Genomic DNA, 56329 nt, shown 5'->3' on the forward strand with positions numbered 1-56329 from the left:
ACGCACTGCCCGTCGAGGAGGTCATGCGGATCCTGGACACGTCGCCGCAGGGCATCGGCGAGGAGGCCGGCGAACAGCGCCGGCGCGCCGAGACCCCAGACGCCGAGACGACGGCGGCGCCGGGGCTGCTCGGCACCGTCGTGGCCGAGCTGGACACACCGTTGACGCTTCCCCTCGCCGCCGGTGCGGGGGTCTCCGCCATGATCGGGGCGAAGAGCGACGCGGCGCTGGTCGTCGCGGTCATCGTGGCCAACGCACTGCTGTCCAGCGTCCAGGACCTGGCCGCCCGGCGGGCCCTGAGCCGGCTGGTGAGTGCGGCGTCGCCGCGGATCCGGCTGCGCCGGGCCGGCGTCGACCGCGCCGGCAGCCTCGACGAGCTCCTGCCGGGCGACGTCATCCTCCTGGAGCCCGGCGACGCGGTGCCGGCGGACTGCCGGCTGATCGAGACCTCCGGCCTGGAGATGGACGAGTCCTCGCTGACCGGCGAGTCGGTGCCCGTGGCCAAGGGCGTCGCCGCCACCCGCGCCGCCTCCGTCGCCGAGCACACGAGCATGGCGTACGCCGGGACGACGGTCGCCGCCGGGACGGCCACGTGCGTCGTCGTGGCGACCGGGGAACGGACGGAGGCCGGCCGCAGCGCGCGGATGGCGCTGCAGGAGCCGCCGAAGAGCGGCGTGCAGCAGCGGCTGCGCGAGCTGACCAAGGCGTCGCTGCCGGCGGCGGGTGCCGCGGCGGCGGCAATGCTCACCGCCGGCCTGCTCCGGGGCCGGCTGGCCGAGTCGATCAACAGTTCGGTCGCGCTCGCGGTCGCCGCGCTCCCCGAGGGGCTGCCGTTCATCGCCACCGCGGCCGAGCTCAGCGCCAGCCGCCGGCTGTCCGAACGCAACATCCTGGTCCGCGATCCCCGGTCGATGGAGGCGCTCGGCCGCATCGACGTGATCTGCTTCGACAAGACCGGCACCCTGACCGAAGGCCGCATCGCGTTGCGCAGCGCCTCGGACGGCCGCGTGCAGCTGCCCATCGACCGGCTCGCCCCCGGGCACCGGTCGATGCTCGCCGCCGCGCTGCGCGCGAGCCCGGCATCGAACGGGCAGGAGGCGTTGCCGCACCCCACCGACCAGGCGGTCGTGGTGGGCGCCGCGGCCGCGGGCGGCGGCACCGACGAGGGCGCCGAGGGTTGGCAATCCGTCCGCGAGCTGCCCTTCGAGCCGGCGCGCGGGTTCCACGCCGTCCTCGGTACGGCACGGACGGGCCAGGTGATCAGCGTCAAGGGCGCACCGGAGATCACGCTGCCGCGCTGCGTGACCTGGCGCCTCGACGGGACCGCCCGGCCGCTGACACCGGCCGACCGGCAGGAGATCGAGGCGGAGGTCGACCGGATGGCCCGGCAGGGGCTGCGGGTGCTCGCGATCGCGGAGCGGGCGGCGTCGGCGCGGCGCCGCCTCGACGACGAACGCGTCGACAACCTGGAGTTCCTCGGTCTCCTGGGGCTGGCCGATCCGACGCGCCCCACCGCCGCTGAGGCGGTCGACCGGCTGCGGCGTGCCGGCATCAAGGTGGTCATGCTGACCGGCGACCATCCCAGCACGGCGGCGGCGATCGCCGCCGAGCTCGACCTGCTGGACGGCGGGACGGTGGTGACCGGGCCGGACCTCGACGACGCCGACGACGCGACGATCGACGCGCTGGTGGCCAAGGCCTCGGTCTTCGCGCGGGTGAGCCCGGCGCACAAGGTTGCGGTGGTCCGCGCGCTGCGCCGCGCCGGATGCGCCGTCGCGGTCACCGGCGACGGCGCCAACGACGCGCCCGCCATCCGGCTCGCGGACGTCGGCATCGCGCTCGGCGAGCAGGCCACGGCCGCCGCCCGCCAGTCGGCCGACATGATCGTGATGGACGGCCGCATCGAGACGATCGCCGACGGGGTGGTCGAGGGCCGCGCCATGTGGGCGTCGGTCCGTGAGTCGCTCGCCCTGCTCCTCGGCGGCAACCTGGGCGAGATCCTGTTCACCGTCGGCAGTTCCGTGGTCTCCGCGACACCGGCGCTGAACGCGCGGCAGATCCTGTTCGTCAACCTCATGACGGACCTGCTGCCCGCGATCACGGTCGCCGCCCGGCCACCGCGGCACGTCAGCTCGGAGCAGCTCGCCCGCGAAGGACCGGAGGCCTCGCTCGGCGCGGCGCTGACCGGTGACGTGATCCGCCGCGCCGTCGCGACCTCGGCGGCCACCGCCGGGGCCTGGCTGACGGCCAAGGCCACCGGGACGGCCGGGCGGGCCAGCACCGTGGCGCTCGCCTCCCTCGTCGGCGCGCAGCTGGGCCAGACCGCGCTGCTCTCCGGCGGTGACCGGATCGTCCTCGGCGCGGCGGGCGCCTCCGCGGCGGCGCTCGTCGGCGTCGTGCAGACCCCCGGCCTGAGCCAGTTCTTCGGCTGCCGGCCGCTGGGGCCGGTCGCCTGGGGCATCGTCCTCGCGGCGACGGCCGCCGGCACGACGATGGGGGCGTTGCGGCTGCCGCGCCTGCTGCCGGGACACCCGCCCGAAGTGAGCTGATCCCCGGGTCGTGTCCACCGGTGGTGCGCTGGCGAGCGGCGCGGTGGGCGTACCAGCGCCGCGCCGTCGACAACAGCGAACCCGGTCGAACGGCGCCGGCGGCGTCAGCTGCTTCTCCAGCGCCTCGGACATCGCCTATCGCTGATCGCTCGCAGGTGCGGCGGCGCGCTCAAGTCGCACCACGACCCACTTCGACGTGGGCGTGCCGCTCACCGCGGCCTGCGAGTCCAACGGCACCAGCGGGTTGGTCTCCGGGTAGTAGGCCGCGACGCAGCCCTTCGGGGTGCTGTACTGCACGAGCCGGAACCGCTCGGCCCGGCGCACCCGGTCGTCCGTCCACTCCGAGACCAGGTCGACGAAGTCGCCGTCGGCGAACCCGAGCTCGGCGAGGTCCTCGGCGCTGATGAACACGACCCTGCGCCCCGAGCGGATCCCGCGGTACCGGTCGTCGAGGCCGTAGATGGTGGTGTTGAACTGGTCGTGGCTGCGGATCGTCTGCAGGACCAGGCGACCCGGCGGCACGCTCAGCACCTCCAGGGGACTCACCGTGAACACGGCCTTGCCCTCCGGGGTCGGGAACGTGCGCGAGTCCCGCGGCCCGTGCGGCATCGTGAAGCCGCCCTGGGCCCGGATCCGCTCCGCGTAGTCGGCGCAGCCGGGCACGACCCGGCCGATCCGGTCGCGGATGCGGTCGTAGTCCACGGGGAAGTCCCGCCACGGGATGCCGTGCCGGTCGCCGAGCGTGGCGGCGGCGATGCCGCAGACGATGTCGACCTCGGAGCGCAGCAGCGGACCGGCCGGGGCCGAACGACCCCGCGAGGCGTGCACCTCCGACATCGAGTCCTCGACGGTGACCCGCTGCACCCGGCCGCCGGTCAGGTCCTGCTCGGAGCGGCCGAGGGTGGGCAGGATCAGCGCCGTGCGGCCGGCGGCGACGTGGCTGCGGTTGAGCTTCGTGGAGATCTGCACGGTCAGCTCGGCGCCGCGCATCGCCTCGGTGGTGACGTCCGTGTCGGACATCGCGGCCACGAAGTTCCCGCCGAGCGCGACGAACACCTTCGCCCGCCGGTCCCGGAACGCCCGCACCGCGTCGGCGGCGTCGAACCCGTGCTCGCGCGGCGGCGCGAAGCCGAACTCGGCGCCGAGCGCGTCGAGGAAGAACGCCGGCGGCTTCTCCCAGATGCCCATGGTCCGGTCGCCCTGCACGTTGGAGTGGCCACGGACCGGGCACAGGCCGGCACCCGGCTTGCCGATCATGCCCTGGGCGAGGGCGACGTTGACGAACTCCTTGATCGTGGCGACCGCATTGTGGTGCTGGGTGATGCCCATCGCCCAGCAGTGCACGATCCGCTTCGACGACGCCAGCATCGCCGCCGCGGTCTCGATCTGCGCCCAGGTCAGACCGGTCGCGGCGAGCACCGCGGCGCGGTCGACGGCGCGCACATGGCGCTGCCATTCCTCGAAGCCGGTGGTGTACCCCTCGACGAAGGCGCGGTCCAGCACCGTGCCCGGCGCGGCGTCCTCGGCGAGCAGCAACAGCTGCCCGAAGGCCTGCCACAGCGCGAGGTCACCGTTGGAGCGGATCTGCAGCAGCTCGTCGGCGAGCCCGGTGCCACGCCCGGCGAGCCCACGCGCCTTCTGCGGGTTGTCGAAACGCAGCAGCCCCGCCTCCGGCAGCGGGTTGATCGCCAGGATCCTCGCGCCGTTGCGTTTGGCGGTCTCCAGCGCGGTGAGCATCCGCGGATGGTTGGTGCCCGGGTTCTGCCCCGACACCACGATCAGGTCCGCCTCGTGCAGGTCCTGCAGCGACACCGAGCCCTTGCCGACGCCGATCGTGCGGGCCAGCCCGGCCGACGTCGACTCGTGGCACATGTTGGAGCAGTCGGGCAGGTTGTTGGTCCCATACGCCCGGGCCAGCAGCTGATACAGGAACGCCGCCTCGTTGCTGGCCCGCCCGGACGTGTAGAAGACGGCCTCGTCCGGGCCGGCGAGCCCGTTGAGGTGCGTGCCGATGAGCGCGAACGCGTCGTCCCAGGAGATCGGCTCGTAGTGCTCGGCGCCGTCGCGGCGCACCATCGGGTGGACGAGCCGCCCCTGCTGCTCCAGCCAGTGGTCGGTGCGCCCGGCCAGGTCGGTCAGCGAGTGCGCGGCGAAGAACCCGGGCTCGACGGTCTCCCGGGTCCCTTCCCAGGCCACGGCCTTGGCGCCGTTCTCGCAGAACTCGGCGGTGTGCCGGTGCCCCTTCGGGTCGGGCCAGGCGCAGCTCATGCAGTCGATGCCGTCGACCTGGTTGAGCGCGCGCAGGTTCCGGGTGGCCTTGACGACCCCCATCTGCCGCACCGCGTTCGTCATGCTGAGCCGCACCGCCCGCAGCCCGGCGGCGTGATCGGCGGGCGGCCCGACCCGCAGCCGAGCCTCGTCGTCATCGACGGGCGGGCCGGGCGTTGACGCTGACATCGGTGCTCCAGCGGGGTAGGTGGTCTCTGCGACGACTGTAGTCCCGTGCCCCTTGGGCTGGGCAACGTCATCAACCGGGTCCGGCCGCGAAGATCTTTGCGAAGATGGCGTCGATGACGTCGTTCTTGGCCAGGCTGTAGTCGCCGGGCCGCTCCACGGTGTCCCGTGCCAGCTGTCGTTTCGCCTGCGCGTACAGCTCCAGGTCGTCGGGGTGCGTGCGCAGCCAGTCGCGGAACAGCCGGTGTCGGACCGGCTCCGGCACCCCCGGCGGCCAGATGTGCAGGTGCACGTCGTCCTCGGCGCTGACCAGCATCCGGTGCCCGTGCCACCAGGGCTCCCGCAGCACGAGCCGGTACCCGAGCCGCAGCAGCGCGGGCACGTATCCGGCCTCGTCCGCCGAGTCGGCGACGGTGAGGTCGATGTCGATGACGGGCTTCGCCGCCAGCCCCGGCACGGCCGTCGACCCGACGTGCTCGATCTCGACGACGTCGACCGCCTCGACCAGCGCCGCGCGGGCGTCGTCGAACCGGCCCGCCCACGCCGGGTCGTACTCCTCCACGACGATTGCCTGCCACCGCCGCGGCACCTCACCGACCACACCGGCCGCCAGCTGCTCAGGGGTGCCGTGGAAGCGCTCCGTGATCTCCGGTGGATACCCGCTCATCGCAACCTCCCGTGATTAGCAAAGTCGGCCACACTACGACAACATCCCCAAGCCGTGTGACAACCGGGGGTTGACATGACAACTGGGGGTTGACACACTGCCGGTATGAACGAAAACGACGACCAGGCATTGTTCCGCCGCCTCCACGAAGTCCGTGCCGAGGCGCTGCACCACGCCAGGCTGGCCCAACAGCTGTCCGCCGAGCGGCGCGGCATCCTGCAGGAACTGATCCGAAACGGTCACTCCCAGGCCGACCTCGCCCGCGAGATGGGCGTCACCCGCCAGGCCGTGCAGAAGATGCTGGCCGCGTAGACCGACCGGAGTGATGGATGGGAACCTGGGGATCGCATCCGTTCGCCGGCGACGGTGCTCAAGACCTGATCGACTTCATGGCGAAGCGCAACGACAAGGAGCGGCGGAAGGAATTCCACGAGATCTTCGAGGCCGCCCCGCACGCAGGACAGCCTCACGTGGACGTCTTCCCGGAGGACATCGTTGCGGCGGCCCTGCTCATCGCGCTGAGCGTGCCGGGCAGCTCGCAACGATTGGACGAGCCGACGCGAACGAGGCCAGCAACAGCCTCGTCGCCGACCTCGACACCGACCTGGCGGCCGAGGCCCTGACCGCGCTGGAGGCGATGCGCGTGCCCGGCAACCACTGGCACGACACCTGGATCGACGAAGATGAGGACGGCGACGCCGCTCAGGTGGCGGTGGACGTGCGGTCCGGACCGTTCGGCGCACGGTTCGTCGCGTTCGTCGCATTGGCTTGGCCACTCGGCTGGTGACCGGCGCGGCCATCGCCAACACTCGATGCTGCGACACCGGACCCGCCTTGGGCGCACGCAAGGACCACACTGCGTGCTCGGCACCTGAGGGCAGGGATCTGTACCGGTGCGGACGAGGCCACACCGCTACGGCAGGCGGTGTCGACAACCTTGTCACCCCGCCAATGCGGTAGCTAGTGGAGGAATCCAAACCAATGCGACGCATCATGCGCCGGCTCGCTGCCGGCTGCCTCAGTCTCACTCTGGCTGCGGGCGCGACAGCCGCGCTCACCGCCAGTGCAACACCCGCCCTGGCCGAGTCCAACGGCGGCGTGCGGGTCATGCCGCTCGGTGACTCCATCACCGATGGGGCCCAGGTGCCGGGCGGCTACCGCATCACGCTGTGGCAGCGCCTCCTCGCGGACGGCTACAAGGTCGACTTCGTCGGCTCCGGGTTCAACGGCCCGGCAGGCCTCGGCGACCACGACCACGAGGGTCACTCGGGCTGGCGGATCGATCAGCTCGACGCGAACATCGTGGGCTGGCTGCAGACGTACACCCCGCGCACCATCCTGCTGCACATCGGTACCAACGACATCAACGGCAATTATGACGTCGCCAACGCTCCCGCGCGGCTGTCCGCGCTCATCGACAAGATCCGGGCGACGGCGCCGACCGTCGAACTCTTCGTCGCGCAGATCACGCCGTTGGGCAACCCTACGCTCGAGACGCGCGTCCAGGCGTTCAACGCCGCCATCCCCGGCATCGTGGCACAGAAGGGTCCCCGGACCCACGTGGTCGACATGCACGCCGTCGTCGCTGCCGCCGATCTCCTCGACGGTATCCACCCCAACGCCGCCGGCTACACCAAGATGGGCAACCAGTGGTACGCCGCGCTGCGGTCCGTGCCGGGCAGCCTGAGTCCCTCCCAACCCCAGACCAGGGTGGTCAGCCTGCGGGCCCGGGTCAACAACAAGTACGTCAGTGCCGACAACGGTGGTGCCGCGCCACTTATCGCCAAAGCTGCCGCGATCGGGCCCTGGGAGCAGTTCGATCTGCTCGACGTCAGCGGCGGCTCCATCGCGCTGCGGGCACGCGTCAACAACCGGTACGTCTGCGCCGAGAACGCGGGCGCCCAGCCATTGATCGCCAACCGGGACGCGGTCGGCGGGTGGGAGCAGTTCCAACTGATCCGCAACGGTGACGGCAGCGTGTCATTGAAGGCCAACGTCAACGGCAGGTACGTCACCGCGGAGCAGGCCGGAAATGCCTCGCTGATCGCCAACCGCACCGCCATCGGCCCGTGGGAGAAGTTCGACCTGATCGGCTGACGTCCCCCGCGGCTGACAGCCAGACCTACAACCACGCGGTGGCCGGCCGGGGGTCAGCCCGACCGGCCACCTTGGGGTGCGGTGTGTCAGCTGGCGGTGCAGGTCAGCGGCGCGGGGACGCTGTTGGTGCCGTTCCACGAACCCAGGAACCCGAACGACGTCGTCGCGCCGGCCCCGACCGTCCCGTTGTAGTTCACGTTCTTGGCCGTGACCGCGGCGCCCGAGCTTGTCACCGTCGCGCTCCAGGCGTTGGCGACCGTCTGGCCGTTGGTGTACGTCCACCCGACCGTCCACGCCGAGATCGCAGCACTGCCCGCCGTGACCTTGACCTCGGCCTGGAAGCCGCCCGGCCACTGGCCGACGATCGCGTAGGTCGCGGTGCAGGCCTTCGTGCCGCCCGGTGAGGACGAGGGGCTACGGGACGCCGACGGCGAGGTCGACGGGCTCCGCGACGCCGACGGCGACACCGACGGGCTGCGCGACCCGGACGGCGACGCGCTGGTCGTCTGACCACTGTAGATGGACGCCTCGCGGGACGTGGCCTTCAAACCGTTGGCGCCGTTGACGATCCGGTCGCCGAACGTGGTCAGCTGCGCCGGGTTGAAGTTGACCGTCATGTCCAGGATCGGGTCGCTGTTGCCGCTCCACGACCAGGCGATCCAGCCCAGCCCGCGGGCCTGCGCCTCGGACAGGATTGTCTCGTGGTCGACCTCGCCGGAGCTGAACTTCCAGCCGAACTCGCCGACCACCAGGGGCCAGCCCTTCGCCGCGAACGCGTCGAAGTAGGCGGTGATCGTGGCGGCGTTGGCGTACACGGCGTACATGTGGATCGACAGCACCGTGTTGTGCTTGGTGTCGGCGTCCAGGACGGTCTGGCCGGTGTCGCGCATGACGTTCTGCCAGTCCTGGCCCCAGTTCGGGGCGTCGACCATGATGAGGTGCTCGAAGCCGTTGGTGCGCAGCTTCGCGACGGCGGCGGCGGTCGCGGCGGTCCACTGGGCCGGGTTGGTGTTGCCGATCGGCTCGTTGCCGATGTTGATGACGACGTAGTTCTCCTGGCCGACCAGGTTCGCCTTCTGGCTGATCCAGTAGTTGGCCGCCTCGTCGAGGGACGCGGCCGCGCCCTCCTCACCGTAGCCGGTGGTGTCGTGCACCTCGAGCACGCAGATGAGCTTGTTCTGCTTGCACAGGGTGATGACGGCGGGGACGTCGTTGGACGGGCCCCAGCGCTTACCGGTGCCCAGCACCACCCGGATCGTGTTCGCACCGGCCGCCTTGATGGCGGCGAACGAGGACGTCTGGCCGGTGTACCACACGTGCGGGTGGTTGACCCCGCGCATGATCAGGTTCTGGCCGTTCGCCTCCACGATGTTGCGGCCACTGATGTGCAGGCCGACGGCCGCGGACGCGGGCTGCATGAACAACACCACGGACGCGGCGACGGCGAGCAGCACAGCGCCGAGCACACTGAGTTTTCTCCTCATGGCCTACCTCGAGACGTCGGAAGAGCGGGGCCCGTGACCCGGGACCGGCGGGGCGGACACTAGGTTCGGCCGCTGAACAGTGTCAATGCGCGTGGACCACCCGCAGCCCGCCGTCATAACGCTTTTCCGCTGGTACGGACGCCGACGGCCGCTGCACGCCGGCGCGGGCCGGATCGTGAACGTTTCACACCTTGTCCCGGGACAATGCGTTGCGGCGGCGAGGTAGATTGATCGTCAGGATGAGTGCGCGTGAGATCTACCGGGTGACGATGCTGGGCGTCATCGCCGTCTGCGTGATCGTGTCCTATGTCGTGCTCGCCCGCCGGGCCGACGGGCACCCGCAGCGGCCGGGCCCGCGACCCGCGTTCCAGCTGCCGTTCCCCTGCGGCGAGTCATGGAGCCTGACCACGTACGCCGGACACGACGACTACGACATCGACTTCTTCTTCAACGGCGGCCCGAGCGCCGGCCGGCCCGTCCTCGCCTCGGCCGCCGGCACCGTCACGTGGGCCGGCTGGCAGGCCACCCTCGAAGGCGGCGCCCCCGCCGCACCCGGCACCGTCGGCACCCGCGGCGGCCTCGGCTTCGGCGTGATCATCGACCACGGCGGCGGCTGGTTCAGCTCCTACGGACACCTCCAAACCTGGCCCGACGTGAAGCAGGACCAGGTGGTGCCGCAGGGCAAGCTGCTCGGCCACGTCGGCAAGACCGGCTCGACAAAGATCGAACACCTGCACTATGAACAGCACGACGACACCCGCGACAGCAAGCACACCCGCGGCACCGACGACAAGGTCGAGTCAGTCTTCGACGGCGTCCCCTCCGGCATCACCAGCGACGGCAGCGCGAGCACCGGCCCGATCCGCACCGCCGGCCCGGTGTCCCCCACCCAGAACCGCACCAGCCACAACTGCCCGTAGCCACCGCAACAGGCCAAGTCCCTGCCGCGCCAGCACGCCGATGGGGAACCGCCAAGCCGGGGCCGCGTTCAGGCTGAGGCGTCGGCGAGCGTAAGCGCCGCGAATGCGAGAAGCGCGGCCGGCACGGGGATGTTCTTGACGTCCTTGACCCGCACGTGCGTGATCACCGCGCCGGCTAGGTTCAGCAAGGCCAGCGGCACGAACCACGACGCGGGACGCCCGCCGCGGTCAGCACGGCAGCGACCCGCTCCACTCCCCGGATCTTCGCCACCGCGGAATTGACGACCGCCAGGCCGAACACGACAGCATCGACCGCGCGTACCGCGCTACCGGCCCAGCTGGGCGTGCTTCTCGCCGGTCGCGGCGCGGTCGCCAGTGCCCACGTCCGCGACGCCCTGGCCGCCCACGGCCTCAACATGCGGTCCGTCTTCACGCTGACGCACCTGGCCGACGGGCCGGTCAACCAGCAGGCGCTGATCGACCTCCTCGGCGTCGACCCGAGCACGCTGGTCGCGGTGCTCAACGAGCTGGAGGGCCTGGGCCTGGCCTCCCGGCAGCGGGACACCGCCGACCGCCGCCGCCACATCGTCACGATCACGCCCAAGGGCACCGAACCGCTGCACGCCGTCGACGCGGTCCCTGGGCGCCGCCGACGACGACCTCTTCGCCGCCCTGTCCCCCAAGGAGCGGGATCAGCTCGGGCGGCTGCTGGCGAAGGTCGCCGACGCGTCCTCCTGCGGCGACTAGCGACCAGCGACTGGTTCAGGGTGGTGGCCGCCGGCGGGGGAAAGCCGGGACGGCCGAGGAAAGCGCGGGTGCTGAATACCAGATCCTCCGCTTGCGCGGAGGTTCCCGAATCGAACGGAATAGCAGGAAGCGCCCGCATGGCCTCGGCCGTCGCGTCACCCAGGGATCAGCTCACTGAGCCGGTCCAGCGTATAGGTCTGTGACCCCTCCGGCAGGTCGGCCGGTGCGTCGATGCCGATGAACGTGACCGGCTCGTCGGGCAGCCGGCCGTCCCATGTCGTCACCTCGGCCCGCTCGCGCCACAGGTCGACCAGGTAGGACACGGTGAGGTAGCGCCGTTCCAGCACGGCCCGGACCCGGTCGGCCGTGCTGAACATGTTCTCCTCGACCCGGTTGAAGTTCGGCCGGCCCTGCAGGTACAGGTGCAGCCACACGGCCTGCCAGCCGCGCTCGCCGTTGGCGAACACCATCGGCAGCGCGATGCGGCCCTGGCCGCGCAGGTCCGAACGGGCCCGCACGGTCCGGGCTTCGAACGGTGCGCCGCGCTGGTCGCGGGTGCGGGTCTGGTAGCCGAACATCGACTCGGCGACCTCGTCGAACGACTCCCCCGAGTAGATGTAGACCTGCGGCACCACGTAGCGCGCGCTGACCGTCAGGGGCACGTCGATGAACTCGGTCGCGCCGTTCGGCGCGTCGGTGATGTCGCCGGAGTGCACGATGCCGTCGTGGTGGTAGTTCGTGTAGGACACCTGGCCGGCGGTGTTGAACTGCTCGTCGAGCAGCAGCACCGACAGGTCGAAGTCGGTGCGGCGGCTGGTCTGGCGCCAGTAGGTGAAGAAGCGCAGCAGCTCACCGGAGACCGGCGCCCGCGAACCGCGCGGCAGCACCGCGAATCCGCCGGCGGACGCCTTGCCCGACAGCGGCAGCGCGACGTCGAGCACGTCGGGGTCCACCAGCAGCGGCAGCGCCGGCTCCGGCAGGCGGGCGCTGATCTCCGCGTCCAGCAGCGACGTCAGCTGCGCGACCAGCCCGGCCGGCAGCGGTGGCCGCTCGTCCGGGCCGATCCACGCGCGCCGCGAGCGGTTCGCGTACATCCGGGCGGACGCGGGCGTGAGCCGGTTGCCGACGTGCTCCCGCAGTGAGCAGAGCACCCGGCCGGACGCCGAGCCGAGCGCGTCCGTGACCGCTTCGACCACGGCGGCCCGCTCCGACGCCGGTGCCAGCCGCAGCAGCCGGTCCGCGGAGCGCAGCAGCAGGCCCGGCGCGGCCGACAGCACCGACGCGGCCGGTGCGATGGCTCCGGCGCGGAACGCCGCTTCCGCGCGGCCGGCGAGGTTGTGCACCCGCCGCTCACCGCGGGCGACCGCGAACACCTCGCGAGCGTGCGGCCACTGTGCGTGCTCGTGCGGGTGCAGCCGCTCGCCGAGCCGCTTCCACCGCTCGGCGTAGCGTGTGACGTCGCCGAGCTTGGCCGGGCTCGCGCGGACGACCTCGTTGAGTGCGGCCAGCAGGATCCGCCGCTCCGGGCGCCGGAACGACCGGAACCGGGTGGGGGTCGCGAGCGAGCCGTCCCCGCCGGAGACGTGGCAGGCGAGGCGCAGCACGTCGGTCGTGGTGTCCACGCCGACCAGCGGCCGGCCGAGGACGAGCCGGACGCCGTTGAGCACGGCGCGGTGCTCGCGCACCGGGATCTCGGCCGGCTGCGCGCTGTCCACGCAGGCGACGGCGAGCCGGCTGAGCAGCGCGAGGTCCGCCTCGCCGTGCGGCGTGGTGCTGCCGGCCAGGGCCAGGTAGAGCGCCACCGCCTCGACCTCGGCGGTGTCGCCGAGCCGCAGCAGCGTCATCCGGTCACCTGCCGAGGCGACCAGCGCGTCGTGCGCGGCCAGCAGTTCGGCGTAGGTGTGCTGGTAGGTGCCGTAGCCGGGCAGGTCGAGCAGGTTCACCCCGCCGGAGACGACGGCGTCGCGCAGCTGCGCGTCGGTCGCGGTGTTGCCGCCGGCGAGGACGGCCGCCCGCAGCCGGGAAATCCAGAACTCGACGGTGTCCGGCACGTCGTGCGGGAAGCCGATGAAGTAGGCGTTGTGCTGCACGTGGTCGCCGACCAGCTCGCGCACCGCGGACACGACCGTGGCGGCCAGATCCATCGCCGGGGCCGGTGCCAGGGCGCCGACGTGCTCCAGCAGCGCCCGCGACGCGGAGAACCCGACGTCGAGCAGCGCCGCATCCAGCTGCCGGGCCACGGGCGTGCCGTCGCCGGCCGGGCCGGTGCTCGCCGGGACGCGCAGGGTCTTCTGAATGATCAGCTGCTCGAGCACGCGCGCCTCCGTTGCGCTGGTGGTGACAGTGGGTCGCCGGGGACTCGAACCCCGAACCCTTCGGTCCAACAAGGAGAAGGAAGCACTCCCATGACCGCGCAGGCGGAGAGCGGACGCGCTACTCAGCCGAATGCTCTACCACTTGAGCTAGCGACCCGACGACGATCATCGCATCGGTCCGACGGTCGAGGCCAACGAGTTATGCCGGCCGGCGGCGCCTGCCGTCGACGTTGCCGGTCATGGTGTTCAGGACGTCGGGCAGTTCCGCGACCGTCTCGGCCGACAGGCCGACCACGGTCTCCTCAGCCAGGTCGCACCACAGCTGTTTGATCTGCTCGGCGAGGGCGCGGCCGCGGTCGGTGAGGGTGACGACGGTGGCCCGCTTGTCGGTGGGTGCCGGGTCGCGGCGGATGTGCCCGGCGGCCTCCAGCTTGCGGGTCATGAGGGTGACGCTGGGCGGCTCGCAGCCGAGCGTCTCGCTGAGCTGGGCCTGGATCATCGGGCCGGTCCGGGCCAGCTCCAGCAGGAGCGTCTCCTGGCCCGGGTGCAGCCCGAGCGGGACCAGCAGGGCCGCCGCCCGGGCCCGGTGCCGCAGGCTCAGCAGGCGGATCGCCTGGTTGATGGCGTCGGCTTGGGCGAAGTCCACTCAGCGCTCCTTGACAACTTAGTTATGTGCATAACATTATGCGCGTAACTAATTCTACGACATCGGGGGTTGCCGTGACCGTGAAGGTCGCCGTCATCTACTACAGCGCCACGGGTACCGTCCACGCGCTCGCGCAGGCCGTCGCCGAGGGAGCCGACGACAAGCCGTGGCACGCCGGCGTCGCCGAGGCCCCGGTCGAGGACCTGGCCTGGGCGGACGCGGTCGCGTTCGGGACGCCGACGCGGTTCGGGACCCCGCCGGCGGCAACCCCTACGGCACGTCGTCCGTGACCGGCCCGACCGGCCACGGACCCGACGCCGCCACGCTCGAGGCCGCGCGGTACCAGGGACGACGGCTGACCCAGGTCACCGTCCGCCTGCACGGGGCGGGCCACCCGGCCATGGCGGGACGGCAGGCATGACCGGCACCCCACCGCGCTGGACGGTGCTGGCGCTGGTGTGCGCCTGCCAGTTCATGGTGATCCTGGACGTGTCCATCGTGAACGTCGCCCTGCCCTCGATCCAGCGGGACCTCGGCTTCACGCCGACCGGCCTGGCCTGGGTGGTGAACGGCTACCTGCTCGCCTTCGCCGGTTTCATGCTGCCGGGTGGCCGCGCCGCCGACCTGTTCGGCCACCGCCGGATGCTGGTCGCCGGGCTGGCGCTGTTCTCCGCCGCGAGCCTGGCCGCCGGTCTGGCCGGCACCCCGGCGGTCCTGGTGACGGCGCGCGTCGCGCAGGGACTGGGCGCGGCGGCGCTGGCCCCGGCAACCCTCGCGGTGCTCGGCACCGCCTTCACCGACCCACGGCAGCGGGCCCGGGCGTTCGGCGCGTGGTCCGCCGCGGGCGGTGTCGGCGGGATGGTCGGCGCGATCGCGGGCGGCGCCATCACCACCGGCCTGTCGTGGGAGTGGGTGTACCTCATCAACGTCCCGATCGGCGCCGTGCTCATCGCGGTGGCGATGGCGTCGCTGACCGCCGCGCGGACCGGGCGGCGGGAGGCGCTCGACCTCACCGGCGCGCTCACCGGGACGGCCGGGCTGACCGCACTGGTCTGGGGCGTCATGCAGAGCGCGGGGCACGGCTGGGCGTCCGGGCGGGTCGCCGGGCCGGTCGCGGTGGGCGTGCTGCTGCTGGCCGCGTTCGTCGTGGTGGAGGCGCGGTCCGCCACCCACCCGATGGTGCCGCTGCGGCTGTTCGGGCTGCGCGGGGTGGCCGCCGGCAACGGCATGCTGCTGCTGTTCGGCGGGATCGCCATCGCGATGTGGTACTTCACGGCGCTGTTCCTGCAGGACGTCCTCGGCTACAGCGCGCTGGACGCCGGGCTCGGGCAGACGCCGGCGGCGGTGACGTTCGTGGTGGTCGCCCGGGTGTCGGCCGGGCTGCTGCCGCGGGCGGGCGCGCGTGCCCTGGTGCTGGCCGGCTGCGCATTCCTCGTCGCCGGATTCGGCTGGCTCGCCCGGGCCGGCGCCGGCAGCGGCTACGTCACGGGCCTGCTCGGGCCGATGCTGCTGGTCGCGGTGGGCATCGGGCTGACGTTTCCCACCCTCATGGCGGTGGCCACCGCCGCGGTCCCCGACGGCGACGCGGGCACGGCGGGTGGGCTGGCCAGCACCGCGAGTCAGGTCGGCGGGTCGATCGGGCTGGCGGTGCTTGCGACGGCCGGCGGTTACGCCGTGGTGTTCGGCCTGGCGGCCGGGTTTGCCCTGGCGGTCGCGGCGATCGGCCTGCTGCTGCCCGGCCGGGCCGGGCGGCCGTCCGGTGGATCCCTGGCGCCGGAGCAACAGGAGACGCTGGCGCCGGAGCAACATTGATCCGCCGGGTAACGGGCGGGCCGACCCGTCGTGGCCGATACTGGCGGCATGGCGAATCCGGATCTTGACCCCGACGACTACCCACCGATCGATCCGCGCGAGCCCGTGCCGGACGACGCCGGTGAGTTGCTGCCCGACACCCCGGACGAGCTACCGGAGGCGCCGGTCGAGCCGATGCCCGGCGACGGCGGGGACGGCGGCGACACAGGCGGCGTGCGCGAACCGGCCTGACGCCCGACGTACCCTCGACCGGGTGAGCATCGCTGCGACCGTGACCCTCGACAACCGCTTCGCCCGCGACCTGGCAGAGATGGCGGTGCCCTGGCAGGCCGAGGAGGTCGCGGAGCCGCGGCTGCTCGCGCTGGACGCGACGCTCGCCGCCGAGCTCGGGTTCGACCCCGATTGGCTGCGTGGCCCCGACGGAGTGCGGCTGCTGGTGGGTGCCGCCCTGCCCGACGGTGCCACGCCGGTCGCGCAGGCGTATGCCGGGCACCAGTTCGGCGGATTCTCCCCGCGGCTCGGCGACGGGCGGGCGCTGCTGCTGGGCGAGATCGGCACCGGCGGGCAGGTCCGTGACCTGCACCTGAAGGGTTCCGGACGGACGCCGTTCGCGCGTGGCGGCGACGGCCTCGCCGCGGTCGGGCCGATGCTGCGCGAATACGTCGTCAGCCGGGCGATGCACGCGCTCGGCATCCCGACGACCCGCGCCCTCGCCGTCGTGGCCACCGGGCGGCCGGTGCGGCGCGAGACGCTGCTGCCGGGTGCCGTCCTCGCCCGGGTCGCGTCCAGCCACCTGCGGGTCGGCAGCTTCCAGTACGCGAATGTCACCGGCGACGTCGACCTGCTGCGGCGGCTCGCCGACCACGCGATCGCCCGGCACCATCCCACGGCCGCCGGCGCCGACCGGCCCTACCTGGCGCTGTTCGAGGCGGTCGTCGACGCGCAGGCGTCCCTGGTCGCCCAGTGGATGCTCGCCGGGTTCGTGCACGGCGTCATGAACACCGACAACATGACGATCTCCGGCGAGACCATCGACTACGGGCCCTGCGCCTTCATGGACGCCTACGACCCTGCCACGGTCTACAGTTCGATCGACCACGGCGGGCGGTATGCCTACGGCAACCAGCCGGTCGTCGCGGAGTGGAACCTGGCCCGGCTGGCCGAGGCACTGCTGCCGCTCATCGACGGCGAGCAGGAGCGGGCGATCGAGCTCGCGACGGATGCTCTGCACGGTTTTCGCCGCCGGTACGACGATGTCTGGTCGGCCGGCATGCGAACGAAGCTCGGCCTGCCCGCCGGACTCGACGACGAGGTCGTCGCGGCGCTCGTCAAGGACCTGCTGACGCTGCTGGAGAGCGGCCGCGTCGACCACACGTCGGCCTACCGCGCCCTCGCCGCGGCCGCCCGCGGCGACGCCGAGCCGGTCCACCGGCTGCTGCCCGGCCCCCTCGCGGGCGCCTGGACCCAGCGCTGGCTGGCCCTCGCCCCCGACGCGGACGCGATGGACCGGGTCAACCCCGTCTACATTCCCCGCAACCACCTCGTCGAGGAGGCCCTCGCCGCCGCCACCGACGGCGACCTGGCACCGTTCACACGGCTGGTCGACGTCGTGAGCGACCCGTACACCGAGCGCCCGGGGCTGGAACGCTATGCCGCGCCGGCACCGGCGGACTTCGGCGCGTACCAGACCTTCTGCGGCACCTGAGCCTGAAAGTTCCACGTCACGCCGCGTTCGCCGGGCACGATCCATTGACCGTTGCGCATGAGAGCGCTAACAATCGTGGCCGTGACCACCTCCCGCAGGACCTGGCTCGGCCTGGCCGCCGCGACGGCCGTGGCGGCCGGCGCCGCCGTCGTCGTGCTGCAGCCCGTCGGCGCGGCGACGATCGACCCGGCCGCCTACTACCAGCTCACCGCCCGGCACAGCGGCAAGACCGTGGCCGTCGCCGGCGCGTCCACCGCCGACGGCGCCGGGATCGTCCAGCAGGCCGGCACCGGCGCGACCAGCCAGCAGTTCCAGTTCGTCGACGCGGGCAGCGGCTACTACCGGCTCCGCGCCCGGCACAGCGGGAAGGTCGTGGACGTCTCGGCCAGGTCCACCGCCGACGGCGCCGACGTGGTGCAGTGGCCGAGCAACGGCGGCACCAACCAGCAGTGGTCCGTCGTGGACGTCAGCGGCGGCTACGTCCAGCTCATCAACCGCAACAGCGGCAAGGCCCTGGACGTCTGGCAGGCGTCCGGCGCCGAGAACGCCCGGGTGTCGCAGTCCACCGACACCGACGCCACGCATCAGCAGTTCCAGCTCATTCGGGTGGGAACGACACCGCCGGCGTCCAGCGCACCGGCGTCGAACCCGCCGGCCGCGTACCCCAACCCCGGCACCGTCACCGGTTCGACCGGGGCGCACGACCCGTCGGTGACGAAGACCCCGGCCGGCACGTACCTGCTCGCGGCCACCGGCAACAACCTGGCGCTCAAGACGTCCACGGACCGCGTCGCCTGGCGCAGCGCCGGGGCGGTCTGGCCCGGCGGCGCGCCCTGGACGACCGCGTACACCGGCGGCAGCGCCAACCTGTGGGCGCCGGACATCTCCTACCGCAACGGCCAGTACTACCTCTACTACTCGGCGTCGACGTTCGGGTCCCAACGGTCGGCGATCTTCCTGGCGACCAGCCCGTCCGGCGCATCCGGCTCGTGGACCAACCAGGGCCTGGTCATCGAGAGCAGCACCGGCGTCAACTACAACGCCATCGACCCGAACCTCGTCGTCGACGCCGCCGGGCAGTGGTGGCTGACCTTCGGCTCGTTCTGGAGCGGGATCAAGCTGATCCGGCTGGACCCGGCCACCGGGCGGCGGTCCACCACCGACACGGCGGTGCGGGCACTGTCCACCCGAACGGGTGCGAACGGTGCGGTCGAGGCCCCGTTCGTCTTCCAGCACGCCGGCACCTACTACCTGTTCGTGTCCTTCGACGTGTGCTGCCAGGGCGCCGCCAGCACCTACCGGGTCATGGTCGGCCGGTCCGGCAGCGTCACCGGCCCCTACACCGACCGCAACGGCACCGCCATGACCGCCGGTGGCGGCACCCAGGTCCTCGCCGGCCACGGCTCGATCCACGGGCCGGGCCACCAGGCGGTCATCGCCGACACCGACGGCGACGTGCTGGTCTACCACTACTACGCCGACAGCGGCGCGTCGTTCCTGGGCGTCAACCGCCTCGGCTGGGACGCGGCCGGCTGGCCGTTCGTCTACTGAGCGTGCCAGTCGGCGCGGTGGGCGGCGAGGACGTCGGCGCCGAAGTCGCCGCCGGGGCGGCGCAGCACGGTGTGGGCGTGGTTCAGGTCGTCGGCGGTGTTGTCGTACTCGATGAGCAGGTCCGGGCCCTGCACCCGGTAGTAGTGCCGGCCGGTGCGCTCGGTCGCGCCCTCCCACGCGAACGACAGCCGGTCACGGTCCACCGTGGGCGCGACGTCGGCGGGCAGCCGGTCGAGGTACACCGCGACGAGGTCGTCGAGCAGGTGCCGGGCCGGGTCGGGCAGCTCCACCGCCGGGATCCCGGACGGGATCGGGCGCAGCGCCGCCCTCGGTCCACTGTGGATGTCCGGCGGCGCGGCCGGGTCCAGCACGACCCGGGACAGCAGCGGCCGTGGCACCGCGTCGAGCAGCTCCCAGCCGAGGTCCTCCTCGGGCGCGAGCGGACGCACGACGGGGCGGCCGCGGTACCAGGTGGCCAGCGGGTTCGCACCGAGGAACACCGGCGCCGGTGAGACGGTGTCGCCGTCGAGGGTCATCGTCACGGACAGGTGGTGCCCCTCGAACCGCCACCCCCACCGCTCCCCCACGGCCGGCGTGCCGAACACGACGACGGTGTAGTCGTTGCTGTGCCGGCCGCGCCGGTATCCCTCCTCGCGGTCGAGCACCTCCTCGAGGGCGAGGATCACGGTCGCCTGCGCGAACGCGTGCGGGCGCAGCGCGGTGGCCAGGAGCCGGTGCGCGACCTTGCGACCGTCGGGGTCCAGCGCGCCGAGGCTCACCCCGGGCCGCGGGCGTGGCCGGTATTCGATCCAGCGGCGGTGCGCGTCGTCGGCGAACGGCAGCCCCGCCGCCGGTGCCGCCCGCAGCAGGGCCGTCGCCTCGGCCCGCATCGCCGCCGCCGTCGTCATGATGCCGTCGTTCCGGCCGGCAGCGCCACGTCGACCCGCCACGAGCGGCGGTGGTGCACGCTGAGCCCGTGCGCGGCGACCCCGTCCAGGTGCTCGGCGGCGCCCCCGTAGCCGGCGTTGCGCTCCCACCCGTACTGCGGGAAATCCGCGGCCAAAGCGGCCATGTGCAGGTCACGGTGCGACTTCGCCAGGATCGACGCCGCGGAGACGACGGCGCAGCGGGCATCGCCCTTCACCTCGGTGCGGACCGGCGGGATGCTGCGCTCCGGGCAGAACAGCGTCTCCTCCATCGGGTCGCTGAGGTAGTCGTGCCCGCCGTCGAGGATGATCACGTCCGGATGCCGCGGCAGCGCGGCGAGGGCCCGCCAGCCCGCGGTCCGCAGCGCCGCGGTGACGCCGAGCCGGTCGATCTCCTCGACGCTCGCCGCACCGATCGCCCAGTGCCCGACCCATTCCCGCACCACGGGCACCATCCGCTCCCGCTGCGCCTCGGACAGGAACTTCGAGTCGGCGAGGCCTTCCGGGACCGGCGGGCAGCCGTGGGCGAGGACCGCGATCCCGACGGTGATCGGCCCGGCCCACGCGCCCCGGCCGACCTCGTCCATCCCGGCGACGGTCAGGTGGCCGCTGCCCCACAGCTCGGTCTCGACGTCCAGCGTCGGCACCACCTTCCGCGTCCCACGCGCGGCCCGGGCTCGCGGGGTTCCAGCGGCTCGCGGGGTTCCTGCGGCTCCTGCGGGCAAGGTCCGGCTCCCTCATGCGGCTCGTCCGGCTCACGGCGTCCGGACGCCCCAGTCAACCAGACCGGGCCGCGCCGCCGCGGCCCGGTGCGTCAGTCGATGGTCGCCGTGTTCCGCAGGAACTTCACCGCCTCGGCCGGGCTCGTCGCCAGTTTGGCGCTGATCTTCACGAACGCCGCCCCGTAGGTCAGGTCCGTGTTCCCGGTGAGCTCGGCGAGCAGCGCCGCCGCCGCCGCACGGCGGGTGGTGTCCCGGTCGATCACCCGCTGCAGAAACCGCGACGCCACGTAGTTGCAGTAGCCCTCGATGTACGAGCGCGTCCCGAAGCCGATCTCGTTGGCGAACGCGTGGGCCAGCTCGTGCGCCGCGGTGCGCTGGAACCGCAGCGGCGCCAGGTGGGTCAGGACCTTGATGTTGTGGTACTTGGCGGTGCCGCGCGTCACGCAGAGCCCGAGCGTCTGCGTCAGCTCGTCGCCGGCCAGCTCATGGTCGCCGGCCAGCTGCCAGGTGACCCGGCCGCGGAAGTCCGTCGGGAGGCTCGACCCGCACGCCTGCGCCCACTCGTCCATGAACCCCAGGACCTCGTCGAAGTACTTCTCCGCCTTGGGCCGCTCGGCGAGCACATCCTTGGCGTCCAAGGGGCACCGGGCGGCCACGACCTCGTCCTTCTTGTTGAGGATCTCGATCGCGCCGGTGAGCGTGCCGGTCGTCAACCGGACGGGCGCCGCGCACAGCGTGCAGGTGCTGGACACCTTCCCGGCGCAGCCCGACATCCCGCCGCACAGGAACAGCTCGCGGTTGTGGTACGCCGTCAGCGGCGCCACGTCCTTGACGCCGACCTTCACCACCTTGCCGCAGCCGGCGCAGGGCGTCCGCCGCCTCGGCACGCACACACCGCAGAGGTCGATGTTGCTCGGCTGTGGCAGCGACACGGAGCGCGGATCGACCCGGGTGTCCGCGCCCATGCGCACGAGCTTGTCGCACGCCGCGCACTGCACGGCGGACGCCCGGCAGGTGCCGCAGACGCGGACCTGCGGCGTGCCGACAGGCACGGTCCCTTCGATGACGGCCCTGTTCTTCGCGCCGACCGTCTTGCCGCAGCCGGGGCAGCGCTCGCGGGTCGCGTCGCAGCCGGCGCACAGGTCGATGCCGTGCGTCCCGTCGTAGTGCTCGCTTTCGATCACCTGACGCTCGCCGTCGACCACCTTCGCCGCGCCGACACGGACCACCCGGCCGCAACACGCGCACCGGTGCCGCTGCGCGAGCTGATGCGCGGCGCAGAGCCCGACGTCCGGGAAGGTCGGGATCTTCACCGCGCCGGTGCTTTTCGCCCCGCAGCCGACCACGTCACACATCGCTCCTCCTCCCGGGCAGGCGAGGGTTGGCCTGCCACGCCTGGGAGGACGGCCGCGGTCACCGCGCCGATACGTCGGCTGGGCGACACTTCCCCGCGCTGCAGCCGGACGCGAGCCGGGCGACTCCGGGCAGGAGGTCGACGACATTGCTGCTGTCGGTGTCGGGAATCATGACGGGGTCGACGTGCCACAGGCGTGGGCACTGGCATTTGACACAACGACGACTCGTACGCATGGGCCGCCGCTTAGATGCGCGCCGGCGGGCGCCGGGCGGCTACCCGTCCGGGCAGATGATGAACCTCGGGAACGGGTGCCGGTCGGCCGGGTCGGCGATCTCGCTCACGGCGGCGCCGACCTGCCGGAGGTGCTCGACGGTCAGCTGCAGCGGCGGCTCGTCCGGCTGGTAGGTGGTGCGCACCGGGTAGTCGATGCCGGGCTCGTTGGTCATCTCGATGTGGCAGCCGAGGACGTGGGTGACCGGGTGGCTGTCCGCGTAGGCGATCATCCGCTCGATGCTCGCGCGGAACGCGGGGAGATCCTCCACGTACAGGCGGCCCGGGTACACCGTGTCGCCGGTCAGCAGGAACCCGGTGTGCGGGTCGTAGTACGTCACCGCCACCTCGTCGTGGCCCGGGGTGGCCAGGCACTCCAGGACCCGGCCGCCGAGGTCGACCCGGGCGACGCGCTGCGGGTCGGCGTCGAAGCCGAAGAACGCCCAGGCGCCGCTGCGGTCGGCCGGGACCACCGTGGTGTCCGGCCGGCCGGCGAACTGGCCGTCGCCCGCGACGTGGTCGCTGTGGCTGTGCGTGTGCAGCACCAGCAGCTGGTACCCCTGCCGCGGGTGCTCCTCCAGCCACCGCTCGATGAGCCCGTCGATGGTGGAGCGCAACGGGAAATACCGCGAGGACTCGGTCGCCCCGGTGTCCAGCAGCATCGCCCGTTCGTTGCCGAACAGCAGGAACAGGAACGGCGCCTCGTAGTGCACGGCCTTGTTCTGCCGCAGGATGTAGGTGTGCGCGTCGTAGGCGTGCACCTGGATGTCCGGATCGGTGTTGTGCTTCGCCGACGGTGATCCCGAGATCCACCGCACGTCGATGGCCCGCGGTTGCGGCGCCCCGGCTGCGAAGTCGACGAGCTGCGCCATGCCTGCCTCCTAGGTGTCCATGCCGTTGAGCAACAGGGCGAGGCCGCCGTGGAACTCCTCGTCCGGACCGACCCGGCGGGCCTCGGCGCCCAGGTCGCGCATGTTCGGGAACGCCGCAGGGTCGAGGCCGGCGATGGCGACCGTGCCGGGGCCGGACAGTGGCCCGAGGTGCTCGAGCTGGATCGCGCCGATGAGGTACGACAGCAGCCCGCGCAGCGCGAGCACCCGCCGCCTCGGGTCGGTGACGGGCTCGGCCAGGATCCCGGCCACGGTCTCCGACCAGCGCAGGATGGCCGGCGAGCGGTGCCGGTGCGTCATCGTGAGCGGCACGACGGCCGGGTGCGCGCCGACCGCGAACCGGACCCGGTCCACCATCACCGTCACCCGCTCCTGCCAGGTGCCGTGCGCCGGTGGCGTGGGGTCCACGGCGCCCAGCACCAGCTCGACGACCAGGCCTTCGAGCTCCTCGCGGTCGTGCACATACCGGTAGAGGCCCATAGCGCTCGTGCCCAGCTGTTGCGCGACGGCGCGCATGGTCAGCCCGCCGGGGCCGGCACGGTCGAGGACCGCGAGCGCCGCGGCGGCGATCTGCTCAGGCGTCAGTGATCGTGGGCGAGGCATGGCACTTGACAGCGTACGACCTACGCCTACGATCGTAGGAGTACAACGTACGCTTACCGGAGGTTGCCATGCACGCTGTCGATTCGCGCCGCCTGCAGGTCGTCGTCGGAGCGCCGGTCGCGGTGCCCGACCCCGACCTGCTGGTGCACCTGCAGTTCCGTCGCTTTGCCGGATGCCCCGTCTGCAACCTGCACCTCCGCTCGATCGTGCGGCGGCACGCCGAGATCACGGCGGCCGGCGTCCGCGAGGTGGTCGTGTTCCACTCCTCCGCGGCGGACCTGCATGAGCACGTGGCCGACCTGCCGTTCGCGGTGGTGCCCGATCCGCAGCGGCGGCTGTACCGCGAGTTCGGCGTCGAGTCGGCCCGGCGCGCCCTGCTGAACCCACGCGTGTGGCCGACCATCCTGCGCGCGGTGGCCCGCAGCTCGTGGGCGCTGCTGCGCGGCCGCGAACGGCCCCCGTCGCTCAACCCGGCCGGCGGTCGCTTCGGCCTGCCGGCGGACTTCCTGATCGCCCCCGACGGCGCGGTGCTGGCATCGAAGTACGGCGAGCACGCCTACGACCAGTGGTCGGTCGACGAGCTGCTGAACCTCGTGAAAAGCCGGCGGGACTAACGGGCGGCGGCGTACGCCTTGCCGGCCTCCAGCAGCGCGGCGATCCGCTCCGGCGGCTGCGGTTTCGCGAAATGGTAGCCCTGGCCGTGCGGGTAGCCGAGCTCCCGCAGCCGCTGCGCCTGCGCCTCGGTCTCGATGCCTTCGGCGACCGCCGCGATCCGCAGTGCCCGCGCCATCTGGATGACCGCGGCGGCAACCGTGCGGTCGTCGGGGGCGGTACACGTGCCGGTGAACGCGCGGTCGAGCTTGATCTCGTCCACGGGGCACGACTGCAGGGTGCTGAGGCTGGAGTGCCCGGTGCCGAAGTCGTCGAGGGAGATGCGGACCCCGAGCGCGCGCAGGGCGTGGACCGACTGGACGCAGCTGGGGTGCAGCGTCGCGGTCTCGGTGATCTCGACGGTCAGCCGGTGCGGGGCGAGGCCGGTGGCGGTGAGGACCCGGTCCACGTCGGCGGCGAAGTCGGCCTCCTGCAGCTGCCGGGCCGACACGTTGACGCTGAGCCGCGGGGCGTCGGGGTACGCGTCGTGCCACAGCACCGCCTGCCGGCAGGTCTCCTCCAGGATCCACCGGCCCAGCGGCACGATGAGCCCGGTCGACTCGGCCACGGGGATGAAGTCGGCCGGCGGGACCGTCCCACGCTCGGGGTGCTCCCAGCGCACCAGGGCCTCGACCATCGCCGGCACCCCGCCGGCGCCCAGGTCCGCGCCGCCGAGGGCGACGATCGGCTGGTACACGACGGAGAACTGCGCCTCGTCGATGCCGGTGCGCAGGTCCCGTTCCAGGGTCGCGCGGGCGCGGACCGGCACGTCCAGCGGCGCCGCGTAGTCGACGTGGCGGATCCGGGGGCCGTCCCGGTCGGCCTTCGCCGCGTACATCGCGACGTCCGCGCGGCGCAGCAGCTCCTGCGGCGTGGCCGCGACGGTGCCCAGCGCCACGCCGATGCTCGCGGCCAGCCGCAGCCGGTGCCCGTCGACGTCGACCGGCTCCTCGAAGGCGGCCGCGATGCGGGCGATCACCGTCCGCGCGGCGGCGTCGTCGGCCTGCTCCAGCAGGATCGCGAACTCGTCCCCGCCGAGCCGGGCGACGATGTCGCCGCGCCGCACGGCCGCGCGGAGCCGGTCCGCCGCCGCGACCAGCAACGCGTCGCCGACGGCGTGGCCGAGGGTGTCGTTGACGGTCTTGAACTCGTTCAGGTCGATGAGCAGCACCCGCAGCCGCTCCGGCGGCCCCGCGGCGAGCGCCTCGGAGACCCGCTCGCCGAAGAGGCTGCGGTTGGCGAGGTCGGTGAGCGCGTCGTGGCTGGCCTGGTGGCTGAGCCGCTGCTGGAAGTCGCGGGCGTCGGTGACGTCGCGGGAGTTGCAGACGATGCCGGCCACCCCCGGGTCGTGCAGCAGGTTCGCCATGGTGATCTCGGCCCACCGCCAGCTGCCGTCGACGTGCGCCAGCCGGGCCTGGAACACCACCGGCGCGTCCGGTTCGCTGATGACGCGTTCGTACGCGGCGAGCACCTCCCCCACGTCGTCGACGTAGAGCATGTCGCCGGCGGGGCGGCCTGGCCACTGCTCCGCCGGGAGCCCGAGCAGCCGGGTCGCGCCGGGGCTGACGTACGTGAGGATCCCGTCGGCGTCGGTGACGGTGATGAGGTCGGAGGCGTTCTGCACCAGCGAGCGGAACCGGCGCTCCCGGTCGCCGAGCTCGACCATGCCGGCGTCGAGCCGGGCGACGAGCCGGGTGTTCTCCTGGAACGTGAGCATCTGCCGGGCCACGACCAGCACGGCGAGGATCACCACCCCGACGGCGACGCCGAAGCGTTCCCCTGCGTCGTCGGAGGTCATGACGTACAGCAGCAGCACGTTGCTCGCGGCGACCGCGACGTAGGGCATGACGCTGAACGGCCTGCGCCTGCCGCGCCGCACGACGGTGGCGTCCCCGGCGGGCCGGGCGCGGCGCTCGCAGCGGGCCGCGAACACCGCGAAGAGGCAGCTCAGCGGCACGGCCAGCTGGCTCGGGCTGGGCGCGCCGGGCGGCAGCAGCGCCTCCGGCGCGGACGCGAGCGCGCCGACGACGATGGCGAGGCCGAACCACCGCAGCGCGGCCCGGTCGACGGTGGACCCGCCGGTGAGCGCGACCTTGACGATGGCGAACAGCGCCAGCAGCACCACGACCAGCGTGACCAGGCCGGTGAAGAACGCGGTGCGGTTGCCGCCCTCCTGCTCCAGGGACGGGCGCAGCCAGAACTGCCACAGGAACAGCCCGCCGGCGGCCACGACCGTGCAGGCGTCGAGCAGGAACGTCACCCGGCGCGGCCGGCCGTCCAGGCCCAGCGGCAGCCGCAGCAGCGCCCAGCCTTCCAGGAGCACCGCGGCGAGGAAGACCACGCCGTCCACCGCGCCGATGCGCCCGCCCGGGTCGGCGATCGCCTGGACGCCGCGCACGACCGAGCCGAGCCCGACGAGCAGCGTCCCGGCGCCCAGGTATCGCCAGAACCGGGCGGCGGCCCGGTTGACCCGCGGGTCGGCGCCGATGGTCCACAGTGCCGTGCCGGCGAGGACGGCGGAGCACAGGTTGGGCACCCAGCCGAGCGCGGCGGGTCCGATGGGACCCCGCACGTTCAGTGCGAACCAGGCCCACGCGATCAGGACGATCACGACCTGAGCGGTCACATCGGCATAGGAGGGTCCGAACACGGCGTCGCGCAGACGCGCCGCCGGCCGCGGCCGTCCCGTTCCGGTCATCTGCACCCGCCCTCGAAGCGCATCGTCCGGAGTGCTCATCGACCGCGACCCGCCGGACCTGAGCGTCATCCGCCTGCCGAGGCACCGTACCGCCCCGAGGGCCCCGGCGCCGATCGTCCCCCGGGACCGATCGGGACGGCCTACTCGGTGGTGCCCGGATAGATGGCGCTGACCGTCAGCCCGTTGACGCCGTTGGTCGAGCACACCGTCCACGGCCTGGGCACGAACACGGAGGCCGTCTCGTCCGGCACGTAGACGCGGTACCCGGCGGCCGGCACCGGATTGCAGGTGTCCAGATACGCCGCGTAATGCCCGGTCCGCAGGACCGCGTGCGCGCCCTGCCCCGGCGCCAGCGTCACCCGCACCGGGGTGCCGCCGTCGCGGGCCGCCGGGTCGTTGATCTGCGTGCCCGACGCGCCGCTCAGGTACGACACGCCCGGGAACCCGTACAGCGTGCAGGTCCGGTCCGAGGTGTTCGTGAAGATCAACCATTCCCAGACGCTGCCGGCGGAAGCGCCGCCGGGGGACGGCGCCGTCGTGATCCGGAGCTCGCCGGTCCGGCACCGGCCCGTCACCGGCCGGGTCGAGTCGGTGCCGGGCGAGGAGGCCGGCGGCGAGGAGCCGGGCGGCGACGGGGGCGCGGCGCCCGCGGGGGTCGGCGACGGGGTGGCCACCGTGGGGGTCGTCGCCGGAGGGTCGACCGGGCCGGGCGGGTGCGCGAACCGGAACGCGGTGCCGGCGGTGGCCGCCAGCACCACCGACACCACGGCTGCCGTGGCGGCGGCCCGGCCCGCCCGCCGGCGGCGGGCGGAGCGGGCGACGCGCTGGTAGGCGTCCGGGCCGGGGGCGAGGGGTTCGACCTGGTGCCCGGCCAGCCAGTCCTCGAAATGGTCAGCCATCACTGCCACCCAACTCCGCGCGGACCCGCGCCCTTGCCTGGAAGAGGTCTGATTTGACCGTGCCCTCGGCCCGGCCGACGATCATGGCGACCTCCCGGATCGAGAATCCGGCGAGGTGGTGCAGCAGCAGCGCGGTGCGCTGGTGCGCGGGCAACGGTTCGAGCAGGGCGCGCAGGTCCGTCGCCCGGTCGGGCCGGCCGTCGGGGCCGTGGTGCTGGTCGGCGGCGATGACGCTCAACGCCCGGCGTTCCTTCTGCGCCCGGCGCCAGTGGTCGCGCAGCAGGTTGATGGCCGTCTTGTACAGGTAGGCGTGCGGGTCGTACGCCGCGGACCACCGTGACATCAGGCGGGTGAACGCCTCGGACGCGATGTCGTGCGCCGTGTCGTCGTCGTCGACCTGCCGGCGGACCCAGCCGGCCAACCGGGGGTAATGGCTCACGAAGAACTCCCGCCGGGCGTCTGGATCAGCCGCCGCCCGGCCGGCACCCCACAGCGCCATTACCGCCCGCCCCCGTCCTCTGTTCGTCATCCGGCGCCGCCGGGTGACGAAAGGTAAGACGCTGTCGGGGCCGTCCGGTTGGACGGATCGGGAGATTCTTTTTACGGGTGGCCGGGAAATACCGATTCGTCACGAACGATGGGTGTCCGCACCGTCACCAGCTACCGTCGAAGAGCGCCGCGAGCGCCGGCACCGGGTCCGCGGCGACGGTGGTGTTGGCCACGGCGACGACGGTGACGGCCAGCGCCGCCAGCAGCATGAGCACGGCGAAGGACGCCACCGCGCGCCGCTGCGGCCGGTCCGGGGACGGCGTCCGCGCGAACCGCCGCCACGACACGACGCTCACGCTCAGGAGGCCGGCGGCCACGACCGCGGCGACGACGGCCATCACCGCGTGGTAGTGGCCGAAGGCGTCCACCATCACGCCGGCGGCTGGTGCGGACGGGGCGTCGGCGAGCCGCTGCCTGACCTGGTCAAGGGTGCCGGCGAGCGCCGGGTCGGCCGGGTCGCCGTCGACCAGCATCGGCAGCAGCGACGCGAAGGGCGCGGCCATGCCCTGGATGTTGGCCATCACCACGGCGAGGGCGGACAGGACGAGGAGCGTCACGGCGGCGCCGGCCGACGCGACGGCGGCCCGCCGCCGTCCCGTGGCCGCCTGGAACGTCTTCCACAGCACCGCGCCGAGCGCGACAAGCACCGCCAGGAGCAGCGCGGCCGTCACTGCCTTGACCAGGTGGTAGCGGAACCAGTCGTCGACGAGCGTCTGCAGGCCCGGGGTGAGGTTCCGTCCGCCGGTGCCCCAGTACTCGACGAACGCCCCGCGGAACATTTCGGTGAGGTCCCGCTCGTCGGTGAAGTCGCCCACCAGCGCGGGTGGGGCGATGACGAAGGCGGCGAGGAGCCCGGCGGCCAGGGCGGCGAGGGCCGCCGCGGTCCGGTTCACGGCGATTCCTTTGCTCATGGCCGGCCCCGCAGGTTGGTGAGCACGGCCGAGCTGAGAAACCGGGGCAGTGTGGTCGTCGACGTCATGCGCTCAAGCTAGGCGGGGACGACCGGCCCGAACCAGGATGCTGGGGCGAGTCCTGGGGTAGTGCCAGCCATACCCCTCCGGCCGTCGGCGGTCTCCCGCCGCATGCAACCCCATGCCGTGCAAGGTGCGAGGAAAGCGGCGGCCCTAGGAGACAAAACCGCCGAAGCGATTTTAAGGAGAAGGAAGGACCACCATGGCCTCGCCATCGGAGCTTAGCATCCGTCCCAGATCGACGGGGTCGAAAACACTGTCCTGATTGGACGGACGGAAGACGTAGGCGGGGCCGCCGTCGATGGCCGCGTCCGCGTCGTCGTAGCGGACCGGCATGCCGGTCGGGTCCGCCGGTGCCGGCCGGAACAGGTCGTGCACGCTCGGCAGGCTCTCCAGGTATTCCAGGTACGCCGGAATGGTCTCCGCGAGCAGCGTGCCGTTGTGCGACGCGGACTGCACCCGGGAGCGCAGGTTCGCGTCGAGGTACACCAGCTCGCGGCGGGCCAGGTCCAGATAGGCGATGAACTTCGTCAGGTTGGCGCCGCGCACCGGGAACGACAGAGTAGTGCGGGACGGCTCGAACAGCGTGCCCTGCTGCGGCTCCTCGCCCCACTGCAGGGCGGCGTGGACGTCGGTGGCCTCGGCGAACGTGCGGCGGGAGTAGCACAGCAGGCTCCACACCGCGTAGCGGACGCCGGTCCCGGCGAGCTCGTCGAGATACAGGTCGATGAGCTGGCAGGCGCGGCCGGCGAGGTCCTTGGAGTTCGTCGGGTCGCCGGAGAACACCGCCGCGTCGCGGAACCGGACCCTGTCCCAGCAGCACTCGCCGACCGGCGACCAGCCGGCGTCGAAGAAGTTCCAGCTGTTGTCATACCAGATGTTGGTCCCGGTGGGGCCCGACGCCCAGTAGGAGGCGGTGCGCACGAACCGGACCCCGGCGGGGATGTCGAAGACGGTGCCGCGGCCATACGGTGCCAGCTCGGCGTCGTTCGTCGGCAGCTTCACCTTCGCCGTCGCCGGGTCGAGGGCGACCGGGCCGACGCCGGCGAGGCGCCGGGTGAGCTCGGCGCCGATGACCGCGAGCACCGCGTCGCGCGGGGCGCGGGGCAGCTGCCGCCGCTCGTCGGCCTCGACGACCTGCGCCTTCGACCAGTTGCCGCGCGGCGGGAACATCCGCCACTGCCGGGCGTCGACGGTCTGCAGGTGCCGCTGCAGCTTCAGCAGCTGCAGGGTGGTGAGGCGGGGCACGACCGTCTCGACGCCCGGTGCCGTGCCGAACACGAGGATGAGCTGGTGCAGCCGGCGGGCGTATTCGCCGGGCCGGGTCGCGAGCAGCTCCGCGGCGGCGGGGTCGCGCTCGGCGAGCAGCCGCTCGACGTCGGTGGCGAACCCGCCGACCGGGACGCCGGTGTACAGCACGTGGTGCACCTCCACGACCCGCGGGAACGTGTCCCGGTAGTCGCCCGGGTGCAGGGCGAACAGCAGGCGCTTGAACGGCTCGCGGCGCCGGGCGACGTCGTCGAGCAGGTGGGTGGCGCCCTCCAGCATGCCGAGCAGATACCGCCGCTCCGCCCGGCTGAAGCGCCGCAGCCGGTGCGTCGTGCGCAGGCCGGGGTCGCCGCCGGACAGCGCCACCGCCAGCCGCAGCACGTCGGTCGCGGTGCCGACCCGCGCCGCGACGCCGGTTTCGAGCAGCCGCACCGCGAGCCGGATCCGGTTGTCCACAAAGGACACCTCGGCGAGGTCGACGGGCCCGTGGACGAGCGCGGCGACGTCGTCCCACTGGGCGTCGGTCCAGCGCGCCGGCAGCGCGAAGAGCCCGTCAAGGATGCGCGGCAGCGCCGCGTCGTCGGCCGGGTGCAGGACCCGCGGCGCCGGAAGGTCACCCAGCGGCGCGCGCTCGACCGCGTCCTCGGTGACGAGGTGGTTGGGCAGGCCCCAGTACATGAGGATCTGGCGGGTCCAGTATTCGACCTCGTCCATGGCGAGGACCTCGGCCGGGAAGTTCTTGTACACGACGAACTCCGCCATGCGCTTGTCGTCGCCGGTCAGCGCGGCGAGGACCGGCTCGACCCCGGCCCACCAGTCCCGCAGCTGCTCCTCCCCGGCCTCGCCGAGCGCCGCATACGCCCGGGCGGACAGCGCGAACCCGTAGTGGGCGATGTTGGCCGCCACGGTGGCGAGCGACGCGGCCTGCGCGGCGGGCGTGCCGGCGGCGGGCAGGGCGATGAGGTCTCGGGCGATCAGGACTCGCTGCACGCCCGTGAGCGTCCCGCACGCCACCTGCCGCGGTCAAAGGCGTTTGCCCCGGCGGAAGCGTCAGTCCTCGACGCCGTAGCCGACGAACGTGTAGACGCCGGGCACCTGCCGCTCGATCTCCGCGCCGACCCGGCCGGTCTCGGCCTCCCACGCCTCGTCCTGGTCCTGCTGGATCTCCTCAGGCATCTGCCCGTAGGCATATCCGGAGTACAGCAGGATCCCCAGCGCGCCCGGCTCGTAGCCGTCGTAGTCGTAGACGCGGGGCTCGGCCGGTGCGCGCTGCTCGTCCTTCAGTCGCACCGTGACGGCGGCGGCGCGGGCGAGGCGCAGGATCGTCTCCCGCTCCTGCTCCGGCAGCTGCGCGCCGTCCTTCCTGGACACGAACAGGGCGGGACCGTAGGCGGACATGCGGCGAGATTACCGGCTCCTGTGCGGCCGGTCATGCCGCCTCCGACGCGGCCTGCGGCTCGACGAAGTCACCGAGCTCGACGCCGACCTCACGCAGCACATCGGCGAGCTTGTCGACGCTCGGCACGGCCCGCGTGACGCCGGGGCCGATCAACGTATACCAGGCGACGGACCCGACGCCGCCGACCTCGACGCGCCACGTGCCGTCGGGTGTCTGCATCGCCGCCGTGCTCATTTCCCGACGCTACGACAGGGTCGCGACCAGCGGGAAGGAATGATCGAGAAGTACACCGATGTAGTTCGGCGGCGGTGGTGAGGTTCCCGGTCGAAACGATTGGACGCGACGATGCCCGGGCCTGTAGCTTGCAGCTGACCGAGACACCGCCTGAGGAGGTGAGACCCATGAACGCTGGATCGATGTGGGTGCTCCCCCTTCCCGTCACGGCCAGGCGACTGACGTAGGTGTCGCCGGGAGCGCCGCACCAACAAGGCTCTCCCGAAAGGCAACACCTGTGGACTCTCAGCACTTCACCGCCCCGCCGTCGAACGACACGGCCGGGCGCGACTCCACCGAGGGCGACGTCCCCGGACTCCCGTCGCCGGCCTCCGGCGCCGATCGCACGCCCCGCACGTTCGACGTGATCATTGCCGGGTGCGGGCCGACCGGTGCGATGCTGGCCGCCGAGCTGCGGCTGCACGACGTGCGCGTCCTCGTCCTGGAGAAGGAGACCGAGCCCGTGTCGTTCGTGCGCATCGTCGGGCTGCACATGCGCAGTCTCGAGCTGATGGCGATGCGCGGACTGCTGGACCGCATTCTCCCGCACGGAAGACAGCGTCCGGCCGGCGGCTTCTTCGCCGCGATCAACAAACCCGCGCCCAAGGGCCTGGATTCCACGTACGCCTACCTGCTGGGCATCCCGCAGCCGGTCATCGAACACCTGCTCGAGGCGCATGCGATCGGCCTGGGTGCCGAGGTCCGGCGCGGTTGCGCGGTCACCGGCTTCGAACAGGACGACGAGGGTGTGACCGTCGAGCTGGCCGACGGGGAGCGGCTGCGTGCCCGCTACCTCGTCGGCTGTGACGGCGCGCGCAGCACGGTGCGCAAGCTGCTCGGCGTCGGCTTCCCCGGCGAGCCCGCACGGACCGACACGCTGATGGGCGAGATGGAAGTAGCGGCGCCGCCGACGGAGATCGCCGCCAAGGTGGCCGAGATCAGCGAGACCATCAGGCCGTTCTGGCTCAGGCCGTTCGGTGAGAAGGTCTACAGCGTCGTGGTCCCCGCCGCCGGGGTCAGCGACCGCGCGGAACCGCCGACCCTCGAGGATTTCCGGCAGCAGTTGCGCAGCATCGCCGGCACCGATTTCGGCGTGCACTCCCCGCGCTGGCTGTCCCGCTTCGGGGACGCCACGCGGCTGGCCGAGCGGTACCGGGTCGGGCGGGTGCTGCTGGCCGGCGACGCGGCACACATCCATCCACCCACCGGCGGGCAGGGCCTCAACCTGGGCGTGCAGGACGCGTTCAACCTGGGCTGGAAGCTGGCCGCGCAGGTCCGCGGCTGGGCGCCGGAGACGCTGCTGGACACCTACCAGGCCGAGCGTCATCCGGTCGCCGCCGACGTGCTGGACAACACCCGCGCCCAGATGGAGCTGTCGTCGACCGGGCCGGGGGCGCAGGCCGTGCGCAGGCTGCTCACCGAACTGATGGACTTCAACGAGGTGAACCGCTACCTGATCGAGAAGCTCGCCGCGGTCGACATCCGCTACGACTTCGGCGCGGGCCCGGACCTGCTCGGCCGCCGCCTGCGCGACATCGACGTCAAACAGGGCAACCTCTACGGCCTGCTGCACCGCGGCCGCGGCCTGCTGCTGGACCGCACCGAACGCCTGAGCGCCGGCGGCTGGTCGGACCGGGTCGACCACCTCGCGGATCCCACCGCGGTGCTGGACGTTCCGTGCGTCCTGCTCCGCCCCGACGGCCACGTCGCCTGGATCGGCGACGACCAGCAGGACCTGGACGACCACCTCGCCCGCTGGTTCGGCCAGCCCACCACCTGATTCGCCTGAGGACACCCACCGGCCGCTGGCACGGCGGAAAGGTAGCCATGCCAGCGGTCCCACCACAGTTGGTCGTCACCCGCGGCTTCCCGCCCCGGGTCACGATTGCTGAACGTAGCGTTGCCAGCCGGCTTTCCCGATGACCTCCCGCGCCGCCTCTTCGGCCGACCGGTCATGCGTGGAAACCTGGAAGTCCCGGATCTTCGCGAGGTCGTCGCGTCCCAGGAACAGGTCGACGAAGTCTCGCAGTTTGCGCTGCCAGTACTCGTTGGGCTCCCGTGCCGTGACGCGCGCCTTCAAGACGGCCTCGGGCGCGGTCAGCTCGCACACGGCGAACCGCGCTCCCGGCACCGACTCGCGCAGCTGCACCAGTTCGTCCTCGTCCACGATGACGCTCGGGATGACCAGCTTCAGCTCGGGGATCGCGGCGTAGTTCGGCCAGATGGCCCTGAGGTTGTCACGGGCGAAGGACCGCTCCGGGAACGGATAGACCATGCTCAGGTCGTCAAGGTCGATGACCGCGTTGGCCGTCTCGGCCACGCGGAGCAGCTCCGCCACGGACCTCGACAGCGTGGTCTTCCCCGACCCCGGCGGCCCGTGCAGCACCAGCACATCGACGTTGGTCACCGGCGGAATCTAGCAACCGCGCCGGCGGACCGTCGATCGACGGGCGTTGTGGCAGGATTCGGCGGTGCGTCTGGGGCTGGTGTACGTGGTGACCGCCGGGCTGGCGGTTGCGGCGGCGACGGTGTCCGCGACGGAGGTGTCGCTGCGGTGCGCCGCCGTCGCGTTCGGCGTGCTGGCGTGGCAGGTCGCGACCGGCGCCGCGGCACCGCGCCTGCGGTGGCCGCTGGCCGCCGGCTGCGTGCTGTCCGCCGCCGCCGCGCTGGTGCGGCAGGCCACCTACGCCCACCCGCCCGATGACGTCGGCTGGTTCGCGTACGGCCCGCCGGGCACCGCGGCGCTGGTCGCGATGCGGGACACGACGTGCTGGTGGCTGGGGCGCGGGCTGGTCGCCGCGGGCGTCCAGCTCGGGGCGGTGGTCCTGTTCACCGGCGCCGTGTATGCCCTGCCCCCGGTGCACCGGCGCGCCCGGATCGTGAGCACCGTGGTCGTCGCCGTGGTGATCGCCGCCGGGGCCGGCGCCGACCGCTGGTTCGGCACCGAACCGTGGCGGGTCGGTTCGGCGCTCTGCACGCTCTGGCCCGGGCTGCTCGCCACCGCCGCCGGCCTCACCGGCCTGATCCTCGCCGGTCGGCGCGCCGACCACCGCTGGCTGGTCGCCGCGGGGGCGGCGCTGGTCGCGACGGCGGCGGCCGTGACGCTGTCCGACCTGACCGGCCTCTGGCTCACCGCCTGGTCCCTGGCCGATCTGGCCAGTTCCGAACCGCAGGCCGGCGTGGCACTGAGCGTCGCGGTCGGCGAGCCCGGCGCGCCGGAGCTCACCGCGGCCCTGACGACCGCGGCGACATTGTGCGGCCCGGCGCTGCTCGCGCACGGCGTGCTGCGGGCCGCCCCGCGCGTGGAGGCGTGAGAGACGGCCCGCACGCCGGTCAGACGCCGATCCTGCGCCAGTCGCCCCAGATGGCGAACGTCATGCCGCGGCTGGCCTGGATGTTGACGAACAGCGTGTGCCCGTCCGGGGAGAACGTCGAGCCGGCGAACTCGTCGTCGTAGCGGGGGGTACCGGTGCCGCTGACGAGCCGGTTGAGTGCGATGTCGAACAGCTCGCCCCGCGGGGTCAGCCCGCGCAGGTAGTTGTCGTTGATGTTGTCCTCGCAGACCACGAGTGTGCCGCGGGGGCTGGTGGTGACGTTGTCGGGGAAGTCGAGCACGTCCGGGCCGGTCGACTGGTACAGCAGCCGCAGCACCCGTTCGCGCGGGTGGTACGCCCAGATCTGGCCGTTGCCGTTGCCGTAGCCGTTCGCGATCGGGCCGGTGCTCGTCTCCTCGGGGCCGCCGCCCTGCGTCGAGGTGAAATAGACGACGCCGCGGTCGTACGTGGCGCCCTCCAGCCGCGAGAAGTACGCGGCGCCGCGCGCCCAACCCTGCCGGGCGACGTGACTGATGGCGTCGTTGTTCGTCGTCGGCGCCGGCTCGCCGGGTGTGTACGGGTAGACCGGCGACGGGTCGTCGATGTCGACCCACTCGACCGGGAACGCCGACCCGGGTGGCAGCGCGGCCTCCAGGTGGAGGTTGGGGCGCCCCTTCACCTTGAGCATCTGCAGCCGGCCGCGGTTGCCGAGGCGGCCGGCGCGCATCGGGTTCTGGCGCGGCGTGTAACGGTAGAGCCCGGACGCGAACCCGAAGTCGTCCTCGGTCAGGTAGAGCACACCCTCGCGCGGGTCGAACGCGACGGCCTCGTGCGCGAACCGGCCGGCCGCGGTGATCGGCTCCCGTTCGGCGGTCCCCCGCACCGGGACCTCGAAGACGTACCCGTGCGGCTTGTGCAGCGGCACGTTGGACACGCCGGTGAAGTCGGCGCCGACGTCGGGGCCGTTGACGGTCTCCTCGCACGTGACCCAGCTGCCCCACGGCATCGGGCCGCCGGAACAGTTCATCTGGGTGCCGTTGATGCTCGTGTACGACCTGACGACCTCGCCGTGCGGTGTCACCTCAATGGTCGTGGTGCCGCCCTGCGCCATCGGGTCGTAGGCGGCGGAGGCGTCGCCGAACGCGGGTCCGGGGCCGTTGACCTCGTGGTTGCGGATCAGGGTGTAGTTGCCGCGCGGCCCCCGGAACGCCGCCATGCCGTCGTGCCGGCCGGGCAGCGTGGTGCCGTCGTCGAGCACGACGGGTGTCTCGGTGTCGTGGAACGAGCGGTATTCGAGGCCGTCGGGCAACCACAGCCGGACCGCGCCGTCGCGGTGGTCCGGCACCGGGCCGAGGGTCGGGCGGGGGCGGTCGTGCTGTGCGGGTGCGGCCTCGCCGCGCGCGGCGAACCCGGCGAACGGGCCGAGCGCGGTGCCGCCCAGGATCGCGGCGGCGCCACGTAACGCAGTCCGCCGGTCGATGCCAGCCATGGGCACTCCCTTCGATGGCGTCGTTGCCATTGAGCAGCCCCGATCATCGACCGTTGTTCACCTCGCCGCAACCCTATGTTCACCTTCGCGGGTCCGGCGGTGGCTCAAGCCGCGGCCGGCAGGGCGGACCGGCGTCAGACGGCGGCGGTCAGTGTGGTGACGAGGCGGTCGACGTCGGCGGGGGTGACGTGCAGGTGCGGCGACACCCGCAGCGCGTCGCCGCGGCGGGCCACGAAGCAGCCGGCCTGCCGCAGCGCGGCGGCGGCCCGGTCGGTCGCGCCGCCCGGCACGCGCAGGCCGAGCAGGTGCGGGCCGCGCGGCTCGGTCGCGGTGACGCCGAGCCCGGCGGCGGTGACCCGGCCGGCGACGTCGGCGGTGATCCTGGCGAGGGTGGCGGCGATCCGCGCCGGGGTCCACGCGTGGATCTGCTCCAGCGCGGCGATCGCCATCGGCGTCAGCTCGAACAGGGTCCGGGCGCCCTGGTCGTACCGGCGGGCACCGGGCAGGTATTCGTCGCGGTAGTCGACCAGGCCGGCGAAGTCGTGTGAGTCCGCGCGCACGATCCAGTTCTCCTCCAGGGGCCGGCCGTCGCGGTGTTCGGCGGCGGCCCACAGGTAGCCGCGGCCGAACGGGCCCAGCAGCCACTTGTAGCCGACCGAGACGACGAAGTCCGGGCGGAGGGCGGCGACGTCCAGCGGCATCACCCCGAGGGACTGGCTCGCGTCGACGACGAGCCGGGCACCGGCCGCGCGGGTGCGCGCCGCGACCCGGTCGAGGTCCACGAGGCCGCCGTCGGTCCAGTGCACGTTGGGCACGGACACGATGTCGACCCGCTCGTCGATCGCGGCGAGCACCGCGTCGGTCCAGGTCTGCCCCGGCTCGCGGGTCACGGTCGTGATGCCGCCGCCGGTGCGCTCGATCATCCGCCGCCAGGTGTACACCCCCGACGGGTACTCGTCGGCGAGGACCAGGATCTGCCGCGGCCGGTCGCCGGCGAGGATGCCCGCGGCGACGGCGAACCCGTAGCTGGTCGCCGGGACCAGTGCGACCCCTTCGGCGTCGGCGCCGACGAGCGCGCCGAGCAGCGACCGCAGCCGCTCGACGTCGGTGAACCAGTCCGCCTCCCGGATCGTCCACGGCCTGCCCCGCCGGCGCAGCGCGGCCTCCCCCGCCTCCCGGACCGCGTGCAGCATCGGCGACAGGCTGGCCGCGTTGAAATACGCAACGTCGTCCGGCACGTCGAACAGGTCCCGTTGCGGATCCAGTACATCGACCACCACGGCACCCTAACCCGCTGCCGCACATCACTTCAGTCGCGGGCCGGCCCGCCGATAAGAGCACGTGTCCCGCCTGCGTGCGGTGGCAGACGTCTGCGTGCGCTTGCTGGACGCGCCGCCGGACGACGGCCACCTGCTGGAGCGTCTGGTCTCCGCCATCGGCGCGGAGCTCACGGACTGCTGTGTCGCGGGCGCGCTCGCCGGTCCCGCCGGCGCCGTTCCGGTGGTGCGGACCGTGCCCTGCGGCGCCGAGCCCGCGCTGGCCGGTGCGCTGCTCGACTCGGTGGTCACGGCGCTGCACGGGCCGGGCGCCGATCCGCCGGTCGAGTCCCGCGTCGTGCCGGTCCTCGTGCGGGGCGCGGTCGTCGGCGCGCTCGGCGTGCTGCGGCCCGGCGGCGGCCCGGTCCCGCTCGCCGACGGGGCGTTCGTCGAGGCGGCGGCCACCGTCGCGGGCGGGGTGATCGAGCACAGCCACGCGTTCGCCGCGACCCTCGAACTGCTGGAGGACGCCCGCCGGCAAGGGGATCTGCTGGACGCGATCTCCGACGCGATCGTCTCCTGCGACGCCGACGGTGTGATCGTGAGCTGGAACTCCGGCGCCGAACGCCTCTACGGGTACTCCTCCGGCGACGCGGTCGGCTGCGACCTGCTCGCCCTGGTCGCCACCGCGTGCGTCACCGACGGCGTCGAGACCGGCGCGGCGCAGATGCTGCAGGACGTGGCGGTCACCGGCCGGTGGGAGGGCGAGCTGCGCGAACGGCGCTCCGACGCGGCGCCGCTGACGGTGCTGTCGTCCGTCTCCGCGCTGCACGCTACCGCCGACGGCGCGCCCGCCGGGTACGTGTTCGTCAACCGCGACGTCACCGAGCAGCGCCGGCAGGAGCACGAGGCGGCGCACGACGTGCTGACCGGCCTGCCCAACCGGCGGCGGCTGGTCGGCCGCATCCGTGACGCCGGCGAGCGGGTCCGCCGCGGCGGCGGCCCGATGGCGGTGCTCTTCCTGGACCTCAACGGGTTCAAGCCGGTCAACGACCGGCACGGCCACGCCGTCGGCGACGAGCTGCTGATCCGCATCGCCGGGCGGCTGGCCGGCACGGTGCGCAGCACCGACTTCGTGGCCCGCCTCGGCGGCGACGAGTTCGTGGTGGTGCTGGAGCAGTTCGGTGCGGTGGAGCGGGTGATGCCGGTGCTGCAGCGGATCCTGCACGCGGTCGAGGAGCCCATGCAGCTGTCCACGGCGACGGTGACGGTCTCCACCAGCATCGGGGTCGCCCTCGCCGGAGACACCGGCGCCCCCGCCGAGCTCGTGGTCGACCCCGAGCAGCTCGTGAAAGCGGCGGACGAGGCGATGTACCGGGCGAAGCGCCTCCCCGGGCACGTCGCCTTCGCCGACCCGGACCTCGACCGCCGCTGGCCCGGCTCCTGAGCGGCGGCCCAGGCCTGCCCGGTCTCAGCCGCCGCACCAGGCGCGGACCTTCTCGCCGGACAGCGCCACGAGCAGCACGAAGTTCACCGCGAGGCCGAGCACGGTCGCCGGTGACCCGCCGTTGAGCAGCCCGACCAGGCCGGCGAGGATACTGAGCACGCAGACGGCGCGGGCGGCGTTACGGGACCAGCCGGCGCCGGCCAGGACCCCGGCGCCGCTGGCGACCTCGATCGCCGAGACCAGCACGGCCGTGGCGGTGACCGCCACCACCGCGCCCTCCTCGCCGTGCGACGTCAGGTCCTCCAGCAGGATCGCGCTGATGAGCACGCCCAGCCCGCCGAGCACGATCAGGGCCAGCCCCACCCACCAGATCATCGCCGATCGGGCCGGCCGGACCGCGGCCCGGCGGGCCCGGTCGAGCAGGCGCCGGTCGGCCGGGGTCAGTTCGTCGTCGTGTCCGCTCATCGCAGCGGTACCTCTTCCGGCGATTATCTATATTGACTAGACAATATCGTCCCGAGGTGGCGTCCCGCCGTCAAGACATCGACGGTGCCAACGCTCGTCGCCGTGCGGGGCCGCGGCGTCCCGTCAGCCGTTTCTGAGGTCACGCACCAGCCGGCGGTACATGGGCCGCAGCTCGACGTCGGTCGCCGCGGACTCCTCAGGGTCGGCCGGCAGCGCCGCCGGGGCCTCGGCGAGCACCTCGATGCGGCGGCCGAGCGGCGGGTCGACGGCGAACGGAGACGCCGTGCGGGCCACGTCGGCGTCGCACCGCTCGGCCATCGCCGACGCGTTCTTCGCCACCACACCGGCGGCAAGGACGGGCCAGCCGGCGACCACCGCCTCGGGCTCGTCGCGGCGCACCACACCCGCGTGGTCTCCGGCGCGGGCGTCGCGGCGAAGGACCGTCACGATCGACTCGGCGAGCAGCCGCGTGGCGAGCACCGCCCGGACCTGCGCGGCGCCGGCGACCGCGGATGCCCGGGCGTCCGACGCCAGGGCCGCCCGGAACGACTCGGGCTGCAGCAGCGTCAGGTAGCCGAGGCGCACCAGCCCGAAGGCGCCCTGCAGCAGTGCCGTGAACGGGCGCACGAGGTCCTCGGCGAGGTTGGTGTAGGCCTGGTCCTTGCCGATCGGCTGGCCGGGGTTCGCCGCGATGGCCTTGACGACGTCGCCGTCGCGCCCGTCGTGCAGCCGCTTGTCGCCGCCCGGTTCGAACATGGCGACCAGGGTCGCGAGGCTGCGCTCCACGGTGCCGGTGAGCGGTGCGCGGCTCGGGTCGCCGGCGCCGAACCGGGCGAGTTCGAGGGCCACCAGCGCGGTCCGCTGCGCCGGGTCGAGCACCGCCCAGAGCGGTGCGCCGATGCGCAGGTACCGGCGCCGCAGGAGCCCGGCGACACCGGAGTCCGCGGAGAACCGGCCGTCGAGCACGATGACGTGCGGCCGGGGTACGCCGAGCGCGGCGGCCACCCGGTCCGTCATCGCGTGCAGCGCGGGCATTTCGGCGCGGCGGGCGGGGACGGCGTCGCGCGGCAGGCCGGCCGGACGGGGCAGGGTCAGCACGCCGAAGGCGAGCAGCACGCCGCCGGGCAGCAGCGCGATGCCGGGAAACCGCAAGGTGCACAGCCAGGCGCCGGTCAGCAGGGTCGCGAAGCCGGTCACCTGCACGACGGCGGCGACGGTGGCGGTGGCGACGCGGCGCAGGCGGCTCGGTGCGGGTCCGGCCCTGACCCGCCTGGCGGCAAGGCGGTGCAACCGCACATCGAGCCATCGCCAGCCGATGATGCCGTCCCGTTGCTCCGTCATGCATGCACCATGCACTCCCCGGGGCCGCGAGCGCCATTCGGTTGCCGCAACCGATCGGTTGCGATAGGGTCGATGACGCAACCGAATGGTTGCCATCGATGAGATACGGAGGCGTCATGGCCGCGTGGCAGTATGTGGTGCTGGCCGGGCTGGGCGCCTTCCATGGCCTCAACCCGGGCATGGGCTGGCTGCTCGCGCTGGCCGGCGGTGTCCGCGAGCGGCGCCGCACCGCGATCGCGGCCACCCTCGGCCCGATCGCGCTCGGGCACGCCGCGTCGGTGTTCGTGATCGCGACCCTGGTCGTGGGGCTGATGTCGGTGACCACGGCACGCGCCGTCGCGACCGGCGGCGGCCTCGTGCTGACCGCGTTCGGCATCTGGCGCCTGCGCGCCGCGGGGCAGCACCCCTGGACCCAGATGCGCCCCGCGGGCCGCCACGTGGTCGCGTGGTCGTTCCTGATGTCGTCCGCGCATGGCGCAGGGCTGATCCTGTTGCCGGTGATCGCGGCGGTACCGGCGGCGAACGCTTCCCATCACGGCCATGGTGTGGTCGGCGACGGTGAACGGGCCACGGCGCTGACCGGCCTGCTGGCCACGACGGTGCACACGGTCGCGATGGTCGGAGTAGCCGGTGTGGTCGCGCTCGTCGCCTACGAGCTGCTGTCGATCCGGGGCGTGCTGCGCAGTGCCCGCATCGACGTGGAGCGGGTGTGGTCGTTCGCGCTCATCGGCTCCGGCCTGGCGACGCTGACCTTCACCTTCTGGCCGTGGTGATGGTTATGGTGAGCCTTCCGGCTGTGGTGAGCCTTCCGGCTGTGGTGAGCCTTCCGGCTGTGGTGGGGCTTCCGGTTAGGGTGGAGCGCTACGCAGCCGCCACAGGAGCCGACCATGCCGATGCCGAACCCGACGACGCTCGATGCCGCCTGATCCCGAGGAGGCGGCGGTCGCCGTGTTCGCGGCCCTCGCCGACCCGAACCGCCGCGCGATCCTCGCCTCGCTCGCCCAGCACGGCCCGAGCACCGCGACGGACCTGTCCGGCCGGCTGTCGATCACCCGGCAGGGCGTCGCCAAGCATCTCGCGCTGCTCGCCGACGCCGGCCTGGTCACCAGCGACGCCGGCGGCGGCCGGCGGGTGCTCTTCCGGCACCGCACCGAGCCGATCAAGGTCGCGCAGTCCTACCTGGCCGCCCTCGCCGCCGACTGGGACGACCGCTTCACCCGGCTGTCGGCGTTCCTGACCGAACCTCCGCGGTGACCACGACCGTGGTGTAGTGCGCGGCGAAGCTGCCGCCCAGGGCGTCGACGGCGGCACCGACGCCGTCGAGGACCCGCGCCAGCTGTTCCGGCGGCAGCTGGGTGTTCCCGCCGAACGTGGGCAACTGATCGAGCCACTGGTCCCGGGTGTAGGTCACGTCCCAGTCGAACCGCCACTGCTCGGGCTCGCCGAACCCGCCCGCCGCCCCGATGCCGTCGGCGGCCGTGGCGCACATCGTCAGGTAGCCGTCCAGCGCCGCCGCCGCCGAGCCGAAGCCCGCGGCCGCGAGGGAGTCCGGCAGGATCCGCCGGTACACGACGGCGAACGCCTCAGCCGCCTCGGGCTGCGCCTGGAACGCGTTCCAGAACACCGCGAGCCGCCCGCCGGGCCGCAGCACCCGGGCCGCCGCGGCCGCACCGGCGCGAGGGTCCACCCAGTGCCACGCCTGGCCCGCGACGACGGCGTCGAACCGCCGGCCGGCGGGGTCCCACGCCTCGAACGTCGACACCTCGACCTCGAGGCCACCCCGGCGGGCGAAGGCGGCCATGCGCGCGTCCGGCTCGACCCCCAGGACTGTGCAGCCGGCCGCCGCGAACTGCCGGGCGGCGATCCCGGTGCCGGCCCCGACGTCCAGCACGTCGGTGCCGGGGCTCGCGCCGACGATCCGGTCTACCATCGCCTCGGGGTAGCTGGGCCTGGTCCTGTCGTACCGTTCGGCGTCCACGCCGAAGGACTCCGCCACCTGACGGTGCCGGTGCGGCTCGATAGTGGGCATGCGCCCACGCTAGTGGGCACGTGCCCACTCGTCAACGCACGCACGGGAAGGACGGGACGCAGTGCCGACAGGGGTCGCCATCCGCGACGTCCGCGAGCAGCTGTTCGGCGCCGCCGAGCGGGTCCTGCTGCGGGACGGCCCGAACGCGCTGACCAGCCGCGCGGTCACCACCGAGGCGGGCTGCGCCAAGGGCGTGCTGCACAAGCACTTCGCCGACTTCGACGCGTTCCTCGCCGAGTTCGTGCTGGACCGCATCGCCCGGCTCGACGAGCGGACCGCCGCCCTGCGCGACGCCGCCGGCACCGGCACCGTCGCGGACAACCTGACCGCCGCGGTGACCGCCCTGTTCTCCTCGGCCGCCCTCGCGCTCGTCGGCCTCATCACCGCCCGCGACGAACTGCGCGCCCGCCTGCGCCGCGACCTGCCCGCCGGCGTACCGGTCCTGACCGAGGCCGCCGAGCTGATCGCCGCGTACCTCGCCGCCGAGCGGGACCTGGGCCGCATCACCCCCGGCGCCGACGTCGACACCCTCGCCGCGATGCTCATCGGCACGACCCACCTGCGCTACGCCGGCCGCGGCGACACCCCACCCGAGCCCGACACCGTCCGCCGGATCGTCACCGCCGTCCTCACCACCGCCGACCGCCTACCCACGTGACCCCCGCACCGGGTCCGGCACCTGCGCGGCTGAAAGCACCGCAGCGGCACCCGGGTGGCACCCGCGGCGCAACTCCTGGTCGGGACCCTTCAGGTTCCAGCACATCTCCAGGAGGCATCTTGTCGCGACGTCATCGCCAGGCCATGGGTCTGATCGCCACCGTGGTGGCCGCCGGGCAGGTCATGACGCCCGGGAACGCGTGGGCGGGCGGCACCGCGGCGCCGTCGGTCGCGGTGTCCGCGGTCGGGACCGTCGCGTCGGTGCGGACGGCGGACTCGACGATCGTCGTGAACCGGGCCTACAAGTTCCGTGACAGCCGGCCCAAGACGGTCAGGTTCGCCGTGACCTCGGGCACCGCCGTCGTCGTCAACGGTGCCGCGGCGGGGCTCGGCACCGTGCGCGCCGGCATGCAGGTCACCGTCACCGGGTCGCAGACCAGCAGCACGACCGTCGCCACCAAGGTCGTGGCCCGGAGGTGACGGGTCGCCGGTAATGTCCGACGTTCTTCTTCAGGGCGCCGCCGCGGCGCCGATGGGTCTCCTGACGGGCGTGCGCGCGAGCACGCGGTTGCCCGGAAGGGGAAATGCTGTGAGCGTTGAGGCAGCAGCGCGGGGGCGCGGCGACGCCACCGCCGACGACGCGACGCGTTATCTGACGTTCACGTTGAACGGCGAGTCCTACGCGCTGGACATCTTCCACATCACCGAGATCCTCGAGTACCGCAACCTCACCGTGGTGCCCATGACGCCGGACTTCGTCCGTGGCGTCATCAACCTGCGCGGCCGGGCGGTGCCGGTCATCGACCTCGCGATCCGGTTCGCCAAGGGTGCCACCAGCATCGCCAGGCGCACCAGCATCATCATCGTGCACATCCGCGGGATGCCCGGCTCCGGCGACGCCGGCGCGGCGGACGGTCGCGGGGCCGGCCAGGACATCGGCATCCTGGTCGACGCGGTCAGCAAGGTGGAGGCGTTCACGGCCGAGGACATCGAGCCGGCCCCGTCGTTCGGCGCCGGCATCCGGGCCGACTTCATCAGCGGGATGGCGAAGCGGGACAACGACTTCATCATCGTGCTCGACATCGACCACGTCCTGTCGCTGAGCGACATGGCCGATCTGGCGACGGCGATCCCGGAAGAGTCATGACGCCGTCACTGCTCGGGCCGACGGAGATCACGACGAGCGAGTTCCAGGCCATCAGCGAGTTCCTGCACCAGCGCACCGGCATCCGGCTCGCGCCGGGCAAGGAGACGCTGGTGATGGGGCGGCTGGACAAGCGGCTGCGGAAGCTCGGGCTGCGCAGCTACACGGAGTACCTGCAGGTGCTCCGCTCGCCGCAGCACGCGGCGGAGACCCGCCAGGCGATCGACCTGCTGACCACGAACGAGACGTTCTTCTTCCGCGAGCCGCTGCACTTCGAGTTCCTCGGGCAGGTCATCGCGCCGGCACACCGGGCCGACCGGCCGTTCCGGCTCTGGAGCGCGGCGAGTTCCAGCGGTGAGGAGGCGTACAGCGCCGCGATGGTGCTCGCCGACACGCTGCCGAACGTGCCGTGGGAGGTCGTCGGCACGGACATCTCGTCGCGGGTGGTCGCCGGGGCCGAGGCCGGTCTCTACCCGATCTCGGCGGCGGAGAAGATCCCGACGCCGCTGCTGCGCCGGTACTGCCGCAAGGGCCGGGCCGAGTACGAGGGCCTGATGGCCATCGACCGGGCGCTGCGGGCCAGGACGACGTTCCTCGGCGCGAACCTCCTCGAGGACCTGAGCCGGCTTGGCAGGTTCGACGTGATCATGCTGCGCAACGTGATGATCTACTTCGAGACCGCCACGAAGGCGGAGGTGGTCGGCCGGTTGCAGGAGATGCTGCATCCCGGCGGCTACCTCATCGTCAGCCTGTCCGAGACGCTCAACGGGATCCCGTCGCGGCTGCGGACCGTGCAGCCGTCGATCTACCGGCTTCCAGGAGCCGATCTTGGCTAGCGGGCCCGACGTGTTCCTGAACCCGGGCGACTTCCACTTCGCCGCGGCCGGTACCCGGATCCGTACCGTCCTGGGCTCGTGCGTGGCGATCACGCTGTGGCACCCGCGGCTGCGGGTCGGCGGCATGTGCCACTACCTGCTGGCGCACCGCCCCGCGCCGACGGCGGACCTGCCGGGGCTCAGCGGCCGGTACGCCGACGAGGCGGTGCAGCTGTTCCTGGGCGAGATGGACCGCAACGGCACCCGCCCCACGGAGTACGAGGCGAAGATGTTCGGCGGCGGCGACCAGTTCCCCGGCAGCTCCCCCGGGCCGGCGCCGCACGTGCCGAAGGACAACATCGCGATCGGCATGCGGCTGCTGCGCCGGCACGGGTTCCACCTCACCGCGAAGCACCTGGGCGGGACGGGGTCCCGGCAGCTGGTCTTCGACCTGGACACCGGCGACGTCTGGCTGCAGCACAACGAACGCCACACCGCGCAGGCAAGCTCATGACCGGCAAGGGGATCGGGGTCGTCATCGTCGACGACTCGGCGGTCGTGCGGCAGGTCCTGTCGCGGCGGCTGGCGGAGAGCGCCGGCATCGAGGTGCTCGGCTCCGCCTCCGATCCGATCTTCGCCATGACGCTGATGAACCGCAGCTGGCCCGACGTGGTCGTGCTGGACATCGAGATGCCCCGGATGGACGGCATCACGTTCCTCAAGAAGATCATGGCGATCCGGCCGACGCCGGTGGTCATCTGCTCGACGCTGAGCCAGCGGGGCGCCCGGGCCACGATGGACGCGTTCGCGGCGGGCGCGGCGGGCGTCGTACCGAAGCCGACAACGGGACTCAAGCAGTTCATGACCGACGACAGCGGCGACATCGTGGCCGCGGTCAGGGCGGCCGCGGCGGGCAAGGTCGCGCGGCTGAACCGGACCGCCCCCGCGACACCGGCGGCAGCGGCGTCGCGCCCCGCGCCGGTCGCGGCCGCCGCCGGGACCGACCGGGTCATCGCGATCGGCACGTCGACCGGCGGCACCCAGGCCCTGGAGACGGTGCTGACAGCGCTGCCGCGCAGCAGCCCGGGCATCGTGATCGTCCAGCACATGCCGGAGAAGTTCACGGCCGCGTTCGCCGAACGCATGGACATGCTCTCGGCGATCGAGGTCCGGGAGGCCGCCGACGGGGACCCGGTGCAGGAAGGGCTGGCGCTCGTCGCGCCCGGCGGCCGGCACATGCAGCTGCTGACCGACGGCGCCCGGTTCCGGGTCAAGGTGAGCGACGGTCCCCCGGTCAACCGGCACCGGCCCTCCGTCGACGTGCTGTTCCGGTCGGTCGCGCGGGTCGCGGGCCGCCGCGCGCTCGGCGTCATCATGACCGGGATGGGCGACGACGGCGCCCGCGGCCTGCTGGAGATGCGCACCGCCGGCGCGCTCACGGTCGCGCAGGACGAGGCGACCTGCGTCGTGCACGGTATGCCGAAGGAAGCGGTCCGGCTGGGTGCCGTCGACCGGGAAGTGCCGCTGACCGCCATCGCTGAGGTGATCCGTTCCCATGGTTGAGTTCCTGATCGCTGTCGTCGCCCTCGCCGCCGGACTGGGAGCCGGATACTTCTCCGGCACCAGGCGGAACAGCCGGCCCCCGGACCAGGAGACCGGTTCGGCCGACTACGAGCGCAGCGTCACCGACTTCACCGCCACGGTCGCGCCGGTCTGGTCGAGCCAGATCGAGTCGTCCCGGGTACAGATGGAGACCGCCGTCGCCGCGGTCACCACCGAGTTCAGCCAGATCGTCGACAACCTCGACGCCGTGCTCGCCTCCTCCAGCGCGGTGCTGGAGGACAGCCAGGGCGGCGGCTCGTTCGACCGTGGCCGGCAGCGCCTCGGCAACGTGGTCGGCACCCTCGACGACGCCCTGAGCTCCAAGCGCGAGGCGCTGCGGGACCTGGAGACGCTGCTCGGCCTCAACGGCGACCTCAAGCAGATGACCGCGGAGGTGGCCCAGATCGCGGCGCAGACCAACCTCCTCGCCCTCAACGCGTCGATCGAGGCCGCCCGGGCCGGTGAGGCCGGCGCCGGGTTCGGCATCGTGGCCCTGGAGGTGCGGCAGCTGGCGGAGCGCTCGTTCCAGACCAGCGAGAAGATGGCGGCCCGGGTCGAGGGCATCGCGAGCGCGATCGCCGGCGCCCTGACCAAGGCCGAGGGCGACACCGAGCGGGAGGGTGCCGCGGTCGCCCGCGCCAACACCGAGGTGACCGAGGTCCTGGACGACCTCGGCGCCGTGTTCTCCGGGCTGCGGGAATCCTCGGACCGTCTCGAACAGGCCGCCGTCGGCATCCGCTCGGGGGTCTCGGAGGCCATCGTCAACCTGCAGTTCCAGGACCGGATCGGCCAGGTCCTGGAGCACCTGCGGCAGAACATCGACCGGATGCCCGCCGTCGTGGCCGAGTCCCGGCCGCTGGACGCGCGGCGGCTGCTCGCCGAGCTCGAGGCCACGTACACCATGCACCAGGAGCGGGAGGCGCACCACACCGGCGCCAGAACCGCCGCCGCCGTTCCCGAATCAGAGATCACGTTCTTCTAGGAGGGCACTCATGTCGAAGACCATTCTGATCGTCGACGATTCGGCGTCGGTACGGCAGGTCGTCTCCATCGCGCTGCGCGGCGCGGGCTACGAGGTGGTGACCGCGGCCGACGGCCAGGACGCGCTGAAGCAGCTGGACGGCAAACGGATCCATCTGATCATCTCGGACGTGAACATGCCGAACATGGACGGGATCACGCTCGTCGGCGAGGTCAAGAAGCTGCCGTCGTACAAGTTCACCCCGATCATCATGCTCACGACCGAGTCGCAGGAGGACAAGAAGCGCCAGGCACAGGCCGCCGGCGCCAAGGCCTGGGTCACCAAGCCGTTCCAGCCCGCGCAGATGCTCGCGGCCGTGTCGAAGCTGATCATGCCGTGACGGTTCCTCTGGAGCTCGACGGCGAGCTGACGATCGCCGTAGCGGCCGAGCAGCAGGCGCGGCTGCGGGCGTTCCTGCAGCAGGCCGCCGGCGCATTCGAGATCGACCTGTCGGGCGTGACCGAACTGGACACCGCCGGCCTGCAGCTGCTGCTCGCCGCCCGCCGCGAGGCGGCACAACGGGGCGCCGCGCTGACGTTCCTTTCGCCGAGCCGGGCCGTCCACGACGTCTTCGTCACCGCCCACCTCGCCCTTGAGCTGGACGGGGTGTCGCGGTGACCGACGACGATCTCAACGACGCGCTCGACACGTTCATCACCGAGGCGCGGGAGCTGCTGCAGGACTTCGAGGAGGGGCTGCTCGGCCTCGAGGACGAGCCGGCCGCCCAGGACACCGTCAACGCCCTGTTCCGCACCATGCACACCCTCAAGGGCTCGGCGGGCCTGTTCGGCCTGCACCACCTGGTGGCGTTCACCCATGTGGTCGAGACGGTGCTGGACTCGGTACGGGAGGGCGAGCTGGCAGTCTCTGCCGAGCTGGTCAGCGCGCTGCTGCCGTGCGGCGACCACGTCTCGTCCATGGTCGAGGGGGTCGCCGCCGGCCGGCTCGACGCGACCACCGGCGAGACCGTCGACGGCGACCGGCTCCTCGCCGCCCTCCAGCCGTTCCTGACCGTCTCGCCCCCGCCCTCGGTTGACGCACCGGCGGACGAGTCGCTGCGCACGTGGCGGCTGACCCTGCGGTTCGGCCCCGACAGCCTGCGCAACGGCATGGACCCGCTGTCGTTCCTGCGGTACCTGGCCACCATGGGCGTCCTCGAACGGGTCACGACCCTCACCGACGCGCTGCCGGACCTCGACCAGCTGGACCCGGAGACCTGCTACCTCGGCTTCGAGGTCGACTTCGTCAGCGCCGCAGCGAAGGCCGACATCGAAGACGTCTTCGACTTCGTCCGCGAGGACAGCCAGATCAGCATCGTGCCCGCCGACAACCAGGCCGCCGACTACGTCAAAGTCATCGAAGGACTGCCCGACCAGGACCGCCTCGGCGAGCTGCTGGTCCGCAGCGGCGCGGCCACCGACCTGGAGATCGCCCGGGCCCTGCGGATCCAGCAGGAACGCAACCGCACCGGTGACTCCCTGCCCCAGCTCGGCGAGATCCTCATCGAGACGCAGACGGTGCCGAAGCCCGTCGTCGACGCGGCCCTGGGCAGGCAGCGCAAGACCGCCGACAGCCGCTCGCAAGAGACCCAGACGATCCGCGTGTACGCCAACCGCCTCGACAAACTCATCGACCTGGTCGGCGAGCTCGTCATCGCCCAGTCGAGCGTCGGCATCCACGGCCGGGACGACGAGGGCTATGACGAGGCACAGGGCGAGGTCATGCGCCTCGTCGAGGAGGTGCGTCACAGCGCGCTGTCGCTGCGCATGGTGCCGATCGGCACCACCCTGCGCCGGTTCGAACGAGTGGTCCGCGACGTCTGCGTCGACCTCGGCAAGGACGTCGACCTGGTCATCACCGGCGGCGAGGCGGAGATGGACAAGGCCCTCGTCGAGCGCATCGGCGACCCGCTGCTCCACCTGGTCCGCAACGCCCTGGACCACGGCGTCGAACCCCGCGCCGACCGCGAACGCCAGGGCAAGCCCGTCCGCGGCAAACTGCGGCTCAACGCCTTCCACGACGCCGGCTCGATCGTGATCGAGGTCGCCGACGACGGCCACGGCCTCAACCGCGACCGCATCCTGGCCAAGGCCACCGAGCGCGGCATGATCCAACCCGGCGCCGTCATGACCGACCACGAGGTGTACGACCTGATCTTCGAGCCCGGCTTCTCAACGGTCGAGACGGTCTCGAACCTCTCCGGCCGCGGCGTCGGTATGGACGTGGTCCGCCGCAACATCGCCGAACTGCGCGGCACCATCGAGGTCGACACCGCGCCCGGGGCCGGCACGACGTTCCGGATCCGGCTGCCACTGACTCTCGCCATCATCGACGGCTTCCTCGTCGGCGTCGGCCCGTCAGCCTTCATCGTCCCCCTCGACCGCGTCACCGAGTGCGTCGAACTTCCACCGAACGCCGCGGACCGCGACTGCATGTACCTGCGCGGCGAGGTCCTGCCGTTCATCCGGCTCCGCACGATCTTCGACATCGCCGGCCAGCCACCCCGCCGCCAGAACGTCGTCGTCATCGAACAGTCCGGCCAACGCGCGGGCCTGGTCGTGGACACCCTCCTCGGCCAGTTCCAGACGGTCATCAAACCCCTGGGCGTGCTGTTCAGCGAGGCCCGGTGCATCAGCGGCTCGACCATTCTGGGCAACGGCGAGGTCGCCCTGATCCTGGACGTCGGCCCCCTGGTCGCGGAGAACATCAGCCGCGAACAGGTCCTCGCCTGACCCCGAGCCGTTCGATCGAACTCGTCCCGTCGCCGCCCGGCACGCCTTGGAGCAAAGGTGTTCCGCGAGCCGTATCGACCTTGCCGCCGGTCATGTGAAGCTTGCCGGCATGACGGGATCGAACCCTGCCGAGTTCGACTGGAGCAGCCTGCCTCCGATGACCTCCTTCAACGACGAGGCACAGAGCTTCTTCGGACTCTCACTTACGCTGGAGTCCGATCCGATGGAGGACCCAGCTCGGGACTATCCGCTGTTGCCAAGGCTGACCATCACAGTGGCGCCGTAACGCAGCCCTGGTTAACAGGTTTGCCAGCTCAGGACGGTGTGCCTGAGCTGGCGGAACCACAACTACGAAATTGTTCCGAAGGGGCTTTCAGATGTCAGACGAGGCCGCCCATCAGTGGGTCGCTGATGGATTCCTGGCCGTCCTCGAGGTGGCCGGCGTACCAGGCGCCGAATCCCGGGTCGGACGCGGCGGTGACGGTCAGCTCGTACCAGCCGCGGCTCTTCGCGGTCGACCACTCCACCGACTTCGTCTCGCCCGCCCGCAGCGTGACCTTCGTGCGCCGGTTGCCGTACCGGTCGGCGACCGTCAGCTCGAGCCGTGACGGGCCCCGGTTCGCCAGCCGGAGCGACACCTCGTGCCGCCGCTCGTCGTAGCTCGCTCGGATCGTCAGTTGCTGCTGGATGCCGCCGGCCGCGCCCTTGTGACGGCGGAAGAAGCCGTTCGGTCCGTGGACCGACAGGTCGTGCGCGCCGGCGGTGAGGGGCCACTCGTCGGTGAGGCGACGGCCCGGTTCGACGGTGTAGCCGCGCGGTTCCTGCGCCGGGTCGGCGGAGCGGACGTGGAAGTAGCCGGTCGCGGCGCCCTCGTTGCGGAACTCGAAGCTGAATGCGGCGCCGGTGGCGTGGCCGTCGGCGTGCAGGGTGTAGGGCAGTGCGCGGGCCGGCCGCACGCCGCGCTCCTGCTTGGGCAGTCGCGGGTCGGCGGGCGGGACCGGGACCTGGTCCGGCTGGCGGGTGAGGTCGTCGGGCTTGAAGCTGTCGGTGTCCGGCAGGTCGACGCGGCGCGAGGAGTTGGGCGTCTTGAAGTCGAATGCTGAGGTCAGGTCGCCGACCACGGCGCGGCGCCACGGCGTGATGTTCGATTCGACCAGGTCCCGGCGGCCCCGGGCGAAGCGCGCCTCGAGGAAGCGGATCAGCGACGTGTGGTCGAACAGCTGCGAGTTGACGTAGCCGCCGCGGGTCCATGGCGACACGATGACCATCGGCACGCGGATGCCCAGCCCGTACGGGCCGGCCGGGTGGCCGGCGTCGCCGGGGAAGATCTCGTTGGTGACCGGGACCGTCGACAGGCCCTGGGCGCGGGTCGCCGGCGGCGTGGGCGGGACGAGGTGGTCGAAGAAGCCGCCCTCCTCGTCGTAGGTGATGAACAGCGCCATCTTGCTCCAGACCGCCGGGTTGGAGGCGAGGATGTCGATGACCTTCGAGGTGTACCAGGTGCCGTAGCCGGGCTCCCAGTTCGGGTGCTCGGTGTACGCCTCGGGTGCCACGATCCAGGACACCGCGGGGAGCTTGCCCGCCCGCACGTCGGCGGCGAAGTCGGTCAGCAGGGCGTCGGGGCTGCGGCCCGCCTTGTTGACCTCGGTGCCCACCTTGGCCTTCGCCAGCGGGGTGCCGGGCGCGGCGTTCTGGTACTGGTGGAAGTACAGCAGCGAGTTGTCGCCGTAGTTGCCGATGAACGGGTCGTTGGTCCAGCCCCAGAAGCCCTCGGCGGTGAGCCCGAGGCCGACGTCCTGGTAGACCTTCCACGGGATGCCGGCCCGGTCGAGCCGCTCCGGGTAGGTGGACCAGTCGTAGCCGGCCTCGGCGTTGGTGATGACCGGGCCGCCGGCCTTGCCGTCGTTGCCGACCCAGCCGGACCACATGTGGTAGCGGTTGGGGTCGGTCGGGCCGAGCAGCGAGCAGTGGTAGTTGTCGCAGACGGTGAACGCGTCCGCGAGCGCGTGGTGGTAGGCCAGGTCGGCGCGGGTGTGGTGGGTCATCGTGGTGACGCCCTTGTTCGGCACCCACTGGTCGTGCCGGCCGCCGTTCCAGGCTGCGTGCGTGTCGTTCCAGCCGTGCGGCGGGTCGGGCAGGAAGGTCTGCCCGAGGTCGCGCACCGGCGGGCGGAAGGGCAGCAGCTCGCCGTCGCCGTCCGGCTGGTGCCACACGGGCTTGCCGTTGGGCAGCGTCGCCGGGTGCGGGTCGGCGAAGCCACGCACGCCGCGCATGGTGCCGAAGTAGTGGTCGAAGGAGCGGTTCTCCTGCATGAGGATCACGATGTGCTCGACGTCCTCGATCGAGCCGGTGCGGTTGTGCGCCGGGATCGTCAACGCCCGCTCGAAGGGCAGCGGCACGGCGGCCGCGGCCGCCAGCTGGAGGAAGGTGCGCCGGTCGACATTCGCCATGAGGCCGGACGGTAGGCCCGGCAGGTGGCCGCCACGTGTACGTGAATCGATGTTCAAGGCCGTCCAGGGTGACAGGCGGGCAGCGCCGCAACCGGTTTGCTCCCGACCGGAGGGGTCAGATGTCGGCACCGCGGGCCGATGGCAGGGTCGGCGCTTCGGCTGGCGGAGCCGCCTGACGGTGGGACAGGAGGAACCGTGGCGCTGCGATCATCCCGACTGCTCCGAAGCGGCGCCGTGCTCGGACTCGCCGTCGTCCTGCTCGGCCTGACGGGCGTCAGCGTCGTGGGCACGACCCGGACCCGCGCGTCGGCGAACACCGCCATCGCCGCGACGGCGATCGCCAAGGCGTACGAGCTGGCCGACGACGCCGTGGCCCTGGAGGAGATCGCCGAGCAGCGGTACCGGCTGGAGCCCGGCGAGCAGGCCCACGAGCTGTTCCGCGGGGCGTCCGGCGCGCTCGAGGTGGCGCTGCGGGACATCGAGGTGCACGGCACCGCCGCGGACCGGGACATCGTCGCCAAGGTGCGGGAGTCGCAGGAGATCTACCTCGGCGCGATGGACCGGCTGTTCGCCGCCGTCGACCTCGGCGACACGGCGGCCGCCGCCGGCATCGACAACGGCGTCGTCGACCCGGCCGCCGAGCAGATCGGCGGCCTGGTCCACAGCGCCGCGACGCTCAGCGCGGCCGACGCGGCCCAGGCGATGAGCGAGCTGCACCGCGTCGAGGGCATCGTCTTCACCGCCACGACCGCGACGTTCGGCGCGGGGCTCGCGCTGCTGGTCGTGTTCGCCTTCGTCGCCGGCGGTTACCAGCGCCGGCTGCTGCGCCACGCGGCCGAGCACGAGTACCACGCGTCACACGACGCGCTCACCGGGCTGCCGAACCGGACCCTGTTCACCGACCGCACCACGGAGGCGCTGTGCGACGCCGACGGCCGTGGCCTCGCCGTGCTCCTGCTGGACCTGGACCGGTTCAAGGAGGTCAACGACACCCTCGGGCACCAGTACGGCGACGAACTGCTGCGGCAGGTCGCCACCCGGACCACCGGCGCGCTGCGGACCGGTGACGTGGTCGCGCGGCTGTCCGGCGACGAGTTCGCGGTGCTGCTGCCCGGCGCGTCCGCCGCCGACGCCGCCGGCCTGGCCGCGCGGCTGCAGAGCGAACTGCACCGCAGCTTCGCACTGGACGACGTCGCGGTCGACGTCGAGGTCAGCATCGGCATCGCGGTCGCGCCGGAGCACGCCACGGACACCGACGCGCTGCTGCGCTGCGCCGACATCGCGATGTACACGGCGAAGGACAGCAAGACCGGCGCGACGCTGTACCGGCCGAACATGCACACCGAGGACGGCAACCGGCTGTTGCTGCTCGGCGACCTGCGCCGGGCGCTGGACGTCACGGACCAGCTCACCCTGCACTACCAGCCGAAGATCCGGCTCGACGACGGCCGGCTGTGCGGCGCCGAGGCCCTGGTGCGCTGGGCGCACCCGACCCGCGGGGCGATCCCGCCGGCCGAGTTCATCCCGGTCGCGGAGACCACCGGCCTCATCACCCGGCTCACCCTGTACGTGCTGCGCCTGGCCGTCGCGCAGGCGCGGACCTGGCTCGACGACGGGCTGCCCGTGCCGATCGCGGTCAACCTGTCGCCGCGCTGCCTGCTGGACCCCGACCTGGTCGGGCACGTGACGCGGCTGCTGCACGAGCACGAGCTGCCCGCCGAACTGCTGCGGCTGGAGGTGACCGAGACGGCCGTCATGGCGAACCCGGCCCTGGCCACCGAGACGCTCACCGCGCTGCACCGCCTCGGGGTACGGCTGTCCATCGACGACTACGGCACCGGGTACTCGTCCATGGCGTATCTCAAGAGCCTGCCCGTCGACGAGCTGAAGGTCGACCGCACGTTCGTCATGCACATGGATGCCGACCCCGAGGACGCCGTGCTGGTCCGCGGCGCGATCGAGCTCGGCCACAACCTCGGCATGACGGTCGTCGCCGAGGGCGTGGAGGGCGCCGCCCACGTCGCCGCGCTGCGGGAGCTCGGCTGCGACATCGCCCAGGGCTACCATTACGCCCGGCCGATGCCGCCGGCGGACCTGACCACCTGGTTCAGGACCAGCGGCGCCGCCGCCATGCTGTCCGTCT

At 72.5% G+C, this 56329-nt stretch carries 56 protein-coding genes and 1 tRNA gene (2 of these 57 cut by a window edge); 31 read left to right on the forward strand and 26 right to left on the reverse strand.

From position 1 onward, the window contains the following. A protein-coding gene (locus AB0K00_RS13785) for an HAD-IC family P-type ATPase (protein WP_363519975.1) crosses the window boundary here: on the forward strand, nucleotides 1-2549 show its 3' portion. The gene continues 1777 nt to the left of window position 1, outside the view; 2549 of the gene's 4326 nt are visible here — the last part of the coding sequence; its start codon lies off the left edge, out of view; it ends in the stop codon at nucleotides 2547-2549. 135 nt (nucleotides 2550-2684) lie between these two features. Here the strand turns inward: AB0K00_RS13785 and AB0K00_RS13790 are convergent, their stop codons facing one another. Together AB0K00_RS13790 and AB0K00_RS13795 are read right to left on the reverse strand one after the other, a co-directional pair. Next, nucleotides 2685-5006, reverse strand: coding sequence for an FdhF/YdeP family oxidoreductase (locus AB0K00_RS13790; RefSeq protein ID WP_363519978.1), 2322 nt, complete (start codon nucleotides 5004-5006; stop codon nucleotides 2685-2687). Between the two features lie 70 nt (nucleotides 5007-5076). After that, a complete protein-coding gene (locus AB0K00_RS13795) occupies nucleotides 5077-5670 on the reverse strand; it encodes a GrpB family protein (RefSeq protein WP_363519980.1) in 594 nt (197 codons plus the stop codon). Nucleotides 5671-5775: 105 nt separating this feature from the next. Between AB0K00_RS13795 and AB0K00_RS13800 the strand changes: the two genes are divergently transcribed. The 4 genes from AB0K00_RS13800 to AB0K00_RS13815 all read left to right on the forward strand — a co-directional run bounded on the left by AB0K00_RS13800 (nucleotide 5776) and on the right by AB0K00_RS13815 (nucleotide 7767). After that, on the forward strand, nucleotides 5776-5982 hold the full coding sequence (locus tag AB0K00_RS13800; protein WP_363519982.1) for a hypothetical protein: 207 nt from the start codon (nucleotides 5776-5778) through the stop codon (nucleotides 5980-5982). A 17-nt stretch (nucleotides 5983-5999) separates the two neighbouring features. Beyond that, a complete protein-coding gene (locus tag AB0K00_RS13805; RefSeq protein WP_363519984.1) occupies nucleotides 6000-6293 on the forward strand; it encodes a DUF4259 domain-containing protein in 294 nt (97 codons plus the stop codon). Between the two features lie 14 nt (nucleotides 6294-6307). After that, complete coding sequence (locus AB0K00_RS13810; protein ID WP_363519987.1) at nucleotides 6308-6457, forward strand: hypothetical protein; 150 nt, start codon at nucleotides 6308-6310, stop codon at nucleotides 6455-6457. 194 nt (nucleotides 6458-6651) lie between these two features. Then, nucleotides 6652-7767, forward strand: coding sequence for a GDSL-type esterase/lipase family protein (locus AB0K00_RS13815; RefSeq protein ID WP_363519989.1), 1116 nt, complete (start codon nucleotides 6652-6654; stop codon nucleotides 7765-7767). Nucleotides 7768-7853: 86 nt separating this feature from the next. On the opposite strand, the gene AB0K00_RS13820 is transcribed toward AB0K00_RS13815, so the two are convergent. Continuing rightward, nucleotides 7854-9251 carry a cellulase family glycosylhydrolase gene (locus tag AB0K00_RS13820; RefSeq protein WP_363519992.1) on the reverse strand — a complete coding sequence of 466 codons (1398 nt, stop codon included), beginning with the start codon at nucleotides 9249-9251 and terminating at the stop codon, nucleotides 7854-7856. Between the two features lie 239 nt (nucleotides 9252-9490). Between AB0K00_RS13820 and AB0K00_RS13825 the strand changes: the two genes are divergently transcribed. Then, a complete protein-coding gene (locus tag AB0K00_RS13825; RefSeq protein WP_363519995.1) occupies nucleotides 9491-10171 on the forward strand; it encodes a M23 family metallopeptidase in 681 nt (226 codons plus the stop codon). A gap of 68 nt (nucleotides 10172-10239) precedes the next feature. Here the strand turns inward: AB0K00_RS13825 and AB0K00_RS13830 are convergent, their stop codons facing one another. Further along, a complete protein-coding gene (locus tag AB0K00_RS13830) occupies nucleotides 10240-10371 on the reverse strand; it encodes a hypothetical protein (RefSeq protein WP_363519998.1) in 132 nt (43 codons plus the stop codon). Between the two features lie 216 nt (nucleotides 10372-10587). Here AB0K00_RS13830 and AB0K00_RS13835 point away from each other — a divergent pair, with 216 nt between their 5' ends. Next, on the forward strand, nucleotides 10588-11121 hold the full coding sequence (locus AB0K00_RS13835) for a MarR family transcriptional regulator (protein WP_363520378.1): 534 nt from the start codon (nucleotides 10588-10590) through the stop codon (nucleotides 11119-11121). Here the strand turns inward: AB0K00_RS13835 and AB0K00_RS13840 are convergent. The 3 genes from AB0K00_RS13840 to AB0K00_RS13850 form a co-directional block, all read right to left on the reverse strand. Next, nucleotides 11074-13233: a hypothetical protein gene (locus AB0K00_RS13840; RefSeq protein ID WP_363520001.1), complete on the reverse strand. Its 2160-nt coding sequence runs from the start codon at nucleotides 13231-13233 to the stop codon at nucleotides 11074-11076. The genes AB0K00_RS13835 and AB0K00_RS13840 overlap by 48 nt on opposite strands. 29 nt (nucleotides 13234-13262) lie before the next feature. Next, a tRNA-OTHER gene (locus tag AB0K00_RS13845) sits at nucleotides 13263-13390 on the reverse strand. 42 nt (nucleotides 13391-13432) lie between these two features. Then, on the reverse strand, nucleotides 13433-13879 hold the full coding sequence (locus AB0K00_RS13850; protein ID WP_363520004.1) for a MarR family winged helix-turn-helix transcriptional regulator: 447 nt from the start codon (nucleotides 13877-13879) through the stop codon (nucleotides 13433-13435). A gap of 74 nt (nucleotides 13880-13953) precedes the next feature. On the opposite strand from AB0K00_RS13850, the gene AB0K00_RS13855 reads away from it, so the two are divergent. The 6 genes from AB0K00_RS13855 to AB0K00_RS13880 all read left to right on the forward strand — a co-directional run bounded on the left by AB0K00_RS13855 (nucleotide 13954) and on the right by AB0K00_RS13880 (nucleotide 18947). Further along, nucleotides 13954-14169 carry a flavodoxin domain-containing protein gene (locus AB0K00_RS13855; RefSeq protein ID WP_363520007.1) on the forward strand — a complete coding sequence of 72 codons (216 nt, stop codon included), beginning with the start codon at nucleotides 13954-13956 and terminating at the stop codon, nucleotides 14167-14169. Continuing rightward, entirely contained in the window at nucleotides 14166-14300 is a 135-nt protein-coding gene (locus tag AB0K00_RS13860; RefSeq protein WP_363520010.1) for a hypothetical protein, read from the forward strand. The genes AB0K00_RS13855 and AB0K00_RS13860 overlap by 4 nt, the downstream gene beginning before the upstream one ends. Further along, nucleotides 14297-15691, forward strand: coding sequence for an MFS transporter (locus AB0K00_RS13865; RefSeq protein WP_363520013.1), 1395 nt, complete (start codon nucleotides 14297-14299; stop codon nucleotides 15689-15691). Before AB0K00_RS13860 ends, AB0K00_RS13865 begins: the two co-directional genes overlap by 4 nt. Nucleotides 15692-15739: 48 nt before the next feature. Further along, entirely contained in the window at nucleotides 15740-15922 is a 183-nt protein-coding gene (locus AB0K00_RS13870; RefSeq protein WP_363520016.1) for a hypothetical protein, read from the forward strand. 22 nt (nucleotides 15923-15944) lie between these two features. Further along, complete coding sequence (locus AB0K00_RS13875) at nucleotides 15945-17396, forward strand: protein adenylyltransferase SelO (protein ID WP_363520018.1); 1452 nt, start codon at nucleotides 15945-15947, stop codon at nucleotides 17394-17396. An 81-nt stretch (nucleotides 17397-17477) separates the two neighbouring features. Further along, complete coding sequence (locus AB0K00_RS13880; protein WP_363520020.1) at nucleotides 17478-18947, forward strand: family 43 glycosylhydrolase; 1470 nt, start codon at nucleotides 17478-17480, stop codon at nucleotides 18945-18947. Here the strand turns inward: AB0K00_RS13880 and AB0K00_RS13885 are convergent. The 5 genes from AB0K00_RS13885 to AB0K00_RS13905 all read right to left on the reverse strand — a co-directional run bounded on the left by AB0K00_RS13885 (nucleotide 18941) and on the right by AB0K00_RS13905 (nucleotide 23715). Next, a complete protein-coding gene (locus tag AB0K00_RS13885) occupies nucleotides 18941-19855 on the reverse strand; it encodes a DUF3500 domain-containing protein (RefSeq protein WP_363520023.1) in 915 nt (304 codons plus the stop codon). The genes AB0K00_RS13880 and AB0K00_RS13885 overlap by 7 nt on opposite strands. Then, nucleotides 19852-20523 (reverse strand): ribonuclease HII, encoded by a 672-nt coding sequence (locus tag AB0K00_RS13890; RefSeq protein WP_363520026.1) that lies wholly within the window; start codon nucleotides 20521-20523, stop codon nucleotides 19852-19854. Before AB0K00_RS13890 ends, AB0K00_RS13885 begins: the two co-directional genes overlap by 4 nt. A 164-nt stretch (nucleotides 20524-20687) precedes the next feature. Then, nucleotides 20688-21950 (reverse strand): hypothetical protein, encoded by a 1263-nt coding sequence (locus AB0K00_RS13895; RefSeq protein WP_363520029.1) that lies wholly within the window; start codon nucleotides 21948-21950, stop codon nucleotides 20688-20690. Nucleotides 21951-22224: 274 nt separating this feature from the next. Then, on the reverse strand, nucleotides 22225-23094 hold the full coding sequence (locus AB0K00_RS13900) for an MBL fold metallo-hydrolase (protein ID WP_363520031.1): 870 nt from the start codon (nucleotides 23092-23094) through the stop codon (nucleotides 22225-22227). A 9-nt stretch (nucleotides 23095-23103) separates the two neighbouring features. Continuing rightward, entirely contained in the window at nucleotides 23104-23715 is a 612-nt protein-coding gene (locus tag AB0K00_RS13905; RefSeq protein WP_363520034.1) for a TetR/AcrR family transcriptional regulator, read from the reverse strand. Between the two features lie 68 nt (nucleotides 23716-23783). Between AB0K00_RS13905 and AB0K00_RS13910 the strand changes: the two genes are divergently transcribed. Then, nucleotides 23784-24329 (forward strand): peroxiredoxin-like family protein, encoded by a 546-nt coding sequence (locus tag AB0K00_RS13910; RefSeq protein WP_363520038.1) that lies wholly within the window; start codon nucleotides 23784-23786, stop codon nucleotides 24327-24329. On the opposite strand, the gene AB0K00_RS13915 is transcribed toward AB0K00_RS13910, so the two are convergent. The 7 genes from AB0K00_RS13915 to AB0K00_RS13945 form a co-directional block, all read right to left on the reverse strand. Next, on the reverse strand, nucleotides 24326-26992 hold the full coding sequence (locus AB0K00_RS13915) for an EAL domain-containing protein (RefSeq protein ID WP_363520040.1): 2667 nt from the start codon (nucleotides 26990-26992) through the stop codon (nucleotides 24326-24328). The genes AB0K00_RS13910 and AB0K00_RS13915 overlap by 4 nt on opposite strands. A 212-nt stretch (nucleotides 26993-27204) precedes the next feature. Continuing rightward, complete coding sequence (locus AB0K00_RS13920; RefSeq protein ID WP_363520043.1) at nucleotides 27205-27963, reverse strand: DUF4232 domain-containing protein; 759 nt, start codon at nucleotides 27961-27963, stop codon at nucleotides 27205-27207. Then, entirely contained in the window at nucleotides 27956-28492 is a 537-nt protein-coding gene (locus AB0K00_RS13925) for an RNA polymerase sigma factor (RefSeq protein ID WP_363520046.1), read from the reverse strand. The genes AB0K00_RS13920 and AB0K00_RS13925 overlap by 8 nt, the downstream gene beginning before the upstream one ends. Before the next feature lie 124 nt (nucleotides 28493-28616). After that, nucleotides 28617-29405 carry a hypothetical protein gene (locus tag AB0K00_RS13930; protein WP_363520048.1) on the reverse strand — a complete coding sequence of 263 codons (789 nt, stop codon included), beginning with the start codon at nucleotides 29403-29405 and terminating at the stop codon, nucleotides 28617-28619. A gap of 258 nt (nucleotides 29406-29663) precedes the next feature. Next, nucleotides 29664-31742, reverse strand: a complete 2079-nt coding sequence (locus AB0K00_RS13935) for a hypothetical protein (RefSeq protein ID WP_363520051.1) — start codon at nucleotides 31740-31742, stop codon at nucleotides 29664-29666. Between the two features lie 60 nt (nucleotides 31743-31802). After that, nucleotides 31803-32150 (reverse strand): hypothetical protein, encoded by a 348-nt coding sequence (locus AB0K00_RS13940; protein WP_363520053.1) that lies wholly within the window; start codon nucleotides 32148-32150, stop codon nucleotides 31803-31805. A gap of 31 nt (nucleotides 32151-32181) precedes the next feature. After that, nucleotides 32182-32385, reverse strand: a complete 204-nt coding sequence (locus AB0K00_RS13945) for a hypothetical protein (RefSeq protein WP_363520056.1) — start codon at nucleotides 32383-32385, stop codon at nucleotides 32182-32184. Between the two features lie 403 nt (nucleotides 32386-32788). Between AB0K00_RS13945 and rox the strand changes: the two genes are divergently transcribed. After that, a complete protein-coding gene (rox, locus tag AB0K00_RS13950) occupies nucleotides 32789-34204 on the forward strand; it encodes a rifampin monooxygenase (RefSeq protein ID WP_363520380.1) in 1416 nt (471 codons plus the stop codon). 99 nt (nucleotides 34205-34303) lie between these two features. Here rox and AB0K00_RS13955 read toward each other — a convergent pair whose 3' ends face one another. Then, entirely contained in the window at nucleotides 34304-34831 is a 528-nt protein-coding gene (locus tag AB0K00_RS13955) for an AAA family ATPase (protein WP_363520059.1), read from the reverse strand. Nucleotides 34832-34895: 64 nt separating this feature from the next. Between AB0K00_RS13955 and AB0K00_RS13960 the strand changes: the two genes are divergently transcribed. Next, the gene (locus AB0K00_RS13960; protein ID WP_363520062.1) at nucleotides 34896-35738 is read left to right on the forward strand and encodes a hypothetical protein; all 843 of its coding nucleotides are present in this window, start codon (nucleotides 34896-34898) and stop codon (nucleotides 35736-35738) included. A gap of 19 nt (nucleotides 35739-35757) precedes the next feature. On the opposite strand, the gene AB0K00_RS13965 is transcribed toward AB0K00_RS13960, so the two are convergent. Both AB0K00_RS13965 and AB0K00_RS13970 read right to left on the reverse strand, forming a co-directional pair. Continuing rightward, complete coding sequence (locus AB0K00_RS13965) at nucleotides 35758-37227, reverse strand: alkaline phosphatase PhoX (protein ID WP_363520064.1); 1470 nt, start codon at nucleotides 37225-37227, stop codon at nucleotides 35758-35760. A gap of 134 nt (nucleotides 37228-37361) precedes the next feature. After that, on the reverse strand, nucleotides 37362-38504 hold the full coding sequence (locus AB0K00_RS13970) for an aminotransferase class V-fold PLP-dependent enzyme (protein WP_363520067.1): 1143 nt from the start codon (nucleotides 38502-38504) through the stop codon (nucleotides 37362-37364). A 97-nt stretch (nucleotides 38505-38601) separates the two neighbouring features. On the opposite strand from AB0K00_RS13970, the gene AB0K00_RS13975 reads away from it, so the two are divergent. Then, nucleotides 38602-39930 (forward strand): sensor domain-containing diguanylate cyclase, encoded by a 1329-nt coding sequence (locus AB0K00_RS13975; RefSeq protein ID WP_363520069.1) that lies wholly within the window; start codon nucleotides 38602-38604, stop codon nucleotides 39928-39930. Between the two features lie 24 nt (nucleotides 39931-39954). Here AB0K00_RS13975 and AB0K00_RS13980 read toward each other — a convergent pair whose 3' ends face one another. Both AB0K00_RS13980 and AB0K00_RS13985 read right to left on the reverse strand, forming a co-directional pair. Continuing rightward, the gene (locus AB0K00_RS13980) at nucleotides 39955-40395 is read right to left on the reverse strand and encodes a hypothetical protein (protein ID WP_363520072.1); all 441 of its coding nucleotides are present in this window, start codon (nucleotides 40393-40395) and stop codon (nucleotides 39955-39957) included. Between the two features lie 123 nt (nucleotides 40396-40518). Then, the gene (locus AB0K00_RS13985) at nucleotides 40519-41736 is read right to left on the reverse strand and encodes a M48 family metallopeptidase (protein WP_363520075.1); all 1218 of its coding nucleotides are present in this window, start codon (nucleotides 41734-41736) and stop codon (nucleotides 40519-40521) included. A 98-nt stretch (nucleotides 41737-41834) separates the two neighbouring features. Here AB0K00_RS13985 and AB0K00_RS13990 point away from each other — a divergent pair, with 98 nt between their 5' ends. Both AB0K00_RS13990 and AB0K00_RS13995 read left to right on the forward strand, forming a co-directional pair. Beyond that, entirely contained in the window at nucleotides 41835-42509 is a 675-nt protein-coding gene (locus tag AB0K00_RS13990) for a hypothetical protein (RefSeq protein ID WP_363520078.1), read from the forward strand. A gap of 142 nt (nucleotides 42510-42651) precedes the next feature. After that, entirely contained in the window at nucleotides 42652-42990 is a 339-nt protein-coding gene (locus tag AB0K00_RS13995) for a winged helix-turn-helix domain-containing protein (RefSeq protein WP_363520080.1), read from the forward strand. Here the strand turns inward: AB0K00_RS13995 and AB0K00_RS14000 are convergent. After that, complete coding sequence (locus AB0K00_RS14000; RefSeq protein WP_363520083.1) at nucleotides 42950-43765, reverse strand: class I SAM-dependent methyltransferase; 816 nt, start codon at nucleotides 43763-43765, stop codon at nucleotides 42950-42952. The genes AB0K00_RS13995 and AB0K00_RS14000 overlap by 41 nt on opposite strands. A 61-nt stretch (nucleotides 43766-43826) precedes the next feature. Between AB0K00_RS14000 and AB0K00_RS14005 the strand changes: the two genes are divergently transcribed. From AB0K00_RS14005 to AB0K00_RS14055, 11 genes are all read left to right on the forward strand, one after another. Then, on the forward strand, nucleotides 43827-44423 hold the full coding sequence (locus tag AB0K00_RS14005) for a TetR/AcrR family transcriptional regulator (RefSeq protein WP_363520085.1): 597 nt from the start codon (nucleotides 43827-43829) through the stop codon (nucleotides 44421-44423). A 119-nt stretch (nucleotides 44424-44542) separates the two neighbouring features. Continuing rightward, complete coding sequence (locus tag AB0K00_RS14010; protein WP_363520087.1) at nucleotides 44543-44902, forward strand: hypothetical protein; 360 nt, start codon at nucleotides 44543-44545, stop codon at nucleotides 44900-44902. 109 nt (nucleotides 44903-45011) lie between these two features. Continuing rightward, nucleotides 45012-45569, forward strand: a complete 558-nt coding sequence (locus tag AB0K00_RS14015; RefSeq protein ID WP_363520090.1) for a chemotaxis protein CheW — start codon at nucleotides 45012-45014, stop codon at nucleotides 45567-45569. Continuing rightward, nucleotides 45566-46402: a CheR family methyltransferase gene (locus AB0K00_RS14020; RefSeq protein ID WP_363520093.1), complete on the forward strand. Its 837-nt coding sequence runs from the start codon at nucleotides 45566-45568 to the stop codon at nucleotides 46400-46402. Before AB0K00_RS14015 ends, AB0K00_RS14020 begins: the two co-directional genes overlap by 4 nt. After that, on the forward strand, nucleotides 46395-46895 hold the full coding sequence (locus AB0K00_RS14025) for a chemotaxis protein CheD (RefSeq protein ID WP_363520095.1): 501 nt from the start codon (nucleotides 46395-46397) through the stop codon (nucleotides 46893-46895). The genes AB0K00_RS14020 and AB0K00_RS14025 overlap by 8 nt, the downstream gene beginning before the upstream one ends. Next, nucleotides 46892-47944: a chemotaxis response regulator protein-glutamate methylesterase gene (locus AB0K00_RS14030; RefSeq protein WP_363520098.1), complete on the forward strand. Its 1053-nt coding sequence runs from the start codon at nucleotides 46892-46894 to the stop codon at nucleotides 47942-47944. The genes AB0K00_RS14025 and AB0K00_RS14030 overlap by 4 nt, the downstream gene beginning before the upstream one ends. Then, entirely contained in the window at nucleotides 47937-48965 is a 1029-nt protein-coding gene (locus AB0K00_RS14035) for a methyl-accepting chemotaxis protein (protein ID WP_363520101.1), read from the forward strand. The genes AB0K00_RS14030 and AB0K00_RS14035 overlap by 8 nt, the downstream gene beginning before the upstream one ends. 10 nt (nucleotides 48966-48975) lie before the next feature. Continuing rightward, complete coding sequence (locus AB0K00_RS14040) at nucleotides 48976-49344, forward strand: response regulator (RefSeq protein ID WP_203851464.1); 369 nt, start codon at nucleotides 48976-48978, stop codon at nucleotides 49342-49344. After that, entirely contained in the window at nucleotides 49341-49622 is a 282-nt protein-coding gene (locus tag AB0K00_RS14045) for an STAS domain-containing protein (RefSeq protein WP_363520104.1), read from the forward strand. The genes AB0K00_RS14040 and AB0K00_RS14045 overlap by 4 nt, the downstream gene beginning before the upstream one ends. Then, nucleotides 49619-51736 (forward strand): chemotaxis protein CheA, encoded by a 2118-nt coding sequence (locus AB0K00_RS14050; RefSeq protein WP_363520107.1) that lies wholly within the window; start codon nucleotides 49619-49621, stop codon nucleotides 51734-51736. Before AB0K00_RS14045 ends, AB0K00_RS14050 begins: the two co-directional genes overlap by 4 nt. A gap of 109 nt (nucleotides 51737-51845) precedes the next feature. Beyond that, nucleotides 51846-52022: a hypothetical protein gene (locus AB0K00_RS14055; RefSeq protein WP_363520110.1), complete on the forward strand. Its 177-nt coding sequence runs from the start codon at nucleotides 51846-51848 to the stop codon at nucleotides 52020-52022. Nucleotides 52023-52116: 94 nt separating this feature from the next. Here AB0K00_RS14055 and AB0K00_RS14060 read toward each other — a convergent pair whose 3' ends face one another. Next, nucleotides 52117-54186: a phosphocholine-specific phospholipase C gene (locus tag AB0K00_RS14060; RefSeq protein ID WP_363520112.1), complete on the reverse strand. Its 2070-nt coding sequence runs from the start codon at nucleotides 54184-54186 to the stop codon at nucleotides 52117-52119. 195 nt (nucleotides 54187-54381) lie between these two features. Here AB0K00_RS14060 and AB0K00_RS14065 point away from each other — a divergent pair, with 195 nt between their 5' ends. Continuing rightward, nucleotides 54382-56329 carry the 5' portion of an EAL domain-containing protein gene (locus AB0K00_RS14065; RefSeq protein WP_363520114.1) on the forward strand. The gene runs 2 nt beyond the window's last position, so the window shows 1948 of its 1950 coding nt (coding positions 1-1948); its start codon is at nucleotides 54382-54384; the stop codon is cut by the window's right edge — 1 of its three bases falls inside, at nucleotide 56329.

The sequence above is a fragment of the Dactylosporangium sp. NPDC049525 genome (assembly GCF_040676755.1).
Taxonomy (GTDB): Bacteria; Actinomycetota; Actinomycetes; order Mycobacteriales; family Micromonosporaceae; genus Dactylosporangium.

Coding starts and splice junctions, on each gene's coding strand:
- AB0K00_RS13795 (WP_363519980.1), bottom strand. CDS start 5,670: ATGAGCGGGTATCCACCGGAGATCACGGAGCGCTTCCACGGCACCCCT.
- AB0K00_RS14030 (WP_363520098.1), top strand. CDS start 46,892: ATGACCGGCAAGGGGATCGGGGTCGTCATCGTCGACGACTCGGCGGTC.
- AB0K00_RS14055 (WP_363520110.1), top strand. CDS start 51,846: ATGACGGGATCGAACCCTGCCGAGTTCGACTGGAGCAGCCTGCCTCCG.
- AB0K00_RS13910 (WP_363520038.1), top strand. CDS start 23,784: ATGCACGCTGTCGATTCGCGCCGCCTGCAGGTCGTCGTCGGAGCGCCG.
- AB0K00_RS13925 (WP_363520046.1), bottom strand. CDS start 28,492: ATGACGAACAGAGGACGGGGGCGGGCGGTAATGGCGCTGTGGGGTGCC.
- AB0K00_RS13920 (WP_363520043.1), bottom strand. CDS start 27,963: ATGGCTGACCATTTCGAGGACTGGCTGGCCGGGCACCAGGTCGAACCC.
- AB0K00_RS13800 (WP_363519982.1), top strand. CDS start 5,776: ATGAACGAAAACGACGACCAGGCATTGTTCCGCCGCCTCCACGAAGTC.
- AB0K00_RS13885 (WP_363520023.1), bottom strand. CDS start 19,855: ATGACGACGGCGGCGGCGATGCGGGCCGAGGCGACGGCCCTGCTGCGG.
- AB0K00_RS13870 (WP_363520016.1), top strand. CDS start 15,740: ATGGCGAATCCGGATCTTGACCCCGACGACTACCCACCGATCGATCCG.
- AB0K00_RS13820 (WP_363519992.1), bottom strand. CDS start 9,251: ATGAGGAGAAAACTCAGTGTGCTCGGCGCTGTGCTGCTCGCCGTCGCC.
- AB0K00_RS14060 (WP_363520112.1), bottom strand. CDS start 54,186: ATGGCGAATGTCGACCGGCGCACCTTCCTCCAGCTGGCGGCCGCGGCC.
- AB0K00_RS13805 (WP_363519984.1), top strand. CDS start 6,000: ATGGGAACCTGGGGATCGCATCCGTTCGCCGGCGACGGTGCTCAAGAC.
- AB0K00_RS14020 (WP_363520093.1), top strand. CDS start 45,566: ATGACGCCGTCACTGCTCGGGCCGACGGAGATCACGACGAGCGAGTTC.
- AB0K00_RS13900 (WP_363520031.1), bottom strand. CDS start 23,094: ATGGCGCAGCTCGTCGACTTCGCAGCCGGGGCGCCGCAACCGCGGGCC.
- AB0K00_RS14035 (WP_363520101.1), top strand. CDS start 47,937: ATGGTTGAGTTCCTGATCGCTGTCGTCGCCCTCGCCGCCGGACTGGGA.
- AB0K00_RS13995 (WP_363520080.1), top strand. CDS start 42,652: ATGCCGCCTGATCCCGAGGAGGCGGCGGTCGCCGTGTTCGCGGCCCTC.
- AB0K00_RS13865 (WP_363520013.1), top strand. CDS start 14,297: ATGACCGGCACCCCACCGCGCTGGACGGTGCTGGCGCTGGTGTGCGCC.
- AB0K00_RS13980 (WP_363520072.1), bottom strand. CDS start 40,395: ATGAGCGGACACGACGACGAACTGACCCCGGCCGACCGGCGCCTGCTC.
- AB0K00_RS13945 (WP_363520056.1), bottom strand. CDS start 32,385: ATGAGCACGGCGGCGATGCAGACACCCGACGGCACGTGGCGCGTCGAG.
- AB0K00_RS13815 (WP_363519989.1), top strand. CDS start 6,652: ATGCGACGCATCATGCGCCGGCTCGCTGCCGGCTGCCTCAGTCTCACT.
- AB0K00_RS13895 (WP_363520029.1), bottom strand. CDS start 21,950: ATGTGTGACGTGGTCGGCTGCGGGGCGAAAAGCACCGGCGCGGTGAAG.
- AB0K00_RS13940 (WP_363520053.1), bottom strand. CDS start 32,150: ATGTCCGCCTACGGTCCCGCCCTGTTCGTGTCCAGGAAGGACGGCGCG.
- AB0K00_RS13790 (WP_363519978.1), bottom strand. CDS start 5,006: ATGTCAGCGTCAACGCCCGGCCCGCCCGTCGATGACGACGAGGCTCGG.
- AB0K00_RS13985 (WP_363520075.1), bottom strand. CDS start 41,736: ATGACGGAGCAACGGGACGGCATCATCGGCTGGCGATGGCTCGATGTG.
- AB0K00_RS14040 (WP_203851464.1), top strand. CDS start 48,976: ATGTCGAAGACCATTCTGATCGTCGACGATTCGGCGTCGGTACGGCAG.
- AB0K00_RS13825 (WP_363519995.1), top strand. CDS start 9,491: ATGAGTGCGCGTGAGATCTACCGGGTGACGATGCTGGGCGTCATCGCC.
- AB0K00_RS13905 (WP_363520034.1), bottom strand. CDS start 23,715: ATGCCTCGCCCACGATCACTGACGCCTGAGCAGATCGCCGCCGCGGCG.
- AB0K00_RS14000 (WP_363520083.1), bottom strand. CDS start 43,765: ATGCCCACTATCGAGCCGCACCGGCACCGTCAGGTGGCGGAGTCCTTC.
- AB0K00_RS13810 (WP_363519987.1), top strand. CDS start 6,308: ATGCGCGTGCCCGGCAACCACTGGCACGACACCTGGATCGACGAAGAT.
- AB0K00_RS13965 (WP_363520064.1), bottom strand. CDS start 37,227: ATGGCTGGCATCGACCGGCGGACTGCGTTACGTGGCGCCGCCGCGATC.
- AB0K00_RS13990 (WP_363520078.1), top strand. CDS start 41,835: ATGAGATACGGAGGCGTCATGGCCGCGTGGCAGTATGTGGTGCTGGCC.
- AB0K00_RS13835 (WP_363520378.1), top strand. CDS start 10,588: ATGCGGTCCGTCTTCACGCTGACGCACCTGGCCGACGGGCCGGTCAAC.